The organism is Paenibacillus aceris, from assembly GCF_017874035.1.
GTDB lineage: Bacteria > Bacillota > Bacilli > Paenibacillales > NBRC-103111 > Paenibacillus_E > Paenibacillus_E aceris.
Genome location: NZ_JAGGKV010000008.1, coordinates 1 through 57,671, shown reverse-complemented (window position 1 = coordinate 57,671; position 57,671 = coordinate 1). Strand labels below are relative to the sequence as shown.

The window sequence follows — 57,671 nt, the reverse complement described above, 5'->3', positions numbered from 1 at the left end:
CGTCGCTTTGCGTGGGCGCGGCGCCTTCAGCTGGAGATCATCATTGAGGAATTCGGGAGATCGCTCATAAGTGAGTTGGATTATACGACAGAGGCAAGGAATGCAGAGAGAATAGCCGAACAATTCAAGCATGTCTCCCATATCTATGTACCGCTGATTTATAACGAGTACAGCTCGAGGAAAGTCATCACGATGCAATATATCGAAGGCGTCCGATTGTATCAAGAAGATCAACTCCTCGTACAAGGGTACGACCGGGCGCGTATCGCCAAGCGGATCATTCAGGCATTGTTTCATCAGATCTTCGTGGAGGGGTTGTTTCATGCAGATCCTCATCCAGGGAACATTGTCATTCTGCCGGGCGAAGTGATTGCTTTTCTCGATTTTGGCATGGTAGGCCGGCTTACGGCAGAGATGAAGCTTCATTTCTCCTCACTGATCATTGCGCTTATGCGTCAGAACACCGACGGGGTGATTAAGGCGATCTACCGCATCGGACTTATTGACGAGGAAATCAATATGGCGGAACTGCGAGATGATATCGACGGGCTTAGAAAGCAGTATTACGGCGTCCCACTTAGTGAGGTAAGTCTAGGCGGAATCGTCAACGATCTGTTCGAAGTGGCGTACAAGTATCATATTCGCGTTCCTGCGGATTTTATCTTACTAGGGAAAACGTTGGTAACGATTGAAGGGGTTGTCGTGAAACTGGACCCGACAATCAGCATCGTTAAGCTAGCTGAGCCGTTCGGTCTTCAACTGATGATGGAACGATTCCGCCCAAAGAATCTGACTTCAAGTATTCTCAAAGATATAACAGATTACGGGTACATGCTGCTGAATTTACCAAGACAGTCCCGAGATCTCATTTCGATGATTAAGAAGGGAAAAATCCATCTGGACATCAGCGTGCCCGAGGCCGATGCTATCCTGCGCAAGATGGATCGCATCGGCAACCGGATCACGTTTAGTATCGTGCTCCTGTCCTTTAGCTTGCTTATGATGGGTCTCATCATCGGTTCTTCCATCATTGGCCGTTGGCCCTATTTCCTTCTTAACGTGCCGACAATCGAGTTCGGGTTTGCAGTCGCTTCGTTAATGATGATTTGGCTCCTGCTGTCGATCTTTAGATCTGGAAGATTCTAGAACGAAAAGCTACTGACAGCTTCAGGAAATTCCCTGGGACGTGAAATATGGATGAAGAGGGAATGACCCCAAAGACGAAAAGTCCCCGCACTCCATAGGAGAAGCAGGGACTTTAGCTTACATTTGTTGATTGTTCAAATATGGGCGAGGATCGATATAGTTCATTTGATTGCCAGTAATGCCTGCTGCAACGGCAAAATGCAGATGAGGTCCCGTAGACTGACCGTCATTTCCGACAACGGCAATGACTTCGCCACGGTGTACTTCTTGCCCCACGGATACATAGATCCCATCTCCATACATATGCCCGTAAACGCTCATCAAGCCATTGTTATGTTTGATGACAACCCAGTTACCGAACCCATTGGCTTTACCTGCGTAGAGTACTATCCCGTTATCAACCGCGACAATGGAAGTCCCAATAGGAGCTCCGATATCGATCCCGGCATGGAACTCTTCGCCGCGGGAGCCAAAATCAGAGGTGATCGTTTTGGAAGAAGGGACAGGCCATTCCCATGCACCTTCGCTCTGAATTTCTTTATTCAGAGCAGCCTTAAGTTGTTCTTGAACATCGGGTGCAATCTTGGAATCGACGGACGACAAATTTTCTACATCTTTCTTAACATTGTCAACTTCGCTCAGGCTTTGTTGCTGCAGCTGCTTTAATAACGTAAGACGTTCTGAGATCTTCTTTTCTTGTTCGGCTTTTGCTGCGTTCAGCGTATTTTGCTGGGCTACAAGTAAAGATTGCTGCTGCTCCAGTTCTTCTTTCATCTTCGTTAAACTTGTTTTGTCATCCATCTTTGTATCGATAATTTGCTTATCTTGGCCTAGTACCATAATTAACATGCTCATCCGATTGATAAAATCGCTAAAACTAGAAGAACCTAAAAGCACATCCATGTAAGGAATTGAAATATTTCCGCTCGTATACAAATAACTAAGTCGATTTTTCAATAGCTGATCGCGGGTATCAATATCCTTTTGAACATCGGCAATATTTTTCTGTAATGACTCCTGTTGGCTCTTCATTTTATCGATCTGAGGTTGCATTTCGCTGGCCAACTTATCATATTCGAAAACTTGCCGGTTAATTGATGTGAGCTGACCTTGAATCTCAGTTTGCTGCCCATATAGGTCATGTATAACTTGTAATCGTTGATTATATGTTGCAATTAAATCTTGGACATTCTGTTCGGGAATATCACTTGCATGAACAAAATTAATATTCGAGAACAAGATCAGAATTGTTGCTATGATAACAAGTTTCTTGGATCTCATCCTATCATCCCTTCCAGCATGAATCTATGAAGTCAATGTAGATGAAAGAATAAATTTCAACACTACTAAAAGTTTAAGACTTATAGATCAAACTGTCATTGGTATGTTGTTCCTTTCAAATTAACAATAGCCTGAGAAAATCAGGTCTATTTTTGTTTGTGAAATTTGATAATCATAATTCTTTGCCCCAATCGACACCTTCAGCATACTTTCAGTTAACTTTCATATACCTATCAGCCAAACTTAAGTAATGCTTCAGGTTAACGCCCTATACTTCTATCTATCAACATCAATCAAATAGATGGCACACGAAAGGCGGTAATCGCGTGAACGAAGATATGAAAAATATGAATAACGCAGATGATATAAAGGTTGAAAACAAGAAGGGGAGCTCCAAAGCGAGATCAATGTTTGCAGCTTTTATGGCTGGCGCGGTAGTTGTCGGTGGATTGATGTTCACATCGGATAAGATGAATCTGTTCGGGGATGTTGCCCAACCCGTTCAATCAAGCGTGGCAGCTGCTGCAGCCAACTCTTCAGCTGCTGGTGTCCAAACTGCATCGTTAACCCCAACAGGAACCAATAGTATCTCATCAATTGTAAAAGCGTCGAGTCCAGCCATTGTCAAAATCGAGACTAAAGTAAAACAAACGAATAACGGGCAGAATAGAAGAAACACATTTCAACAAGGTACTGAAAGCGGAGATACCATTGAAAATGGGATTGGTTCAGGCTTCGTTTTCGATGCAAATGGTTATATTTTAACGAATCAGCATGTAATTGATGGCGCTGACGAAATCGATGTCTACGTTCAAGGCTACGACACACCATTTACAGCAGAACTTCTTGGAAGCAGCTATGATCTAGACTTGGCTGTACTCAAAATTCAAGGGGATAAACCATTTCCTGATTTGAATATCGGTAATTCTGATGACACGCAAGTAGGGGATTGGCTTGTTGCGATCGGTAACCCGTATGACTTCGATTACTCCGTAACTACAGGCGTTTTAAGCGCCAAAGAGCGTACGATCAGCATTGATGATGAGCAGGGTACTCGAAATTACAAGCATTTGCTTCAAACGGACACAGCGATCAATCCAGGTAACTCCGGAGGTCCGCTCTTGAATCTGAATGGTGAAGTTATCGGTATCAATACTGCTGTAAACTCTGAGGCGCAGGGAATGGGCTTTGCAATTCCCGCAAGTACGATTAGTTCTGTCGTAGAAAAACTGAAAAACAACGAAACAATTCCAAAAGAGCCAGCACCATACATCGGTGTAGCTCTACAAAATATTTCAGACGATATGCTCTCAGACTTAAAAATCAACAGCTCAAAAGGTGCCGTAGTTACTGAAGTGCTGCAGGGTACACCAGCTTTTGAAGCGGGTATTCGTCAGTACGACGTTATTGTGGATGTGAATGGCACCGCAATTTCAAGCATGGATGACATTACTAAAGTTGTGAAAGCCGCGGCAGTGGGAGACAAGCTGAAAATAACAATTTCTCGTGATGGTCAAACGAAGGATGTTACGGTTGAAGTGAGGGATAGAAACGCAGCGACTAGCAATCAAAATTAAGAACCTTATCGTCAAGTAAGACACATTCTGCGAACATGCTTCGGAGCTTAAAGGAACTACAGGGCTCTATTCCCCAGAAAGTGCAGCTTTGACAGATGAGAGGGAACTACAAGGGACTATTTGGCTGAATCCTGCTGAAAAAATGGGGTTAAAGACCAAATAAGGCCCTGTAGTTCCATTTACATAAGGATTCAGGCTAATATCGCCTAAATAGTGGACATATTCCCTTAGCTTCACGTGGCCGATTGGGAGTTACCCGAGTGTGAATGAGTTTATGTCGCTTCAACTCCTTATATCATTTAGAATCTGCTTCGGGCAGATTCTTTTTTGTTTACTGGCAGTTTCATTTCATAAAGCTCTGCAATATCGAAACTGACGCTGAAAACTCTTTTGATGCAAAAGAAACGAGAAGGATTCTTCATTATTCCTCACGAAATGATTAATATCAATAATCATTATAGGGGGCCAGAAGTTGGGACAGGCAGATAATATTTACAATGATTTAGTAAAAGATATTCTTGAATATGGTATTTGGGACAAGGATCATGAAGTAAGAACAACTTGGTCGGATGGTACTCCTGCCTACACAAAAAGTTTAATTTCCAAGCAATTAAGATTTGAGAATTCGGAAGTGCCGATACTCACAACGAAAAGAGTACCTTGGAAATCTGCCATACATGAGCTTTTATGGTTTTACGTGAAAAGAACAAGTGATTGCACTTATTTGGATGAAAACCAAGTAAAGATATGGAAAGAGTGGACAAATACGAATAACAATATTGGTAAAGCTTACGGATATCAGTTGGGCAAGCCTATCATGGTAAATGGAAAGATCACAAATCAGGTCCATAATCTAATCGATCAACTTATTCATAACCCTACTTCTAGAAGGCATGTAATATCTCTATGGAATATTGATGATCTCGATCAAATGGAGCTTTATCCTTGTGTTTGGAATAATCAACGGCTTATAAAAGAAGGTTATCTCCATTTAATCGTAAACGCTCGATCAAATGACATTGGTTTAGGCAACCCGTTTAATGTGTTCCAATATTACGTTTTACAACGCATGATTTCTCAAGTCACGGGATACAAATTAGGAACACTTACGCTAAATATTAATGATGCTCATATCTATGAAAGACATATAGAACCTTTAAAAGAACAGATTCAACGATATTCATACCCCGCTCCAGAACTTTGGATAAATCCGGAAATTAAATCAATTGACGATTTTACTATTCATGATTTCGATTTAAAAAACTATGAATATCATCCATCAATTAAAATGGAGATAGCTATCTAATACTCGCACGAATTACAAAGCACATCATATACGAGAATTGAATTGGAGGCTAAAGACATGAACGAGCAAAAGGTCATTGAGTTGTTCAAACAAGCAATATTGAGCAATGATGCGGTCGCTGCGAACCGATGCCTGAACGAACATCCCTTTCTCGTTAAGCACATTAACGAACCGTGGTTTACCTTCGATACGCCTGCCATCGTCGCTGCAGCTGCAAACGGGAACCGTGAAACCTTGGACGTCTTGCTGGAGCACGGCGCTGATCTGCATGCAAAAAGCAGCTGGTGGGCGGGAGGATTCGGGGTTTTGCATCATGACCATCATGCTCTTTCCCGATATTTGATTGAACGAGGAGCTCCGGTCGATATACATGCGGCCGCAGCGCTGGGCATGTTGGATACCGTGAAAGAAATGGTCGAGCTGAATCCTGACGCTGTCAATCAGCGCGGGCCCGATGGGCAGGTTCCGCTTCATTTTGCCACTGAATTTGCAATTATTGATTTCCTGCTCGCTCACGGTGCAGATATCGATAAGCGCGATATCGATCATGGAAGCACGCCGGCTCAATGGGCGATTGTTAATGCCGTTAAATGTAGGTTTCTCATTGAGCGTGGCTCGACAGCGGATATTTTTATGGCGATCAATATCGGAGATGTGGAGCTGGTTCGCTCTATCATTCATTCCGACCCTGAGTGCCTTCAAGCTCAAGTCGGGCGGGGCCGCTTTACATCGGGGGATTCGAACGGTGGGCACATCTACGCGTACAAAATAGGCCCGAATATCCGACCGTTCTATCTTGCGGCGCGCTGCAATCATCCCGAGATCGTGCAGCTGATCACAAATCATAGTCCTTCAAATCAGCGACTGCTGCTTGCATGTTTGCAGGCCGATCCGGTAGCCGTGCAAAATCTGCTTGAGCGGGATTCGAATCTGGTAAAGTCGCTTTCGCCAGAGGATCTAAGCTTTATTGCCGATGCCGCATGGAACAATGAGGTTCAAGCTGTTCGTACGATGCTTGAAGCCGGATTCCCAGCGGATTCTCGCCGCGATCATAAAGCATTTACTGCGCTTCATAACGCGGCTATGCGAGGAAACGACGAGGCGGTAAGATTGCTGCTTGAACACGGCGCATCCGCTCATCTTACCCATGGGTACGGCGGCAATGCTTTGAATAGCTGCATGTGGGGGGCCATTCACATTCGAGATTCGGCTGGGGATTATCCGGCTGTCGCGGAGCTCCTCATTCAAGCCGGCGCTCCTTTGCCCAAGCAAGCGTCGGGCAGCGAAGCCGTTATAGAAGTGCTTGCACGTTACGGTGTCGGCGGTTCTAGCGATCGATGAGGGGATTCATGCTTCGGCTCAGACATATTGACTCAGGTGAATTGGCAGGATGTACGACGCGCGTTTTTTATCGATTCTTGCGCTTACCCAGGAAATAAACAAATAAAGGTCCGTTTCATCCTTTTAAAAGATGAAACGGACTTTTTTTATTCGAATTATTTTCTAAATGTAAAATTTATTTCTTGATATAAATAAAAATCGTATGCTACACTATTTCCATAATATCTCAATTTAATACCAATTTATGGTACTAAGGCAGGTGAGCATTCAATGCAAGACCCGTTACGCATTGGAGTGGTCGGTGTTTATCACGAAACGAACACCTTCGCACCCGTAATGACCCATTGGGATGATTTTCGCCATTGCTTCACGCTTGGAAGAGATGCCTTCATGGCATTATTCGAGCATACCCAAACGACAATGGGGGGAGTCATTGCCGCATCGATTCAAGAGGAGGTTTCACTTGTCCCGGGTCTGTACACGTCTGCTACACCAAATGGCATCGTATCTGAAGAAGCAGCTCATTTAATTTTGGAGCAGTTAACACGTTCAATTGAGCCGAATCTTGACGGGCTGGTAGTGATTCTTCATGGGGCTATGGTTTCCGAGCAGTGTTTCGACATGGAGGTTGCCATCTTGGAGGCTGTCCGTAACGTGATTGGTGAGCAAATTCCTATTGCGGTTACTGTAGACCTTCACGCCAATCTTGGTGGAAAGATGTCTCAATTATGCAGCTTGCTCGTCGGATACGATACTTACCCGCATATTGATGCCTATGAGTGTGGAGTGGAAGCACTACAGTTGTTAGTTCGTCAGATTCGCGGTGACATTCAACCCGTAATCGCCATTGCTAGACCGAACATGCTCGTAGTACCACAAAAAATGATTACGACAAAAGGTATCATGAAGACGATCATGGAAGAGGCTTTTTTTATGGAGACAGACCCTGAGGTTCTTAACGTGACCGTCTGTGGTGGATTTCCATACAGTGATGTGCCTATTGCTGGAATGTCTTTTGCGGTAACGACGAATGGGAATGAAGCCTTGGCACACAGTTATGCAGAACGGCTGGCTAAACTTGCATGGACTCTTCGAGAAGAGTTTCTCTTTCAAGAAATAGAGGTCGAACAAGCGATGAGACTAGCCATGGATGCCAAAGAGGGACCCATCATCCTTGTTGAAGCATCGGATAATGTAGGCGGAGGATCTCCAGCCGATGGTACGCACTTGTTACCTGAGCTATTAAAGCTTCCCTTCCGAAGTTTAATTTTTATTCGTGATCAGGAAGCGGTTTCTGCTGCATGCCGGCAAGGCGTGGGAACTGTGATTTCATGCGCGATAGGTGGGAAAAGCGATAGCTTACACGGAAGCCCCGTTCCTATTAAAGGGAAGATTAAGCTGCTTTCCGATGGGATGTATAAGCATAGAGGGCCATATATGAAAGGGACCTTGGCTCATATGGGGAAAACCGCCGTCATTGAAGCCAATCAGGTTACGGTTGTCCTCACGGAAGAACGAGTTCCCCCATGGGATATTGGGCATGTCGAATCCATAGGATTGAATCCGGAAGATTTTCATCTGATCGTGGTCAAATCGGCCGTAGCCTGGATAAGCGCTTTCGGACCTATCGCCAAACAAGTCATCGAAGTAGATACCCCAGGATGTTGTACCACCTCGCTGCATCGTCTTACCTATCGTCATGTTGCAAGACCCGTCTTTCCATTGAATTCCCCAGAGAAGGAGCATGCCCAATGAACCGATATCTACAATCTAAAGAGAGATTGCAAGAAGCGAGAGCTTATGTGGCTGGGGGTGTAGCTAGCAGCCTCCGAGCTTCGATGAAACCGACGCCGTTGTATGTGCAAAAGGCATATGGAGCTAGAATTCAAGATGTGGACCAACATGAATATATCGACTATATGTTGGCGTACGGTCCTCTGATTCTAGGTCATGCTCATCCTGCTTTTAACGAACAAGTGTACGAAGCTATGCAAAAAGGCAGTACGTACGGTTTACAGCATGAAGGTGAAATCCGATTGGGCCGCCGCTTAACCGAAATACTGCCCTGTGCGGAACAAGTTGCGTTCAGTGGATCAGGTACTGAAGCAGTCATGCTGTCACTGAGATTAGCTCGAGCCTATACTGGAAAGACCAAAACGGTTCGTTTTTATGGCCATTATCATGGTTGGTCGGATGCGATTTTCACTTCGTTTCCAAGCCCGGACTTTTCCTCACCTGGTGCTGTAGAAGCTACAGAGGATATAACCCCGGGAACAGGCGGACAGAGTCTGAATAGTCTACAGGATCTGATTCTCCTGCCATGGAATGATCCGGAAGCATTGGAAGAGACATTGACGAGATATCAGCATGAAATCTCGGCCGTTATAACGGAGCCGGTAATGTGCAATTCCGGATGTATTGCCCCCAAACCGGGGTATATGGAGAAAATGAGGGAATTAACGACAAGACTCGGCATCGTATTAATATGGGATGAGGTGATTACCGGATTTCGACTAGGATTAGGTGGCGCCCATGAGCGATTCGGGATTCAACCTGACCTTGTTACGATCGGTAAAGCGATGGCAGGAGGGATTCCCTTAAGCGCAGTAGCCGGTAAGAGAGACGTCATGCGACTCATAGAAGAAGGAACGGTCATGCATCTTGGTACATTAAACGGAAACAGCCTGGCTACAGCCGCGGGATTAGCCGTGATCCATGAGCTGTCGAAAGCGAATGGGCAAGCGTTCAAAGACATGGAGCATACATCGACGATGCTGACAGAGGGTATTCGTTCGATTCTGAAGGTTAATGGACTCCAAGCGGTTGTGAATCAACTGGGTCCAGTTTTCCATTTGATGTTTATCGATAAGACGGAAGTATCTGATTTCAATACGTTCAACCTCCGTGATACGCAGCTTTATACACGATTTGCCGAAGAAATGTTACACGAGGGCATACTCGTTCGTCCCAATGGACTTTGGTATGTGTCTACTGCACATGGGGAGAAGGAAGTACAGGAGACATTGCTAGCCGTAGAGCGGGTTGCAGAACGGATCGCCGGTCATAAGTAGATTTAACGGAACCCTACTCGTTGGGTACTTTGGAATGATGGAAGGAGTGAAGTAAGTTGAAACAGACTATCGCAACCGATGAGTCAACTGGAAAGCCTTTTTCTTCCGCTATACTAGCGGGGGGCTTCGTGTTCGTATCCGGTCAAGGAGGGCTAGACCCTGAGACTGGCCAAGTCGTAAGCTCTGATTTAAAGACCCAGACATTGCAGACGCTTGAGAACATTCAGCGTATTTTGCAAGAAGCTCATGCCACCCTAGCGGATGTGGTGAAAGTGAACGTTTATTTAAAAGAACGATCACATTATGAAGAATTCAACCAGGTGTACGGAAGTTATTTTGCCTATCCCTATCCTGCTAGGACGACAATCTATTGTGATTTGAATTTCGATATATTGGTAGAAATCGATGTCATCGCGCTTTCACCGAAAAGGGTGGATAATCAATGAGTACAACGGATAAATCGAGCACAACGGTCAAATCGGCTGACCGTGTTCTAGATATTTTTGAGTTGTTTGCGGAAGCTGAAGTACGTGAATTAAGCTTGATGGACATCACACGCCGGCTCGAGCTTCCAGCAAGCAGTGTATTTAAAATTTTGCAAAATCTCGTTCATCGTGGTTATTTGGAGAAGGATGAGAACGGGAAGATGTTTCATCTTGGTTATAAAATCTTTCAAATCGGAGCCAAATACGCACAGCATACGAACTTAACCACTGAATTTCAATATATTGCTGGGCAGATCGTAACTGAAGTGAATGAAGCCGTTTATTTATCGATTCGGAGCGACAGGAACATCTTGTATATCGCTGAAAAACAAAGTACACATCATGTGCGCTTCGTCTCGCATTTGGGTATGAAACTGCCGCTTCACACTACTGCAATGGGAAAGCTATTTTTAAGTGCTATGAGTGACAAGGATGTAGTGGAGCTTTATCGGGAGCAAGAACTTGGACTACTGACCGATCAGACCATTTCTGAGCCGGAAAAATTATTGGAGCAGTTAAAGGAGATTCGTCGGGAAGGCGTGGCTTACAGCCAGGGGGAAGCGGTACAAGGCATAAGATGTGTAGCTGCCCCCATTCTTAATGCGAATCAAGAAATGATTGCCGCGATGAGTATTTCAATTCCAACAACACGGTGGAAGGAAGATACTTGGAGCCAAATGACAGAGTTAGTCACGCAAGGAGCGAAGAAGCTTACTTCGATACATTATTACCAACCTACCTAGAAGCGTGTTTCTGTGAAAAACAGGTTGAGGAAACCAGATAGGGGCTGAATTTGGGTCTATCCTTCGGTGAATTGCTTCCTCAACTCCAGCGGAGTGAACCCGTTCATATCCTTAAATACTTTATCAAAGTAATTAACATTACAGAATCCTGTGCGTTCTGCAATTTGTGTGATAGTTAAGTCTTGTTCGATCAGCAATCGTTTGGCCATTTCTACCCGATAGCGGTTGATGTAGTTGATCGGTGTGAGTCCAGTTACCTTTTTGAAAAATCGGGTAAAGTGAAAGGGGCTCAAATTTACCAGCTCACCGAGGGTGTTGGTATAAATCTTTTGAGCATAACAGGATTCTATAAAATCAATGGCAGGTTTGATCCGTTTGTAATGATCAAAGCTTTTGTTCAAGTCTTTCGAAAGAGTCTGCTCTTGCTGATAGCTGCGAAGCATAGGGATCATCATGCGATACAAGGATGACTTGATGATAAGCTCACACCCAATATCTTGTGTCACGTATTCTTTGTATGCGATTTCAAAATGGGTGTTCAGTTCATTCCATAACGGATGTGAGGGGAGAATGGGTTCCAGGATAGGTGCGGTTTGAATGAATCGGGCGTATAAATGCTGTAATTCGGATTGCTCAAAGGAACCGGATAATAAAGACATATCGAATATCATCCCATGGATGGTGCTGCTTTTGCCGTTTAACGATTGCATCGAATGAATTTTGCAGCTATTAATAAATAAAATAGCCGGCGCGCTCGCCACAAAGGTTCGATTGTCGATATGAATTTGAACTTCTCCTTCAATAATCTGTATAAACTCGAGGTGTTCGTGCCAGTGCGGTCTTACCAAGTGAAAACAGCTAATGACTTCAGTCATTCGTAAAGGGAAGCGTCTACCTTCGAAGGGTTCAATTTTCTTCAAAGCATCCAATGCTGCCCACCCGCCTTATCTATCAGATGATACTGAGTATACCATAGTATATACCGTGCCGAAACGAAGAAAAGAGCAAAATCTTGTAATGAAAGCGCAAATTCTTCTATAGAACCCGTTATCTGAAGTACGCGATAATAAAATCAATAAAAGGGTTCATAGGGGAGAGAGCAAATTTGATGAGCAAGATGGCGCTGTATGTGCAGAAAAATTTACCGGATCTGTGGAAAGAAGGTGCACTGTTTGCTTTCTCCGGTTATGACGGGCAGACGGATTCGAATTCTCAATTCGTTGCTACCGTGGGAGCTAAAGAATACAGCTTACTCTTTCATACACCGAAACGAAGATGGTTGCATTTTCGCGTTCCCCACTCAGGCGATGTTCGGATCGCCACAGGAGACGTGTTGTTAGCCGAACTTGCGGAAGGACCGCTGTTGGCTGTTTATCAGAGCTGGCATACGCTTATTGGAACGGCTCCTTCGACAGTTGACATCCGACTAAGCTTTGAAGAAGAAGATGGAGGCAAAGCTTGGACAAAAGATAAGCTTTTCATTACGGAAGCAGCAAATGGAAAGGATGTCATCGTTCTGCTAAGAGACAAGGAACGATGGGCATTAGCTTACGGAAGCCAGCTAGATGAAGCGATCAGCCGGGTAGTGAACGGAATGACTTTCGATTCCTGGGAGGAAGCTGAAGCCAGACTTCAATTTTATGAACGTGTCCCCAGACTGAGTGATCCATTGAAGGAACGGCTGCTTCTGAAATGTTTTAGTGTGATGAAAGTCAATACGCTTGCTCCTGAAGGGGTTATTCGTCAGCACTGGTCCACGCCTGACCGTGTTCCTCACCAAGCGATGTGGCTATGGGACTCCGTATTTCATTCGTTTGCAATGAATGTTTTGGACCCCGAGCTGTCCTGGGAATTTCTTAAATCCGTACTGGATACACAGCGCGAGGATGGAATGATTCCCCATACCTTCAAAGTAGACGGATCAGGCTCTGGCATGACCCAGCCGCCTTTACTGGCGTGGGGGGTCTGGGAGAACTACCTTTATACGAAGCAAAGTTCCCACTTACGCTATGCACTCCCTATACTCGAGCTTTATGTAAGTTGGGATATAACGAATCGAGACCGCAATGGGAATGGATTGCTGGAATGGATGATTGAAGGTAATCCACAATGCCGTTCCGGTGAATCAGGTATGGATAATTCCCCTCGGTTCGATCGTGCGGCTGTATTGGATGCCGTTGATTTTTCCGTATTCGCTGCCCAGGAGGCACATTACATCGGGTTGATCGCCGGTGAGCTCGGAGAAAATGAGCTAGCTCAACATTGGCAGCGACAAGCGGCTGATCTAAACGATCAAATTCAATCGTTACTCTGGGATGAGAGCGAGGGATTTTATTTCGATCGAGACATGGACGGGAACTTTTCTCGGGTGAAAGCGGTAAGCGGATTTCTACCTTTGCTCTTGGATCATTTACCCCAAGAACGTACAGAACGATTGATATCGATGCTGCAGAATCCAAGTCATTTCCAAACAAGATTCCCTATTCCAACTACAGCAGCGTCTGAAATCACGTACAGCACGGACATGTGGAGAGGTCCTGTTTGGATGAATATGAACTATCTCGTCTACACCGGCCTTAAGAAGCAGGGGAGGCAAGCGGAAGCAGATCAACTTGCTCAGCAAAGTATCCAAATGGTGCAAAAATATTATGAACAATACGGTGTCATTTTTGAGTATTTTGATTCTGCGGATCAAGTGCCTCCAATAGACTGCGATCGGAAGGGACCTCCAACAGGTACATATAATATTCGTAAGAAGATGGACGTGGTCAGAGATTTTCATTGGTCAGCAGCTTTGACGGCTTGCCTATTATTGGAACAGGTATAGGGGGAACCACAGTGGCTCAGTTAAGCGGAAAAGTGATTCTAGTTACAGGAGCGCTGGGCAAGCTGGGTTTGTCAGCCGTTAGGTTGTTTCTTGAGAGGGGAGCCAAGGTCGTAGCGACGGATCTTGCCGCACCCGAGGATGCGAACCTAAGGTTGAATGAACAAACCATCGCTTCGTTTCTCCCAATGGCATTTATGTACATCCAATCGGATGCGCGAGACGAGAAACAGGTCACTTTTGCGCTAGAATGTGTTCAGAATCAGTGGGGGCGATTGGATGGCTTATATCATAATGCCTATACACAAATATCCAAACCTGCTATGCAGCTCACACTGGAGGAATGGAATCAAGTTCTACTCGGAACCTTGACAAGTACGTTTCTGATGAATAAATATGCTCTCCCTCTTCTGATTGAATCGGGTGGAGGCGCCATTCTTAATACCTCTTCCGTCTTAAGTCATAAGGTGAGGCCGACCTGTCTCGCTTATGGTGCTGCCAAGGCAGGCGTCAATCAGATGACCCGTGTGATAGCAGCTGATTACGCCAACAGGGGGGTTCGAGCTAACGCGCTGCTGCCGGGAGACATCAAGACCGAAGAAGCACTAAGCACACTTCCTTCTTCCTTTAAGGAAGCTGTTGCCAAACAGACGCCGCTCGGCCGCTCGGGTACGCCTGATGAAGTTTCGGAGTTGGCAGCCTTTCTGCTTTCCGATGCTGCTTCTTATATTACTGGCGCTCTAATTACAATTGACGGGGGATTTGCGCTATGAACGATTTATTGTTTCATCACGGAACACGAGAAACGTTAAAGCGGCAAGCGCAGGAGGGGTATGCCGTGGTGGTTCCACTTGCCGCGACGGAGCAGCACGGACCTCATCTTCCGGTATTTACTGACAGTATGATAGGTGAACATATAGCTTTTGAAGCCTGCAAGAAGGCTGCGATGTCCACGAAGTTATTATTGGCCCCAACACTTGTTGTTGGGTGTTCCCAGCATCATTTGGCTTACGGCGGTACCCTATCATTCTCCTCTTCCACTTATCTTCTCATGTTGAAAGAAATAGGGGAAAGTCTAGTGAGCGGTGGTTTTCGTAAAATCATTTATCTTAACGCACATGGTGGCAATGAGCCCTTCATGCATCAGGCTGCCCAGGATCTAGCCGTACAGCATGACATTTGGACCGCTTCTGCCTCTTACTGGAGTTTATCTCGATCCGCCCTTATGGAGATTCAGGCGCAAGAGATGGGAATGGTCCCGGGTCACGCCGGAGGTTTCGAAACATCGTTGATTGCTTCCCTTGCAGGGCATCTGATTCGCAGTGATACTACGGATAGCCCGAAGCATCCGCAGTGTTCTTGGATTAATGCCGGTCCTCCAGGGTCTTTCGTCGGTAAACACAGCTACTTAACCGGAGTGGATGGTTATACGGATTCCGCTCTCCCGGCTGATGCAGCTAAAGGTTCCATGTACTTACAAGCCATAATTGAATCGACTGCCCATTGGCTCGTACAAGTCGGCAATTGGATGAATGAAGGAGCGGAAGTTACCAAATGAATGCGCGGAGCGAAAGAAAAAAAGTGGCAGCAATCGTAACTGAATACCGTCCTGATTCCCATGCGGAAATGATCATCGGGCGACTGCTGGGCCTGTTCGGGTATACCCCGCAGATCGAAGTGGTTTCGCTGTATTTGGATCAGATTCCTTCGAATGATATGGGTACTGCAGAAGCGCATACGCGAGGTATTCCCGTTTATGCCTCCATCGAGGGGGCTATTGCCGCTCCACACGTCGGCGTTCTAATTGATGGCGTTCTTTTGATTGGTGAGCATGGCGAATACCCGTGGAACGAGAAGCGTCAAAAGATGTATCCACGCCGCCGCTTTTTTGAAGAAACATTTCGTGCATTGGATCGTTTAGGACTTAACGTACCTATATTTAATGATAAACATCTATCTTATCGCATGCAGGATGCAGAGTGGATTTACGGAGAACTGACGAAGAGAGGACTGCCATTTCTGGGGGGATCCTCTATTCCGCATACGCCTCAAGTACCTAGTTATTCTTCCGAGCAATTAATTCAGGTGAAGGAGATTTTCGTGATCAGTTGGCTTGGAATCGAGTCTTATGGCTTCCATGGCATGGAGGTGCTGCAAGCAGCCGCCGAACATAGACAAGGCGGTGAGACCGGTATCCGTTCGGTTCAAGCTCTGGAGGGGCGCTCTGTCTGGGCGGCAATGGATCGGGGGGAAGTTCCCGAGGAACTAATGATTCAGGCACTAAGCACGGTTAGCGATATTCTGCCAGGTCATCCGAGGGATCATGTCGACGTACCTGTCTTGTTCATTATTACATATAGCGACGGTTTGAAAGGCTATGTTCTTCAGCTTCAACGTTTTATTAGGGAGTGGGGAATTGCTTTCCGTGATGCGAGTGGAGAGATTACGGCGGCCCGCTGTGAAAGCGGAAGGGGGCGTCCTTACAACCATTTCGAGAATTTGACAAGACTGATCGAGCTAATGGTGCTGACCGGTTGTTCACCAGTTGCTCCGGAACGAACTTTACTCACAACCGGCATGATTAATTTGGCCATGGAATCACTTCATCTAGGAAGAAAAATAGACTCCCCGCAACTCCGTTCGATCAGCTATTCTCCAGCTGAAAACTTCGTATTATAAAAGGGATTCTGTGTTGCACGTAAATTCAAATTGAACCGAGGAGAAGACAAAATGAGTGCTTTTTCAAATTTGTATTATTATAAGCCAGATCAGTCTCTACCTCGTCAACCTATTCGTATCGAGGCTGATCTTTGTATCTACGGAGGTACTCCAGCAGGCGTAGCAGCAGCTATTCAAGCAAGTCGCATGGGACTCAAAGCGGTGATTGCTGAATTCAGCCAGCATGTCGGAGGAATGACGTCAAGCGGTCTCGGACGTACGGATGTCGGCAACATACTGGCTATTGGTGGGATTTCCAGTGAGTTCTATCAAGCTTTGGGGCAGCACTACGGCAGCGAAGAGCCGGATGGAAGGACTTGGGCCTTGGAACCTCACGTGGCGGAACGGATCTTCATGGAGTGGTTACAGCAAGCAGGGATACCTGTGTATTTCAAGCAGCATTTAGACACCGTTGAACTTCAATCAGGACGCATCACGCAAATCAAAATGGAAGATGGAAATATATACACAGCCCCTATGTTTATAGATGCATCCTATGAAGGGGATTTGCTAGCTCGCGCTGGCGTTTCCTATCATGTGGGTAGAGAATCCAACACAGTGTATAAAGAGATATTGAACGGGATTCATTTTGGTCATCCCAAACATAACTTTACGGCATGGGTAGACCCATATGTGATAGAAGGGAAAATAGATAGCGGTCTGCTTCCAGGAATCACCAACGCAGCGCCCGGCGTGCAAGGTCAGGGTGATGAATCCGTTCAAGCTTACAATTTCCGAATCTGTTTGAGCAGTAACCCGGATAATCAACTTCCTTTCCCGGAACCGCCTAACTACAATCGCGACGAATTCGCATTACTGGCGAGATATATTCGTAACGGAGTCTGGGATGCATTGAAGCTCAACAAGGTGATGCCGGGCGGTAAGAGTGACCTGAATAATTGGGGAGCAATCTCGACCGATTATATTGGGCAAAATTATGCGTGGCCTGAGGCGAGCTATGCGGTTCGCGAGCAGCTCTTTCAAAAGCATCTTCACTATAATATGGGAATGCTTTATTTTCTAGCAAATGATGACACGATTCCGGCAGCGATTCGAGCGGAGGTTAAGACGTGGGGGCTTCCGGCTGACGAGTTTACCACTACGGGCGGATGGCCGCATCAACTCTATATCCGTGAGGCGAGGCGTATGATTTCAGACGTTGTTATGACCGAGCATCATTGTCGCCACTTTAGGACTGAGGAGGATTCGGTTGGGTTAGCCGCCTATACCATGGATTCGCACAACTGCAGGCGTTTGGTTCTAGACGGTCGGTGTATAAATGAAGGGAATGTTGAAATCAGTCCCAATGGGCCTTATCCGATTTCGTATCGAGCTATTATTCCGAAGGGGGAAGAGTGCACGAACCTTGTCGTACCGGTATGCTTGTCTTCCTCGCATATTGCTTACGGCTCCATTCGAATGGAACCTGTTTTTATGATTCTTGGCCAATCTGCTTCTACGGCAGCCGCTTTGGCAATTCAGCATCAATGTGCGTTGCAGGATTTGGATTACGGACTTCTGCGTGAACAGCTGCTGCTGGATGGTCAAATTCTTCATGTGAATTCATAATTGATTCGAAATTGTTCTTAATGGGAGGTCATACTCATGAGCAAGAAGACAACAGTTGTAGGATTTATGATAGCTCTATTACTCCTCACTGCCTGTTCAACCGGTAAACCAGCGGCTACTAAACCTAGCGATGCAGGCGGAACTGCAACAGCAGCCCCCTTGAAGGATGTTACTCTGAAAATTGGCTTGCCCGGCGGTTATGACATTACCAGCAAGAAGATCATAACTAACTTCCAATCTAAGTACCCGAACATTAAGCTGGAAATCGAGGAAACGCCATGGGCGGATTTTGTAACCAAAATCGTCACTCGCATTGCTGGAAATAATCCCCCAGATCTTTGGCTGCAAGAAAATGCGGTTGTTCTCGGATATGGTAAACGTGGAGTTGCAGAAAATCTAGAACCGTACATCAAGCGGGATCTGAAGACTGACGATTATGTGAGTGCTCTTACATCCGCCAAATTGGACGGCAAAATTTACGGGATTCCGCACGGTATCAACCCTGGCGCGCTGGCCTTTAATAAACAGATTTTTAAAGATAATAATATCCCCTTTCCAACGGACGACTGGACTTATAATGATATGATTGAAACTGCCAAGAAGTTGACGAAAGACACCAACGGGGATGGAAAAGCGGATATTTACGGCTTCCAGACAGGAAATAATATCACGCTAGGCTGGCTGCCCTGGATGAGAGCGTTTGGCGGTTCCTCGCTCGACTCAACCTTATCCAAAGCGAATTTCACAGATCCCAAATCGATTCAAGGGCTGACGGCGTGGTCCGACACGATCAATAAGCTGAAAATTAGTCCAACGAGAGAAGCTGCTAACACCGGCAAATTTTTCGAAAACGGGAAGGTGGCTATGACGTTCTTCCAGTATGCAACCCAGGTTTCACTCAATAAAAACAAACCGGATCTTGATTGGGACACCGTCAAGATGCCGATCGGTATGGATGGCAAACGTTTCGTTCCGATGGTAGTGAACCAATGGATTCTTTATTCCAAGTCGAAGCCCGAAGTGAAAGAGGCAGCATGGACGTTCCTCAAGTACTATCTGAGTGATGAGGGGCAGGAATTACTTTCGGAAAGCGGCACAAGCTTGCCAGTGAAGAAAACAGCTCTGGCAGAGCTAGAGAAATCCACTACAAAACCGCTCAACAAGAAGGCCTATACGAAAGGGATTGAAGAAGCGGGTGGTACGCTGGATGAGAACGCATCCTGGAACGAATGGCGAGCGGCGGCCGGACCGATCTTGAACGATATTATGGATGGTAAGCGGACTCCGGAAGAAGGCGCCAAAGAAATTCAGCAAAAAGTCCAACAAGTGCTCGACGATAACAAATAACCGGCTTGGACTTGGAAAGGGGTGTTCCGATGCGCAAACAAGGCTGGTGGGGTTTCGTCTTCACCGTACCTTTTGTCCTGCAGCTGCTCATTTTCTTCTTGTTCCCTTTCGTATTTTCACTCTATTTAACGTTTACGAAGTGGGATTTATTCAACCCGCCGCAATGGATCGGACTGCGTAATTGGAACCAATTCCTACACCTGAAAGTCTTCTGGCTTTCCATGCGTAATGTTGGCTATTTTGCCGTGCTGTTCGTTCCGCTGCAGACCTTCACCGCGCTCATTCTAGCTTATCTGCTCAATCAGCAGATTCGAGGCAAATCATTGTTCCGGATGATATTCTTTCTCCCTGTGATCACGCCTTGGGTCGCAGGGGGAATGATCTGGTTATGGATTTATAACAATGAATATGGCCTGCTTAACTGGATTCTACATACTTTGGGGCTCCAACCCATCGATTGGATACGCAGCGGCAAATGGTGGTTAGTGATTGGTTCTATCGCATTAGTTAACATCTGGAAGGGTGCCGGTTATTCAATGGTACTCATTCTCGCAGGCATGCAGAATATTTCAGAGGAAATGCTCGAAGCAGCACGGATGGATGGAGCATCAGGTTGGACGTTATTTTCGAAAATAACGATTCCAATCGTGTCTCCAATGGTGTATATGGTCATGATCCTCTCAACCATCTCTGCCTTTCACGCATTTGACGTGTTTCTTGTCATGCTAGGGGACGTCATTTCTGTCGCAGACCGGAATATGGTGCCGAACATCCTGATTTACCGCGATTCCTTCCTAAACTTCAAAATGGGCAGCGCATCCGCGATGGCTTGGGGACTGTTCCTGATTATACTGGCTATCACCATTGTACAGAAAGTGACGGAAAAGAGGTGGGTGCATTATGAATAAAACGTACACCGGCCTGAAAATTACCGCTTATGCGATATTAGGCATCGGGTCTATCATCATGCTTGTGCCTTTCCTGTATATGCTTTCGACATCTTTGACAGCAGCAGGCTCGGAGCTAACCCTGCCCCCCAAACTGATACCTGAACCGATAGTATGGAACAATTTCAAGCGGGTATGGATTGAGGTGAACTTTCTACAGTACACGATGAACAGCACCTTTGTCACCGTCATGGATTTAATCGGAACCGTAGCTTCCTGTGCGATCGTAGCTTACGGGTTAGCGTTCTTTCAATTTCGCGGCAGGAACCTGATTTTCTTAGCGATGCTTGGTACGATGATGCTGCCATCCCAAATTACGATGATCCCAACGTATTTTATTTGGAAATCGGTCGGTGCGCTCGATACGTACTACCCGCTCATTCTGAGGAGTTTTCTCGGCGGGGCCTTTGGCATCTTCCTGCTGCACCAATTTTTTAAGACGCTTCCGAAGGAGCTGTATGATGCAGCTTGGGTAGATGGGGCAAACCCCTGGAAAATTTTCTGCAAGATTTACCTTCCTTTAGCGAAACCTGCTCTATCGGCACTAGCTGTTTTCACCTTTATCAGCGCCTGGAATAACACACTTGAACCACTTATTTACTTGCAGGATAAAATGATGTTCACGCTGCCTCTCGGACTGCTGTTTCTGAAAAACGAAGTTCAAAACCGAATGACGTTAATCATGGCTGGTGCCGTTATTACAATCATACCCGTGCTTTTCGTTTTTCTATTTGCTCAAAAATACTTCGTTCAAGGGATTGCTTCGACTGGATTGAAAGGCTGACTAGACTGAAACCCTACGAATTGCCCGAAAATTGGGAAAAGGAGAGTGATTACAGCGATGTCTAAACAATCTAACAAATCAAATGAATTTGAAGAAGCTGCCATTCCAGTGGATATAGAGGAAACAATAGAGCGGGAAGAAAAGAGGGAGCCATTAATTAGCCGAAGAAAGCTGCTAACCACGCTAGGACTGGGGGGAATTGCTGCTGTTTCTACAGGATTATGGGAGGCAGCGGGAAAGTCCACCGCCTTCGCCAGTGATCAATCGGTAACCGGTTCCGTATACGGTATAGCCCAAAAAAACCGTAAGAAGGAGCTGCTTGACATACTGGACATGCATTTCTGCCTCTCAGTCAAGCTGGAGGATCTAAGGGCCGAACTTGAACCCGATCCGATGTTGGCTTATTACGTAACGAATGAGATGCAGGAAGGGTTCTTCCGTTATGACCCGAATGACAATACAACTCCAGATAATACGGGAACCATACTCGTGTCATCCAACGGTAAGCGGTTCAAACGCATCTACGGGGATACACTTATCGCTTCCTGGTTTGGTACGAAAGGGGATGGCATAACGAACGATACGCTGGCTTTACAGCTGGCTTTAAATACTGCTTCCGGTCACAAGTTGTTTATTCCCAAACAGCGTGCAGGCTTTTACTTAACGGGGCAGCTGTTCATTCCAAGCCAAATTGCAATCGAGTTCGAGCCGGGGACTATTATACAAGCGGTAGATACGCTAAGCAAAGTAGGTCCCGTTTACGAACGATTAATCCGTATCAAAACCGTTAAAGACGTATACATCAACGGCAATGGTGCCACCTTGCGTATGAACAAGACGGCGTATACGTCAGGTGAACAGGCTCACATTTTCGATATTAGCGGCTCCGAGAACGTTGTAATCGAGAACATAAATGCCAATGACAGCGGTGGTGACGGGTTTTATATCGGGTATTTCGAATCGACGGTGGCTTTCTGCCGAAATATTGTGCTCCGTAACTGTCGGGCGGACAATAACCGAAGACAAGGATTGTCCGTTATCTCCGTAGACGGTCTCACTGTGGAAAATTGCCGCTTCTCCAACACGAAAGGGACGGCTCCGCAGAGCGGAGTTGACATTGAGCCGAACGGCCAGCTCGATTTGCTGAAAAATATTCGGTTTATACAATGTGTATCGGAAGGGAATACGGGGCGAGGCTTCCTAGTCACCTTATTGAAACCAACGGCTGCCAGTGAGCCCATTGATATCATTTTTGATCGCTGCAGAACGAAAGGCAATTCATTTGGTTTCTCAATGAACTATGGAGGAGATGGTACGAAAGCCGTACAAGGTGAGATCAAATTGATCGATTGTATGGCCGATAGCGAGCAGTACGCAGGGTTTTCGGATTTATCTTTCTCGGCGGACAGCGCGAAGCGTTCTTATATTCGCTGCCGGGCGATCAACTGCAACACGGTTAATCAACCGGACGATCCCTATGGTTATGGTTCCTCGTTCATCGTCACAACAGTGCCAGCACAGACGAGAACCGTCATCGGCAATGCGGTCTATACGGACTGTGAATCCATTGACACACGGCAGGTTCCGCTGATTAAACGAGGATTTACTTTAAAGAAAAACAAGACAGAAATCATACGGAACGTAGCCTACTTCAACTGCACTGTGAAAGGTGGAGGGCAAAGCATCTATTCTATAGACCCCGCGTCAGAAGACCTTCATGCTGAAAAACATCCGCTGCCCATTCAAGCTTTTCCGTCTTCCGGAGCCGTCAAGTTCGACTACATAGGCTTCAAAATTACCAACGCCGGCGCAGCCGGAGAGGTTAATCTGACACTGCCAACGGCAAAAGCAGCTGTTACCTATACGTTCTTTGTGGAAGCAGCCTATCGACTTAACCTGGTAACACAGCCTGGAAAGACGATTCTGACACCAAATGGAGGTAAGACCCTCATCGGTACCGACATGCCGGGCAATTCCATCAAATTGTTGGGACGGACAGACGGTCAGTGGGAAATTGCAAGCAGTGTAGGGGATTGGTTGTTATAGAAGTTTTGCACTTATTGTATGTATTCTAATTGTAAAGGTTGTAGCAGCGAATGCAGCTGTGGTAAGATTTGTCTAGACAATTGAATCGTATCGAACACTAGGGGTGCTTTAATAGCTGAGAAAGACGTTGGTCTTAACCCTTACACCTGATCTAGGTAATGCTAGCGAAGGGAAGTGGTTTTTGTCGTTTGGATGTATAACGTAACGCAGCCACTTTCTATTAGAAAGTGGTTTTTTTGATGTTCAGCCATTAGGAGGAGATCATTTGGCAAGGTTGGCACAAGAACTGGATGAGGTAATCCAGCAAGTAGAGGAGCGTCAAACGGAACTGATCCAGCTTGTGGAACGTCTGGTGCGGTTCGAAACACCTTCACCGCCTGCAAGAAATACCGCCGAGGCTCAGCGATTTATCGCTGAATTCCTGCAAGAGAAAGGATTTCAGATCGACCAGTGGGAGGTGTATCCCGGAGACCCAAATGTGGTTGGCGTACTGAAGGGACAGGCACCTGAAATGTATAAAAGTCTTATCATCAACGGTCATATAGACGTGGCTGAGGTGTGTGCGGATGAGTCTTGGGAGACCGGACCGTTTACTCCAGTGGTCCGCGACGGGGTGATCATAGGCCGCGGGGTGGCGGATATGAAGGGTGGCCTCGCAGGTGCTCTCTTTGCCATTCAGCTGCTGGACGAAGCGGGCATCCGTCTGCCCGGCGATCTCATCTTTCAATCCGTGATCGGGGAGGAAGTGGGGGAGGCCGGTACGCTGGAATGCTGTAAGCGCGGGTATCGGGCGGACTTTGCAGTTGTCGTGGATACGAGCGATTTGCATCTCCAAGGCCAAGGCGGCGTTATTACAGGCTGGATTACAGTGAAGAGCCAACAGACCTGGCACGACGCTACCCGAAGAAGCATGATTCATGCAGGGGGCAAGCTGTTTGGAGCAAGCGCTATTGAGAAAATGATGAAAATTTTGCAAGGGCTGCAAGACCTTGAACGGCACTGGGCCGTCATGAAGAGCTATCCCGGATGTGCGCCTGGCGCCAATACGATCAATCCGGCCGTTATTGAAGGCGGAAGACATGCGGCTTTTATAGCCGATGAGTGCCGTTTATGGATCACTGTCCATTTCTACCCGAATGAGACTTATGAGGAAGTAACGAAAGAAATTGAAGAGCATATAGGCCGTGTTGCACAAAGCGATCCTTGGCTGAGAGACCATCCTCCGTTGTTCAAATGGGGCGGTTCCTCTATGATCGAAGACCGAGGCGAAATCTTCCCGTCCCTTGAGGTGGATCCGGAGCATCCGGGTGTGAAAGCTTTGCAGGCTTCGCATGAGCTTGTGCTGCGCAGAACAGCGGTGACCGATGTCTCCGCGACCGTTACAGACGGCGGCTGGTTCGGCGATGCGGGGATTCCGGCAGTCATCTACGGCCCAGGCCGTTTAGAACACGCGCATGCAGTCAATGAACAGATTTCCATCGGGCAGCTGGTCGATTTCACCAAAGTTATGTTGAAGTTCATCTATGAATGGTGCCGCACGGAACGATAATCATTTTACTGGTATACATAAAAGGAGAGACGTTAATGACTTTTTCTGGACGTTTATATGATCAACTACAGCCTGTGTGGCGGAGAAACCACATGCATCCGTTTGTTCAGGAAATGGGAGCCGGCACGCTGAATTTGGAGAAGTTTCGCTTTTACATGATTCAGGATTATTTGTATTTAAAAGATTATGCCAAACTATTCGCATTAGGAGCGGTGAAATCGGACGATTTAGCGGTCATGGGCAAGTTTGCCGCTCTGCTGCACTCGACATTAAATGAAGAGATGTCCCTTCACCGGACGTATGCCGCACGCTTCGGAATCTCCAAAGAGGAGTTGGAGCTGGCAAAGCCGTCGCCGGTTACCCTGGCATACACACACTATATGCTTCATACGGCGCAGAACGGATCGTTAGCAGATCTTACGGCAGCGCTCCTTCCATGCATGTGGAGCTACTCTGAAATCGGTAAAGAGCTGAGCCGTGTTCCCGGTGCTTCCGAACATGAATACTATGGCGAGTGGATTAAGATGTACAGCTCGGAAGAGTTCGGAGGGTTGGCACAGTGGTGCATCGAGCTGTTGGATCAGCTAACGGAAGGTAAACCGGAATCCGAGCTGGTCAGACTGGAAGAGATATTTTTGAACACAACACGATATGAATATTTGTTCTGGGAGATGGCTTACCGCATGGAAGGTTGGCCGGCCGAGTAGAGAGCCACTGGGAGGAATACGATATTCAGGGGATAAGAACATATTGCTTTAAGAAGTCGCATATTGCGGCTTTTTTTTGTTTGATTTATAAATCGGGATTACATAACAATAATAATATCATAATAAACGGTAATTATATATTGAAAAACGATAAATAATGGTTTATTATCTAATTGACAATAACTAAGGGAGGTGCAATCTTCCATAGGGCGCAGGAAGACGACGGCGATTTGCAAGGCTTTAGAATGTCGGCCTGGAGATATTATAGAATTCTTAATTGATGAGGAAATTGGAGGTATGAACCATGGGCATTAACAATTTGATTATTGATCATATAGACAACCCTCACGAGTTGGAGAGATTGTTTAAAAAAGAACCTGAAGCTTTCAAAAAGTCATTCGCATACGCTTGGGAACAAAACCCTGATTCGCAGGTTCTTGCCGTTTGGTTTGAAAGATTGTATTTCAAGGAGACGGTAGATACAAGAAAAGCCTCCCTGCTTCAAAAGAGTTTCTTATCCATGGGCCTATTAGCAATTCTGGCTGGGATTAGCTGCAGGATAATTTTGCACTTTGTCGAACAGCAAGCAATAGCTCCTATTAACTTTGTATACGGTATACTTCCCTTTATAGCCGCCTATTTTGTATACAATAGTACCCCAAAAAGAAATATTCTTTACGCCCTAGCATCGATATTCCTAATCTCAGCATTTTATCTTAATATGCTGCCACTAGAGCATAAAGACAGTATTATCCTAGCTTATATACACCTTCCTATCTTTTTATGGGTATTATTAGGGGTAGCTTTTACAGGAAATAACTATGGCATAGGCAGCACAAGATTAGCCTACCTTAAATTCAATGGGGAATTTTGCATACTTTACGCCTGCATGGCAATTAGCGGAATGCTATTAACAGCATTAACTATGCAGTTATTTAGATTCGTAGGCATGGATATCTCTGAATTTTATTTTAAAAATATCGTTTTATTTGGTGCTGCCGCGCTCGCTATTGTGGCTACATACCTGGTATCGATAAACCTTAAACTAGCTAAAAATATTGCACCCTATATAGCCAAAATTTTTAGTCCTCTTGTTTTGGCAACATTGATGGTCTATCTTATAACGGTTATTTGGGTCGGGAAAAATCCATTCTTGGATCGCAATTTCCTCCTATCATTCAACGGTGTTCTGCTTAGTGTATTGGCCGTCACCATTTTCTCCATTACGGAAAGCGGCACCAATGAGAAAAAGAGCATTTCTGATTATATAAATTTTGCCCTAATTGTTATTGCTCTTGTCATTGATTGTGTGGCTTTTTCAGCTATCGTGTTCAGGCTTTCTTCTTATGGGATTACGCCCAATAGACTTGCTGTTTTAGGTGTAGACATACTTATCTGGGCCAATTTAATTTGGATTATGCTCTCCTATATGCGGTTTCTACAAAACAAAACCGGACCTTCGACCATCCAGGATGCCGTTACTAAGTATTTGCCGGTCTATGGGATATGGGCAGCGTTCGTAACCGTTGCTTTTCCTTTGATTTTTTAGTAGAGGCGGACATGGAACCAATCCGGAGCAACTATTCGCTGCAGGGTTTGCCGCATGTTTCGAAGGTGCGATAGGTCTTGCTCTTAGGCAATATCGAAGTAGTAACGAACGTTGTTGGTTAATAGCTCAAGTTGGAGGAGCCGCCCATGTATATGCGGCTCTTTTTCACGTACTGGCAGTCCGAATTAGTGTGAGAAAATCTGATATCAAATGAATCAACATCTAATTTATGGTAAAATAAACTCTGTGATATGGGCAGTATTTTTGTAGCGGAGGGGTCTCTAAGCAATGGAATTCGAATTTAATTCAGTGTATATAGAGGTTGTTAAAGATGACATAACTAAATCAAAATTAGATTGCATTGTTAATGCTGCAAATACAAGTTTATTAGGTGGAGGAGGCGTTGATGGTGCAATCCACCGAGCAGGAGGAAAGGAAATTGTTACAGAGTGCATAAAAATAAGAGAGAGACAAGGAGGGTGCCCTGTAGGCGAGGCAGTCATCACTACTGCAGGTAAATTAGATGCAAAATTCGTTATTCATACGGTTGGACCCGTCTGGAACAATGGACTAAGGAATGAGGAAGAAAAACTTAAAAATTGTTATTTGAACTCATTGAATCTTGCTAATCAATATCATATTGCAAGTATCGCATTCCCTAACATAAGCACAGGTATATATAAATTTCCGAAAAAAAAGGCTGCTGAAATAGCTGTTAGCTCAGTTAGGGAAATTATAGAAGGAAATAATTCTTCAGTTAGAAGAATTCAGTTCGTTTGCTTTGATGATGAAAATTATCATATATATTTGAAAACCATTAAGGGTCTTGATTGAAATATTAGGTGGAATTAGTGATGCTAAGATGCTCGTGGTGTATGAAAAAAATTAAAGAAGATAAGCCCTGCTTTGGTCTAAATGTCAAGTTTGCGTCAGGAGTTGACTTTGACGAGAAAAATGGAAGAATTATTTCAATGTATTTAGAAACTAGAAAAACGAGTGTTCCCTAGAGAACTGCGCGGCTAAGATGAAAGAAACAGTTGCAAAAGAATTAGAGCTATTTTCAGGTGAAAGCAGTATGGTACGTTTATAAAATAATCGCCTCTAAGGATTAAACGAACAAGCGCATAATTATATTCTATTGAAAGAATGAAGAGTGAGAACAAGGAAAGGCAGGCACATGTCATGCTTATGTTTCCACGCGTGAATACAGCGGAAGAAATCGCAGAGGTTGCTCAATTAGCTGCAGAAATATGGCGCGAATATTATGTATCCTTGATTACAATCGAGCAAATTGATTACATGATTTCAAAATATCAATCGGTTTCAGCAATTACCGATCAGATCCATCAACAGGGCTATGAATATTACTTGATTCATCACGATGGTTTCGCTGTCGGATATATGTCGGCCAGACAAGAAGAGAGAAAGCTCTTCTTGAGTAAGTTTTACATAAGCAAGGAGCACCGGGGGCGCAGCTATGCCAGCAAAGCGTTAGCATTCTTGGAGCAACTGTGCGAAGAGCGAAATCTAAGCCATATTTGGTTGACAGTCAATCGTCATAACGAATCCAGTATTGCAGTATATGAGAAAAAAGGATTCCGAACTGTACGGGAACAATGTGCGGATATCGGTAATGGATTCGTGATGGATGATTTTATTATGGAAAAAGAAATTCCAGTTTCACAAGAAAATGTATGATATAATATTCATAATGTGAAACAATATTTCATCTGATGAAACCAAAGTGAATCTGGATGGGGGTTACATTGTGAATGATCATGAAAAACTAAAGGAAATCGTGAAAGATCAATTCTCAAGAAATGCCGAAAAGTACGTAAGTAGTGAAACGCATGCCAAAGGCAGTGATCTTGCTGTTTTAATTGAGTGGTTAAACCCTAAACCCCATTGGACTGTTCTAGATGTCGCTACGGGTGGGGGGCATGTAACGAAACATATCTCACCGCATGTTGCACATGTTATTTCTACAGATTTGACAAGCGAGATGCTAACCGCAGCTCGAAATCATATTATTGAGAATAATCAAAATGTCTCGTTTGTAGTGGCAGATGCTGAAAACTTACCATTCTTAATTGATTCTTTTGATGCTGTAACATGCAGGATTGCAGCACATCATTTTCCCGACCCTGAGAAGTTTGTCAATGAGTCTGAAAGAGTTTTAAAACAGGATGGATTTCTTCTTCTGATAGATAATGTAGTCCCTGCTGATGATCATTTGGATGAGTTTATAAATAAGCTTGAAAAGTTAAGAGATGAAAGTCATGTTCGGTGCTATTCCATTACAGAATGGACAGAATGGGGAAAAAAAGCGGGTTTAGAAATCGTAAAATCGACATTACGTAAGAAAACATTTGAGTTCCCCACATGGGTAAGACGTACAACAAAGTCGGAAGAACAAGTAAAGCAAGTGGAACGACATATTCTTGAAGCGAGCAAGGAAATGCAGGAATATTGTGGCCTGACTATGAAAGATGGGGAAATTAATTCTATACACATTGACGAGTGGATGGTTTTATTCAAGAAGGCAAAGTCTTGAGGAATTGAATCAGATAATGAAACTCCTCATTTAACAACGGAGAACGATTGTCTCATAATATTGTACTAACCTAGGCTGCCATTGATTCACTTGGCGGCTTATTGTGTATTGATCTATAGCCGATTCACGGATAAAGAAGGTATCAAAAGAAACGGTTCACAAAAGCTTTACCGGAGTAGTTATTGAAGGCAGGAATAAATCACATCTCCAGTATTAAAGATCAGTTTACTCCGTGGTATACTAAAAAAAGAAAATAACGTCACAAATGATATGAGTAAGCATCACCTGATTTTAATACGCTGTAATTGTTTAACAGGAGAGGGGTACATAAATGGAATTTTTGTTATTATCGAAAGACTTAACACAGCAGTATTGCCGGAAGATTTTGATGCCTGAAGGAGCAACCGAAATATTGCTGGACATCACCGATAAAATAAACAATGATCAGAAACTTTTTGACATTTATAAGGAATTTTATATGAATAATATAGAGAGCGGATATTGGACAACCGTTTGGGAACCATTGACGATTCATCCTTATGTGGAAGAAGTTTTCGGAAATGAGGCATCGTTGTTTTATCTGCATGCAGCACTGCAAAGACTGCCTCTAACTGAGCAAAAGTATTCCGAAAGGGGGCTAAGTGAAGAGTTATTTGTAGAAACTTTAAGGGATATCGGTGTATGGGTGCAAAATGCCTATAATTTAGTGGGTTATTATGCCATTAGAAATTTCAGTTGGATCTGGAGGCATCTGGAAGCCAGAATGTTTCGGCTAAGTGGAATGCAATTTATGGCAACGAAATTTTCCGGAGTCGTAAAAGGCTTTTATAATGCAAAGGAAGATAGATTTTTGCTTTTATGCAGTGAAGGGATGGAGTTAAGAGCAAATGGTGATATGCAAGGGGTATGTAAAAAAGAGAAGACAAACGATGGTTTTGTGACGAAATATGAGGAAACGGAAGATTATTTCATTGGAAATCCAATAACTCCCATTGGGAAAGGTTTAAACAAACAAGTAAAGCTTAAAAAGGATGAATGGAAAAAAGTACTGGACAAGGACGATACTATGCTTGAGATCCACATCCCTAGAGATACATCTTTTGATATGGAAACTATAAAGGACACCTATAGACAAGCTAAGGAATTTTATGCGACTTATTTTCCAGAGGTCGAGTATAAAGGTATGGTTTGCCATACATGGCTCTTTACTCCTCAACTTCGGGAGATGCTGCCGCCTTCCAGTAATATCGTAAAGTTCCAACAGCAGTTCTACCTCTATCCGACAGCAGGTTCGGTGCGTTTTTTATGGAATTTTGTATTTAATGAATTGACCGAAGTTAAGGATGCAAAACCAGACACTTCTTTAAGGAAAAAAGTCCTTAATTATTTAGAAGAAGATAAAGAAATATTCGACATGAATGGGATATTTCTTGAACAATGCGGTGATTTTGGAACAGTATCCTATAAAAATGAAGATGAGAATTAATTTGCGAAGCTGCCGGGATCGATCGGCAGCTTTGCTGCGTTCATGGGGATGTGAAACGTTATCCTGTGAAGGATATTTGTAATATATACCGAATTGCTTAAGTCTAAGAGACGTTTACGAGGAAAGACTTCCTCTATACATGAAGTTTAGCGATAAAACTCTTGATTGTACCAATAAGGATATAGAACATTGTGTTAGTGAGATTATAGATGCCGCGAGTAATGAGTAAGTTCTAAAAACATAGGTCTGATGTGTATATCAGGCAGAATAGGATAGGGAGCAGTTGCCTTTGCGGCAGCTGTTCTTTTTCATTCATAAGAGGGAAATAAATTTAGACGAACTGACAGTTTATCGGAATAAAACGCTTGATACAATTGGGTAATTATGGTGTAATAAATGCAAACATACGTTCTTTTGCATGGGGGGTTATGATGAAACTAGAACGGTTAATATCGATTACTTATGCGCTTTTAAATAACGAAGTCATTTCTGCTTCTGAGCTTGCGAACAAATATCGTGTTTCCCAACGAACCATTTACCGTGATATAGAGGCTATTTGTGCGGCTGGAATCCCTGTTGTATCCTTCCAAGGCGTCAACGGAGGATATGGGATCATTGAAGAATTTAAAATGGAGAAAAGTTTATTGCACTCCAACGACATTGAGTCATTAATCACGCTTCTTCAAAGCACGACAACGGTGTTCCAGGATGACCGTGCAACGGAGACTCTACATAGGCTTCAGACTATTCAAAGCGACAAGAGGCCAAGCTTAACGATGGATCTGGGAAGCTGGCGAGCTAACAATGCAACACTCCATGCACTTCGAGCAGCCATAACAGATCGCTATGTCATTCGATTTGAATACATGAATTCTAAGAATGAGAGAGCCACTAGGGTAGTTGAACCAGTCAGCCTTCTGTTTAAATATTATTCTTGGTATTTACATGGGTACTGTAGGGCTCGTAACGATTATCGCGTATTTAAACTTACAAGAATGTTAGATTTGGTTACCTTGACTGAATTATACCATCGTATCCATCCAACACCTCTTCAAGATATTTCTTTAGACTATCAGAAAGAAGAAATCGTAGGTGCTGTTCTTCATTTCTCAGGCAGATCATTGGCTCATGCTCTGGATTGCTTTTACGCGGAGAATAAATGTTTCAATGAAGATGGTACGCTTACGGTTACCATTACCAATCCTTCAGAAGTTGAATGGTTAGTTGAAATGATTTTAAGTTTTGGGGAAGATGTGGAGGTTCTTGAACCGCTCGAGTTAAGGAAAATGCTTAAAGATAAAATTGAAAAAATGTTAAATCGGTATCCTCAAGTATGACAGACTGTTGTCATACTTGTTTTATTATAATGAGCTCAAAGAGAAGGCAAGTCAGCATTTTAAGAATTTGGAGGTACACGCTATGCATAATTATCCTTATTTTTTCGAGGAAAAGATCAGAGAACATAATCAGGAGCTTAAAGAGATCGAAAGTAACGCCTGGAAGTGGGCCCGATGTGTCTCTATGAAATCAAAACTTACTATTCTATCTATTTTTTTAAAGTATCCGAAGTTGATTTGGAAATATTTATAACACACTTTTAATGCATTGTAAAACTGTTTATGAGAAAATGGGGTAAACAATCAGTAGGGGGCTTATCCCATGAAAACAATAGGGCTTATCGGTGGAATGAGTTGGGAGTCATCTTTACTCTATTACCAAATCATTAATCAACGAGTAAAAGAAAAGCTAGGAGGGCATCATTCCGCCAAAAGTCTCATGTATTCGGTCGATTTTCATGAAGTCAAGACTTTGCAGCATCAAGGAAACTGGGATGAAGCCACAAAAATTATGATCGATTCAGCACAAAAATTAGAAACCGGTGGAGCCGATTTAATAGTCATTTGTACGAATACGATGCACAAGATGGCACAAGAAGTAGAAGAATCGGTATCTATCCCATTACTACATATCGCTGATTCAACTGCCATAGAAATTGTTAAGGATGGAATTAAGAAGGTTGCTTTACTTGGGACTGCATTTACTATGGAACAAGATTTTTACAAAGGCAGACTCATTGAAAGGTTTGGACTTGATGTTATTGTTCCAAATGAAGAAGAAAGAATGGTTATACATGACATTATTTATCAAGAACTTTGTCTTGGAATTATTAAAGAAGAGTCTAAGCAATCCTACTTAAAGATCATAAATGGTCTTTACCAACAGGGAGCCGAAGCCATTATACTTGGATGTACAGAAATAACGCTTCTCATCTCACAAGATGATTGTATAATACCAGTTTATGATACAACGAGACTTCATGCCGAATCTGCTGTTGACTTCGCTTTAAAAAATTAAACATCATAAATGGGGTTTGAGGAACTGCCTTCAGTAGACAGAAATATATACTGCATAATAAAAAGCGACCCGCTTACGGATCGCTTTTATTTATTACCGCGATTGGAGCACGGCATTCATAGCTTTGCGTTTGGTGGCTGTAACCGCGAATTGAACGATGATCATCAGCAGCACGATGACCATCATGCCAACGATTGCGGAAGCAAAGCTGCCAGTGGCATCGTGAATTCTTCCTAGCAGGATTGGACCGGCAGCACCGATGACATAACCGGCCGATTGCACCATGGCCGACCACGAAGCGGCTTCCTGGGCGCTGGTCGTTACGTCGATCGGAAGAAGAAGGTTTAAGGGGAATAACCCGCCCGCGCCAATCCCGATAAACGAAGCAGCAACTGCAGGTTCAACGTTCAGAATCAACAGCAGGAGGCCGACGAGCTCCAAAAAGGCAGAGGCGACCAGCCACAACCGGCGGGACGGAAACCTTTTGAGCAGGAGAGGCATTAGCAGGCTTACCGGGATTTGAATGACGACAAATAAGGTCAGAGACATCACCGCGTAGCTTTTTGAATAGCCCATTCCTTGGATGATTTGAGGGAGCCATGCGGTAAACGAGTAGAACAGCATCGCCATAAACGCAAAGGACAACATTAGGATCCAAGCTTTGCTATTCCCCCACGGAAGCTTAACGTTGGTTGTTCCCGCGGCAGCATTCAGGCTTGTGTCATTCGGGCGAACGAATGACCACCAGAGAACGGCGGCAACGATGGCGACAATAGCCCATGAGGCCAATGATAACTGCCAGGAATCAAAGCTGTTCTGCAGCGGTGTGGAAAATGCCGAGCTGAATGTTGCTCCTAGAGTAAGGGCGACGGTATATACGGCGATCATAGAAGGAACCTGTTTAGGGAAATACTTCTTAATGAAGCCCGCCAGCAGCGGTCCGATTAAGGCGATTCCGATCCCTGCAATCAAGGCCGTGACAAGTAAGTAGAAGACGGAATTCGTGAACACACGAATGGCGGTACCAACCGCGATAATGAGTAGAGATACGCCCATTACCTTCTCGATTCCCCATTTGCCGCCGGCTTTAACGGCGAGCGGGGAGAAGAGTCCCATGCAAAGCACGGGTATGGAAGTGAGCAGACTAGCGACAGCCCCGCTCATTCCGAGATCCGTCCGAATGCTGTCCAATAATGGGGCGATTGAGTTGATCGCTGGACGTAAATTCAGCGAAGCTGCAAACAAGGCTATCGCTATAAGGACGTGTTGTTTCTTCATAACGGCTCTCCTCCTTCTTTATATAACTGCCTAAACCATATCGGCTTAGCAGGTGCTAGTGAACAAATCTTACTTGAAGAACAAACATTTATCAATTATATTAAATTTATAATAACCATTTGTATTTTAAATGATTGTTGGCGACTGATTCAGATAGAAGAGAGGCGGGAAGTATGGAGCTTAGGCAACTGGAGTATTTCATGGCGGTGTGCGAGGAGCTGCACTTTACGAAGGCCGCGGATAAAATCGGGATTTCCCAGCCTAATTTAAGCTTGTCGATCAAAGCGTTGGAAGAAGAGATCGGAATGCCCCTCTTTGACCGGATCGGTAAACGCATTCAATTGACTGACGCGGGTTCTATTTTGAAAAAACACGCCCGAATGATGCTACAGAATCTAAGCAACGCGCTTCAAGAAATGGACGATCTTTATCATCAGAATGGGGGGAACCTAAGTATCGGGGCCTTGCCATCGGAACTGGATTATCGCCTCACCCCGATGTTTATTCGTTTCTTCCAACGATATCCGAACATCCGGCTGAAGATCATTTCGGAAGTCGACGTGACGGGGATGGTGTTGAATACAGACATGCATATCGGAATAGCTGTGAAGCCTCTTTTTGATCCGCGGTTGGTCATTCGTCCTTTGGCCCGAGAAGAGTATGGGATAGTCGTGTCCAAAAATCATGAACTGTCTAAGGCAGAATCGATTTCTCTGGCTGACCTGCAGTTCCTGCCCATCGTCATGTATCCCAAAGGGCTATGGGGAAGAGAATTCGTGGATAGCTGGTGCCGTCAGCATGGGTTCCACCTGAACGTAGTCGTTGAGACTAGTTCAAATCCATCGCTCTTTTATTTCGTTAAGGCAAATATCGGCGTTGGAATCGTCGCAAATTCGCTTCTGGAGTCCATCGACAGTCTTGACCTGCGCTTTCTCCCGATCCGCGATTATCCGCCAGTAAGGGAGATGAGCATCATATATCGCTCGGACAAATATCTCAGTCACGCGGCGCGCACCTTTATACATTTTGCGGAGGAGCAACTGAAAGATCGTTAAAGTCTGCAGGGTCGGGCCCATATGGCATTTTATTCGTAATATCCATCAGTTAAAGATGACTTTAATATGAAGTTAATCTTATTTATCCCACTTGTATAATCGGATTAATTCATGTAAGATATGGTTAATAATTATGTCAGCCAATTGGTCTACCAAAGGCTCCCTAACACAAGGTCACCGCTTCGCGCGCGGCAGCCCTTGCATCGGGAGCCTTTTCTAATTTTAACAAACAGGGTGGTGTCGTTATGAGTAAAGTACATCGTCAACTTCATTTGAATTTGTTCGTTTCCCCGATGGGACATCATGAGGCAGCATGGCGGCATCCGCAGACGAATCTAGATCAGCTGCTTGACTTCTCTTTCTACCAGCGCCTGGCTGCAAAAGCAGAAGCGGCGAAGCTGGATTCGCTTTTCTTTGCAGATCGGGTATCGACCAGTCCGAACGCGGTCCGATACGGAGCGATAGGCGGATACGAGCCGTTGACGCTCTTGTCGGCACTTGCCGTAGTCACCAAGCGAATCGGTCTGATCGCAACCGTATCCACGAGCTTCAACGAGCCGTTCAATCTGGCTCGGAGATTTGCTTCTCTTGACCACCTCAGCCGCGGCCGCGCCGGCTGGAACATCATTACGTCAGGAACGGATGCGGAGGCGCAAAATTTCAACTATGAACAAATACCGGAACACGCAGAGCGCTATGATCGAGCGCGGGAATTTTTGGATGTGTCCACGAAGCTATGGGATAGCTGGGAAGACGATGCTCTTGTCAGAGACAAGGAAGCTGGCATTTTTGCGGACAGCTCCAAGGTTCACGAGCTTAATCATAAAGGGGAACATTTCTCCGTGAAGGGACCGCTCAATATTTCCCGAGGGCCGCAGGGGCGACCGCTGCTCGTTCAAGCCGGTTCTTCGCAGAATGGCAGACAATTCGCTGCGGAGTACGCGGAAGCGATTTTTACGGCTCAGCAAAGCTTTGAAGAAGCGGAGTCCTTCTATCGAGATATGAAACAACGGGCGGTTCAATTGAATAGGTTGCCGGATCACGTTGTCATCCTGCCGGGAATTTGCCCGATTATCGGACGCACGGAGGAAGAAGCCAGAGAGAAGGAAGCGAAGCTTGTGGAACTCTCAAACCCAACCTACAGCTTAATGATGTTGTCCAATCGTGTCGGCTTTGATCTAACTGGTTATCCATTGGATGGCCCGATGCCGCAGCTGCCGGTTCAAGAAGTGAGAGGCCATCAGAGTCGCACGAATTTGATCGTCGAGATGGCTCATCGAGAGAACCTGACGCTTCGTCAGCTGCTGCAGCGTCTGGCCGGAGGACGCGGTCACCAGACAATAACAGGTACATCCCAACAAATTGCCGATATGATGGAGCATTGGTTTCAGAATGGGGCTGCTGACGGCTTCAATATTATGCCGCAGCTGATGGCCGGGGGACTAGAGGACTTCCTCGATCTCGTCGTTCCCGAGCTGCAGCGCAGAGGGCTGTTCCGAAAAGAGTACACCGGTACAACCCTTCGCGATCATTATGAGCTTCCTTATCCGGGCAACCGATTTGCGGAAGCGCCGAATCCGATGAAAGAAACGGAATGGTACAGCGCATGAAAAAATGGGATTTCAGCTAAATGTTTTTTATTTAAAACCTTGATCGAGTGTTCCTCACTCCTCAAGGTTTTTTTCATACCAATTATTCTTCGTTTACAAGTTGGCTGCGATGACCAAAACAAAAAACACTTCGGAACTTATCTTAGATTCGGCTCAAGCGATTGTTCAGGAATTTGGATTTAACGGGTTCAGCTACGCACATATTGCTGAGAAAATAGGGATACGCACGGCAAGTATTCATTACTATTTCCAGAATAAGGAGGATTTGGGGGAGGCTTTGATTGCACGCTATCTCAAAAATTTTCTTTATGCAAGTGCTACAAACGATTCCGAAACACAGAACAATCTGGATAAACTGCATAAATTCGTGTTGCTATATAACGCCCCTGTACAAGATTATTGTACTTGTCTAAGTGTTATGCTATCCTCTGAACTAGCAACCCTATCGGAGAAAGTAAGGGAAGGGTTAGCACAGTTTTTCAACGCTAATTTAACTTGGCTTGAACAAGTGTTCGAGAATGGACGCCGTGAAGGACATCTCTACTTTAAAGGTGAAGCAGAGGTGCAAGCCCATCAATTGATTTTTATTTATGTTAGATTCTATCTTTTAGTAGATAGTTAACTGAAGCGTGACTTCTTAGGGCTAATATCGCGAGGGGTAAAATGCATTGCTTTGAGCCTACGGGTGAAATGCTCCAAATAAGTAAATCCTATGAAATAACGCGGAAGGCTAATGCTCCTTTTCCAAAAGGATTGAATAATGAGAGGTGAACAATGACAATGAAACTTGCAACTGATCTTTGCCGAATTTTCGGTATTCGCTACCCCATCTTTTTGGCGGGTATGGCCGGTGGACCCGGAACACCAAGCTTAGCCGCGTCGGTATCCAATGCTGGCGGGCTTGGGACGCTAGGAGCTGCTTATATGGATCCAGATACGATTCGCGATTCGATTCGCGAAATTCGCGGATTAACGAATGCTCCTTTCGGTGTCAATTTATTTGCTACTCGCACTCCTGACGACAATACGAGAATTGAAGAAGTTCAACAGCAACTCAATGCTATGAGAGATATATTGGGGATGTCTCCTGTGAAGGGGGGAGCCTTACGAACTCCGGATCTATTCGAGCAACAATTCGCTGTTGTGCTAGAAGAAAAAGTCCCGGTTATCAGCACCGCTTTTGGTGTTCTTCCCAAACATATGATGGAGCAAGCCAAAGCTGCCGGTATGCTTCTTGTGTCGATGGTGACTACCGTTAATGAAGCGATAATTGCCGAGCAGGCCGGATGCGACGCCATTGTAGCTCAAGGCAGTGAAGCTGGGGGGCACCGCGGAACATTTGATATATCCAATCGTCCATTGGGTGCGAATATCGGCACGATGGCTTTAGTCCCGCAAATTGTTGATCGAGTAAGTATTCCCGTTGTAGCGGCTGGGGGGATAATGGATGGCCGCGGCCTTATTGCTGCACTTGCACTTGGGGCACAAGGTGTTCAGATGGGGACTCGCTTTCTAACAGCGAAGGAATCGGGAGCCCATACCGCATATCAGCAAAAACTGCTCGATAGTACAGAGGAGAGTACGGTTATTACCAACGTATTTTCGGGTCGTCCTGCGAGAGGGGTTGCCAATGAATTTATCAAATTTTGGGACAAGAGCGGCATAAAGCCACTTCCATTTCCTACACAAAATATGGCGACTAGAGATATTAGAAATGCTTCAGCTAAGCAAAATAACCCCGAATTTATGTCTTTGTGGGCAGGACAAGGCTTGCGGATGCTAACTTCAGGTCAAAGTGCAGAGTCTATCATTCAAGAAACGATCGATCAGGCGAATAAAATTGTTCAACTGCGATAAGCGAAAGTTAGTTATTAGCAGTCCAATTGCTTCACTCCAAGGTGCTCAACTGCTAGCAGGAGGTTTCCGGGATTTGAACAGGTTTGATAGCATTAATCGTAGTGTGCACTTGGATGAATTTAGCAGATAAAGAATCAACCTGCTAACGATCGGGCAAAATAACCCGGTCCCGGAAATCCAACAAAAAAAAGGGTAAAATCTGAATGAACCTCCGAATAAAATCTTTTATACAAGACAACGGATTAATATGGAAAACTCCTATAGCTGCTGCACTTTCATGGGAATTAGCTAAATGGGGGGGATCGAATCATCCCTACCTGGCTCCCCTCACCGTGATACTATGCATGCAGATAACGATAAGCAAATCCATTCAATTTGCTTGGCAGCGCATTTTGGGTACGATTGTCGGTGTTGCACTTACTTCCTCAGTAGTACCTTTTATAGGGTTAACTGGCTGGAGCATTGGATTAATGATTCTTTTGGGATCGGCTTTAGTTAAGATATTGAGGTTAGATAATATCGTTATGAGTCAAGTTACTCTTAGCGTTCTGTTAGTGATGTACTTTCAAAGTAAGATGCCTACTTATCCTTTAGATCGCATTCGTGATACCGTTATCGGAGCAGCTGTTGCTTTGCTAACCCACATACTCATATTCCCACCTGATTCTGTTAAGAAAGCTAAAAACGATATAAGCAAATTTGCGGACCATTTAACTATGTATTTTTTTAAGACTGCTCAATGGGTTGAAGCTGGTTGCACTTCGATGGAAACATGGACATAAAAAAAGAAATTCAACAGTTATTTCAGGAATTACATCAAGTGACGACCGAGATGGATAAGGCGAATCAAAGTCTAAGCTATAATCTTTTCGCTTCAGAAAAACGTCGTGCACTAAAGCGACAAGCTCAGCATTTGCAAAAGCTTAGGCTTGGCTTTGCCAATCTCTCTGATATGATACGGATATTTACCGAATGGTCCGAAAGTAAGCAGTGGATGCCAGAGGATCAAAAGATTTGGGCGGATCATTTATTCACGATTGCCTTATATGTGAAAGAATGGGGTTCACATCTCGATAACCTGACCAATTCCAACGTCTTTTTTCGTACTCCTGTTCCTACTATCAAACCACCTTTCACTCTAGAGAAATATCAGTACCCACTTGCTTTGTATCATAATGCTAACCAGATTATTCAAGATTTCCATAAGTACAGCCATTAGCATAAATGAAACACGTTAAACGAAAACTCCGTTAAAAGCCAGATACTCCTTCTTCAAAGGAATATCTGGCTCTTTATTTTTATAAAGTCTTTTATTTGTGGCTCGATTAATATGCACATTAGATCTGTAATATATATGGATTATTGGAGAAATGAGAAATGAAATAAATCATTAGTTAAGGGAGGGGACTATGAGCGAACGATCGATTGGAAAAAGTACGATAAGGAAGGAATCTTTGGAGAAGGTAACCGGAACAACCAAATATTCAGCTGACTTTCCGAAAATTGGATTACTACACGCAAAATTAGCGGTCAGTCCCCACGCCCATGCAAAAATCATATCCGTTGATTTGTCGGAGGCCAGAAAAGTTCCAGGTGTGAAAGCAGTCATTATAGGTAAAGATCATCCAATTCTAACAGGATCACCTTTAGAAGACCGCCCCCCGATTGCAATTGACAAAGTCAGATATTATGGAGAGCCCGTTGCAATTGTCATTGCGGAACAAGAACACGCCGCTGAGATGGCAGCATTATTAATCAAAGTGGAATATGAGCTTTTGCCTGTCCTCCATTCCCCAGTAGAAGCCTACCAACAAGGTGCTCCTCTCTTACATGAGCAACTTGCCACTTACAAACGACACGAAGAAGTCTACCCGGAGCCTGGAACGAATATTGCTAACCGAACTAAAATACGTAAAGGGAATATGGAGGAAGGTTGGAACCTTAGCGATCATATCATTGATGTTCATGTTTCTTTACCACAGTCAGACCATGCTGCTATGGAAACACGATGTTGCACGGCTGAAATTTTACCTGACGGAAAAGTGATCATCTCTTCCGCATCGCAATCCCCCTATGTCATCCGAAGAGCGATCAGTCAATCTTTTCACATTCCTCTACAAAAAGTTATCGTTCATACACCTCTGGTTGGAGGATCGTTTGGTGGAAAAGCCGCCATTCAATTGGAATATCTCGCCTATTTGGCTTCCAGTGCTGTTGGAGGAAAAACGGTAAAAATCGTCAATTCCAGAGAACAGGACATGATCTCTTCACCCGTTCATATTGGACTAGACGCTAAAATAAGACTTGGTTGTACGAGCGAAGGGAAGCTTATGGCAGCGGAAATCCTATACTTATATGATTCTGGAGCGTATTCGGATCGGGGGGCAGAGATGAGTAAAGCGGGAGCCTGCGATTGTACAGGGCCCTATCGAATTGATAATGTTCATTGCGACTCTTTATGTATGTATACAAACCATTCATATGCTACGTCATTTCGCGGATTCGGTCATCCTGAGCTAACATTTGCGATAGAAAGATGCATGGATGTATTGGCGGAGCGATTGGAAATAGATCCTTTAGAATTTCGTTTTCTAAACGCTATCGGGATAGGTGATACCACACCGACACAAACTGTACTCGACAGAAGCAACATAGGGAATTTGCCCATGTGCATTGCAAAATTGAAAACTTTAATCCACTGGGATAACTCGCCCATCATAAAGCATGAAGGCCACTTCATCAAGGCGAAAGGAGTGTGCTGTTTTTGGAAAAATTCAAGTACGCCTACAGATGCAGGGGCAGGGGCCATTATAATGTTTAATCCCGACGGAAGTATTAATCTGTTATGTGGAGCAGTAGAATTCGGTCAAGGTACGAGGACAGCACTTACTCAAATATTAGCGGAACGGTTACGTATGGATGATCAGTTGATCCATATTTCCATGGATGTGAATACTGAATTTGATCCCCAACATTGGAAAACGGTGGCCAGCAGAAGCACATTCTTAGTGGGGAATGCCGTACTGGCGGCAGCTGAAGATGCGATTGTACAACTAAAGGTCATAGCTTCTATTGTACTTGAATGCTCGACAGATGAGTTGGAAGTCGGAGGGGGGAGGGTTTTCTGCAAAAATAACTCCGATATTGGGATTTCAATTGGGAAAATCGCAAACGGATATATGTTTCCTGATGGCCAAACGATAGGTGGACAGGTAATCGGACGCGGGAGCTACACCATGCAAAATTTAACGTTACTGGATCCGGAAACTGGAAAAGGAAACCCCGGTCCCGAGTGGACGGTTGGTGCGCAGGCCGTTGAAGTAGAATTGGACACGAGAGAGTATACTTATAAAATTATTCATGCGGCAACTGTCATCGACGCAGGTAAGGTAATCAATCCTGAATTCGCTCGGAGCCAAGTCACTGGCGGTATGAGTATTGGCCTGAGTCTAGCCAGCCGAGAAGTTTTTCATAGGAATGAGAGTGGGGCCATATTAAATCAACAATTTCGGACATACAAGCTGATACGTTATGGAGAGCAGCCGGATTACTTTGTTGATTTTGTAGAGACTCCTCATTTAGAAGCACCTTACGGATTGCGTGGAATCGGCGAACATGGTGTGATTGGAATGCCTGCCGCATTGGCTAACAGCTTGTCGGCTGCCATCGGTGTAGGACTTAATCAATTACCTCTAACGCCCGAAGTGATCTGGAGGACGAAACATGATTCCTTTTGACCTTGAATACTATAAACCTACTACAGTTCAAAAGGCTGTAGAATTATTTCAGAGTCTGCAAATGCAGGGGAAAAATCCTTTGTATTTTTCCGGTGGAACCGAAATTATTACATTTGCCCGCAGGAGGTTCATACACCCCGGAGCTGTCGTCGATTTGAAGGCCATTCCTGAGAGTAATGTCACTGAATTACAAAAAAATGGTTTGGTTATCGGATGTTGCGTCTCATTAACGAATATAACCGAAACGAATCTGTTCCCGCTACTCAGCGAGGCCGTCAAAGGTGTCGCGGACCAAACTGCCCGGAATAAAATTACGCTCGGAGGGAACATTTGCGGTGAAATCTATTATCGAGAAGCTGTTCTCCCGCTGCTGTTGACAGATAGTCGTATGGTTATAGCAGGACTTCAAGGGATAAAAGTGATAAATATTCATCATGTTTTCTCACAATGGATGAGACTGGAGAAGAATGAGTTTCTATTACAAACGATCACAGATCGTGAATATTTATCTTTGCCATATATTCACTTCAAAAAAAGGCAAATCGGTACTGTAGGCTATCCTCTCGTTACCGTGGCTGCTTTAAAAAAGGATAAACAGATTCGTTTAGCATTTAGCGGGGTATGCGCATTCCCTTTTCGATCGATTGACCTCGAACAAATAGTAAACAACTCAAGTTTGTCCTTAGCAGAAAGAATTGATCAGATAATCTGGAACCTGCCCGCTCCGGTTTTAAATAATACAGAAGGTACTGCCGATTACCGAACGTTTGTACTCAAGAATACTTTATTCGATACAGTCAAAATGTTAGAAGGGATGTAAAGTATGTCACTTCAGGGAACCAATATGTATCCAGTGATATTTCAAATTAACGGAGAAAGAAAGACAATATGGGCACGAGGTGCAGATACGCTATTGCATGTGCTGCGAGAAGGTCTAGGTTTGACGGGGTGTAAACCAGGTTGTGAAAATGGCGATTGTGGTGCCTGTACAATACTAGTTAACGATCTCCCGATGAAATCCTGTCTCATGCTCGCTGTGGAGGCAGAAGGGCAGAAACTAACAACAATTGAAGGATTGAATCATTCTCCTGTACAACAGGCTTTTGTTCAAAAGCAGGCGTTCCAATGCGGATATTGCACTCCTGGGTTTATTATGAACTGTCAAGGTTTGGTGAATTTACACCCACATGCAAATGAGGAAATGGTTCAGTTATGGCTTGAGTCCAACATTTGCAGGTGCACCTCATATGAAGAAATTCATGAAGTAGTGAAAATGATTTTTGCTTTTAAAAGTCGTGAAGAACCATAATCATTTGGAGGTTAAAAATATTACTATGACACAAGGTGACATAATTAAGCTCTATAATGGGTGATAAGTCAACGAAAGGAGCAAGAAATCATGAAAAGAAAAATAATTTTAGATTTAGCAGTTACTTTAGATGGTTTTATTGAAGGGAAAAATGGGGAAGTTGATTGGTGCATGATAGACCCTGAAATGGGGTTTATTAATTTCTTAAATCAAATTGATGTTATTTTATATGGAAGAAAAAGCTATGATTTATGGGGACAATTTACTCCAGAAATTGAACACTCGGATACGGAGAAAGAAATTTGGGCATTAGTTCATAGTAAAGAGAAATATGTGTTTTCGAGGACACTAAATAGTACGGATAATAAAGCCATATTCATAAATGCTAATCTTCTTGAAGAAGTAAATAAATTAAAGGAGAAGCCTGGTAAAGACATCTGGCTGTATGGTGGTGCAAGTCTTATTACAACGTTTATCAATTTAGGGCTTGTTGACGAATATCGATTATCTGTTCATCCTGTGATTTTGGGAGAAGGAAAACCATTGTTTATTGATATAAAACAGAGGTTGAATTTAAAAATGGTTAATACTAGAACGTTCTCCTCTGGCGTTGTGCAACTAATCTATCATTCGGATTCTCATTCGTATGATAAATTTGAATAAAAGCAAGGAGCAATTGCTCCTTGTTTTTTTCTTTAAATGAAATTGTGGATTTGCTATCGCAAATTGGCTTGAATTTATCCATAACTACTTCCGTCCCATTGATGAAATGCAAGCAGCTCAAGATCAATCTCGAGCCCAATTCCACTACCGGAAGGTAAAGTGATTTCACTATTCGAAGGATAAATAGGGAATAAATTTGTAAAAGGGTTATCCATGGCATCCCATTCTACAGGTTCGATGGAATCACTTGCCATTTTACCCCATGGTTCCACACAAGCATGAGCTAAAATAGCATATAGCCGTGACAACGCCCCATCATATGAATGTGGTGTTACGCGAATTCCAAAACTTCTAGCAAGACCTAATGTTTCCCGATAACCGTCAATGCCGCTCTCGTGCAATGGATCCGGAGTGAGAAAATCAAGAGCATGCTGGCTTAATAGAGGTAAAAAGTCTGCTACTTTTCTGATATTTTCTCCGCCGGCTAGAGGGATAGACAAGCGGTTTCTAAGCGAGACATATTCAGAGATGCGCATCATCTCCAGTGGCTCTTCAAACCATAATAGATTATCCCATGTATCAAGTAGAGACTGCCAGCGTAGAACAGCAATTGCATCATAGCTTTGATTGGCATCCAACGCCAGATCAATCTTTCCCTGTAACAAGTTTTGAACCATAACGATATGCTGTTGGTCCTCAGATATTGATTTCCCGCCTATCTTAACCTTAATCTTATTAAATCCTTGATTGATAACTTGCTCAATACCACTCAGAGAGGCCTTTTGCCAATGTCTCTCTTCTGAATAGCTTTGAAACGAAGCATATACCGGCACTTTCTCCCGAAACTTGCCTCCCCATAGGTCACAAACAGATACATTGCCTATTTTGGCCAGGATTTCTGTTAGTGCCATGCTAACTGCGGCAGATGAACGGGAATGCCATTTTTTCAAAGTCCAAACGATGGTATTCCTATCAGCTACTCGTTTACCAATCAAAAAAGGTATGATTCGTTCTTTAAAGCCTTTATGTAATGTCGGCAACCAATCAATGCATTCTCCCCAACCTTCGACACCTGTATCTGTCGTTATACGAATTAAATAACAGGTACGGTATGTTTTCATTCCGTTCGCATCCCCATATGGCTTGGGAAGACGATAAAATAGTGGAAAGGTATCGATTTTACGAATAAGCAAGAGTAGTACCTCCAAAAGTTAAAACCAGACTAAGACTTCTATCATACAGCATGCTTAAAGCAGGCCAGTAGAGTGGAGACTTGACTCTTCATCAATAGCATCCATAAGACCGAAAATGGCATCACCCACGAAACCATAAATGCGTTCAACACCTAAGATTCGAAGCTGTTCAAGCATCAGCTCCGCCACGGTGTAAGGTTGGGGATTCAGAGGAATCTTTTTATGATGATTTACTTTGATTAACATCGTTATCTTAGTGCTCCTAGACTCATTTTCACGTAGTATGTACTTAATTTTGGAATATATTTGATATGCCGAGGAAATAATTTGAAACGACAGAACTGCATTGAAAGAGGGGACTTTATATGAATTGGTCTGGATGGTCAATTGACCGCGTGCTAATTTTATTTGTTAGCTTGGCCTATCTAGTGATTGGCATACAGGTGACGATGTTTCATTACCGGCAAAATTTTACGCATAAAGCGATGTGGATACCCGTGATTTCTTCACCTATTTTCCTGATAGCTGGTCTGATTCTGACTTGGTATAATGCTCCATGGGTGCACACCATGTTTATGGCGTTTATGTGGTTTGGTGCATTGGCTGGTTTGATCGGCTTTTACTTTCATTTTAGAGGTGTCGGGATTCGGGTAGGCGGATGGGCGATGCGAAATTTTCTCATAGGGCCTCCCGTTGCACTGCCCTTGATGTTTTCGGCACTTAGTGTTCTTGGCTTGATCGCGATCTACTGGAAGGTTCGGTGATCAGATGACCCAAGTAAGTCATTACCCATCATTCGATGTCATGCACGAAAAGGATCAATGGGATGAGCATACGCAAATGATCGTAATCTCCCGGTTGAATTCGGAGATCAGCTTTCGTTTTCTAACCATATTAGAAAGGGAGATTCTTGGGCGAATCTGTTCGCTCTTGCTCAACGATCATAGGCCAGACATATTGGACTATATCCTGTGTCACATCGATCAAAGTTTGCATCAATCGCCTGGTGAGAGTCAGAGGAAAGTTGGCGTTCCACATGCTCGTCCGCGGCTATACCCTGCATGCACATGGGGTAAGACCTATCGGTTTCGCCAATGGAATTACCCAAGCACAGGGTGGGCCCATTTGGGGGGAAAGATTCAGGGAGGCATTGCTGGATTACAATTACTACGGCAGAATTACTTTGGTTGGAGAAGTTCTGCCAAATACGGCGAACCGGGTGACGTTAGCGGAAGAAAAAGATGAGTACGGACTGCCGCAGGCAAAAGTTACATTCAGTTATGGCGATAATGGCCGAAAACTTATTGATCATGCTGTCGATAAAATGAGTGCAATTCTTGAGGCTGCAGGAGGCAACGTCGAATTCGTTATTCCGGACACGGCTCATATGATGGGAGGGTGTCGGATGGGGAATGATCCAAAGTCATCTGTCGTTAATTCGTATGGCCAAACGCATGATATCCCGAATCTCTTCATCTGTGATGCGAGTATTTTTGTCACCTCAGGTGCCGGAAATCCAACGAATACCGTTATGTCATTAGCGTTAAGGACAGCAGATTATATCAAAGAGAAAGCGAAGAAGCTTGAATGGTCAAGGCCGGTTTAACCGGTCTTTTTGCATTGCTCCACATATGCTTGATAAGCAAAATCATCTGCGCGTTGTTCTACATCAAGGTTACGGTAGTTAGTGGCTTGCTGAACAGCTTCTTTCAGTGCGGAGTGATAGGAGTCGAGGTTCTTCTCATTATGGATGCGCAAATGATCTAAAGCATCGATTAGATGAAAAAATTCATGATACAAAATAAAATAGGGCAGGTCATTTTTCATAATTGGGTACCGGGATAACACTTGACTTTCATCGGACGTCATATAACGATCATGGGGTATATGAATATTAATTTTGGCCTTTCTATATTGCCTGTCGATCATGACCGAACCGCCATAAAATGGCCCTGACGAGACGTGTAGTTTGCATGGAATAGCAGGAGAATACCGCCGCGATAGGAATTGTAATTGTTGACGCAGCCTTTTCTCCCAAACGCGAACTCTTAGTTTCCTCCATTTAAAAGCTTGAAGCAGTTTTCTAAGCATCAAAATCCCTCCTACTAAGTTAACCTTAGAGGGAGGGCTATTTTTTTTCAATAGAGAAATATAGGAAGCAGTTAATCTGGCGGTTTTATAAAAATTATTTAGATATCGAGCTTCCGGGTACCGATCCATTTCACCATCTCAGGATCGCGATGTGAAAAGAACAAGCTCTGTTTCGTATCTAACGTAGTAATCGACGCCATATCCTCTTGTCTTAATTCAAAATCAAAGATATCGAAGTTTTCGACAATTCTTTCTTTACGAACAGACTTTGGAATCACGACGACTCCTCTTTGTGTCAACCAACGTAAAACCACCTGAGCAACGGATTTATGATACTTTTCAGCTATGGATACCAATACCTCATTTTGGAACATGTTATTTCTTCCTTCAGCAAAAGGCGCCCAGGACTCAATCTGAACATTGTTCTCTTTCATGAATTTTGCACTTTCGATTTGTTGGTTGAAAGGGTGCGTTTCAACCTGGTTTACGGCAGGAACGACTTCATTATGAATAATCAAATCGAGTAGACGATCCGTATGGAAATTACTAACGCCAATTGCTCGAACCTTTCCTTCACGATATAATTCCTCCATAGCACGCCAAGACCCATACACATCTCCATATGGCTGATGTATTAAATACAAATCCAAATACTCGAGTTGCAATCTTTCCAATGATTTATGAAATGCTTTTTTTGTGTTCTCATATCCAGTATCCTGAACCCAAAGCTTCGTAGTGATAAATAATTCCTCTCTTGCCACGCCACTCCGTTTGATCGCTCTGCCAACTGCTTCTTCATTCAGATAAGAGGCAGCTGTATCAATTAGCCGATAGCCTGCAATTATAGCCTCATAAACGCTTTGTTCACACTCATTATGATCTGCAATTTGATAAACACCAAAACCGAGAACAGGCATCTCAACACCATTGTTTAAAATTACTTTTTGCATATAAAATCCTCCAGTTATTTAAAATTATCTGTAAAATGGGGTGTGTCCTTTGTGTATTTCTATTTCCGCATGGGTTCTTGTTCTCCATAAGATAAATAGCGATAAAATCACAAGTGCCAGACACACCCAATATACATGACGAAATCCCGTAAACTGGGCAATGATACCTCCACCCAAATTTCCAACTAATCTTCCAATAATGGACCCATTGGAATAAATCGTTGTGGAAAGCCCCGGTGAATTAGGCAGCAAATTCATGAAATAGCTTAGTCCATTGCCCAAGACAATCGCTATAAACGTTGCCTGCAGAAGCTGCGCTGCGATCAACTGCCAAGGATGGGTCGATAAACATAAGATGATGTAATAGATAACAGCAATAACGCAGGCGATCATCATCAGTGTATGATTCGAAATCTTTCTGCCCAGGGCACCGAGCACTAGCATAATGGGAATTTCCAGACCGGCGCAAACACTAACTACGAGTCCCACATCCGTGTGAGTACCATGAAGCTCATTCACAATAAAGAGCGCTGTGTTGAACGAGTTAATGGCAATAACAGCAAAGAGAAAAATAAAGGCGATAAATGGCTGCCAGATCTGCCTGTTTTTGAACGAAGCGGTACTTGTACTCTTTCTCTTTGCGGTATTGCTTTCAACTGCTTTCTTTTGCAGAAACAGGAATACGAGAGATGCAATAGTAAGATAGATGGCGGATGTCACCAGAAAGAGACCCTTGTAGCCCATCCATGTCAAAAATAATGTCCCAACTAACGGTCCGACTAAAAATCCTAGCGAAAAGAGAGAGCGCAGTGTGGACATGGCAAACGTCTTGTCATCGGGATTGCTTACATTTGCGGACTCCTGTGCATAGGCAAAGATTTGCGGCATGACCGGAGCCCCTAATCCACTAAAAAGACTGACAATAATCAAAAGAATAAAGTAGTTATGAAACACTAAATACGAGGCATATCCCAAAGCAGATGAGATTATGGCAAACATAATGATCCATTTTCGGTCAAGCCCGCGGTCAGAATGTTTAGCAATGAGCGAGTTCACCACCACGCCGCTTAATGAACTCACCGCCATGAAAACGCCAAAGGCCCCAGCACTCATTCTAATATCTTCTGTAAAATACAGGGATAAATACGGCATTGTGATCGAGATCCCTGTACCGAGCAACAGCATACAAATGACGAATAAACTGTATCCTTTGATCGCAAATAGTTTTTTTAACCGTGTATACAGCTCCTAGTCCTCCTTCGTTTCCTTGGTTTCTTATATTAAACCGCACCAACTACGGGATGGGGAACGTACGGCTCTTCCAGGAACGAAATTTCTTCAGGTGTTAACTTAAACGATAGAGCACCTACGGCTTCTTCGAGCTGAGACACTTTCGTGGCACCGATAATAGGAGCTGAGACAGGTTCTTTCTGCAGCAACCAAGCAAGTGCGATATGAATACGGGGGATGTTATGTTTTTCTGCGATTACTGCAACACGCTCCACGACCAACCGATCCGTATTTGCTGTCGCATCGTATTTCATTTTTTGCATATGATCGGTTTCGGAACGAAGTGTCGTTTCCGACCAATCACGCACAAGTCTTCCTGATGCAAGCGGGCTATATGGAATTACACCGATTTTTTCTTCCTTGCATAGCGGCATCATTTCCCTTTCCTCTTCACGGTAGATGAGGTTTAAATGATTCTGCATCGACACAAACCGGGACCATCCATTTTTCTCGGCTGCATGTAGAGCTTTCAGAAACTGCCATGCGTACATGGCAGAAGCACCAATATATCTTGCTTTACCAGCCTTCACAACATCATGCAAGGCTTCCATTGTTTCTTCAATGGGAGTATTGTAGTCCCAGCGATGGATTTGATAAAGGTCAACATAATCAGTTCCCAGTCTTTTAAGACTTTTATCGATTTCACTCATGATTGCCTTTCGGGAAAGTCCTGCGCCATTTGGACCTTGATGCATACGTCCATGCACCTTTGAAGCAAGAACAATTTCATCTCGATTAGCATAATCCTTTAGTGCTCGTCCAATAATTTCCTCACTAGTTCCATCTGCATATACATTCGCCGTATCGAAGAAATTGATACCTAATTCAAGGGCTTTTTTTATAATAGGACGACTGCGCGCCTCATCAAGTATCCAAGGATGATGCCACCGCTCTGCTACACCAAAGCTCATACAGCCAAGACAAAGCCGGGATACATCCAGGCCGGTATTTCCAAGTTTCACATAATCCATTTGTCGATACGCTCCTTTGTTCCTTTTGGTTAATGGGGTATAACCTTATTATGCAACAGATGTAGAAACGACCGGTATCCCATTCATGCCAAATGATTGCCTAATCCTCTCGCTTCATTTTTTTATTAGAATAAAAGTCTTGCAGCGGCATATCCTCGGCCGCCTGGGCAACAATTCAGACATATCCTTCGACGATTTGTACCAATTGATCCCAGTAGCGGAAAAAGAAATATCCAGCAAGTGGGACCTTATTCAAAATAAAATTTATCGGGGATATGTCGCTATTCAATTTGGACTTCACAGCCATCAGTGTATTTTGGTCAATGCCGCTGCATCCCAAGGGGCGCAACGTCACGTTACTTCAAGGATGTTCAACAAATTATAATGCGAAGAGTAAAAATAGAAAGGGAAAAGGATTGAGGAGTTTATTCCTCAATCCTTTTATTCTGACTATTGTATGATTTGTTGAGCCACAATAACCAAGTCAAGGAGGTCAATTTTACCGTCGAGATTCAGGTCGGACTGTTTGAATTGATTCCAATTCGGATCATCTGAAGTTCGGCCGTAAGCCGCCGCTACAATCGCCAAATCACCAATGGAATACTTTCCGTCGTTATTTACATCACCTGGAGAGGATGTATGAACAGATGACAAGAAAGATTGCAGAGCTTCCTGCAATTCTGCGGCTGCCTGTTCAACCTGATCTTGACCGGCTTGTTCATTGTTCACTACAGCTTGAGCTTTGTTGATTGCCGCTTGAAGAACGGCTTTGGATCCAACAGGATATTGGCCTGGTGCACTGCCTTCTATCGCTGCGTCATATGCCTGCTGCGCAGAAGCAATAGCTGCTTGAAGATTTGCTTTATTGATAACAGTAATAAGAACGTGACCCTCTGCACCCGGTACATCGTATTCCGATCCGTCCGCTTTGGCAAGGACGATATTCTGAACCAAAATCGCTGCGCTGGAACCTTGAGTTAGCTGCCTAGACTTAAAGGTGAATTTCAGTACATCTCCGTCTGTATGAACGGCATGCGAGGTTCCTTCGCTAAAGGCGATAACGCGAATCGTACCCGCATCGACCTGTTTATGGTCGGATACGATAAATCCTTCTTGCAGCGATGATACCGAAACGAATTCGAGCTGCTCGGGATCATATTTGACAGTCAGGTCTTGTGCCAAGTAGGAATCCGAAATGTCGGTCAACCCATATTGAACATCAAACGTTTGACCGGCCGGCACCGAATTAGGATCAACGTACAAGGTTGCCGCTGGATGGATAGATGTGCTGTAGAGGAATCCTGCATTCACCCAATCCCCATGGTCGAAGTTCTTCCCGTCATAATCATCAAGAGTCAGCTTGATTTGTTTCGCATTTTCAGGAAGCTTTACATTGAAATTCCAAAATTCATTATTTCCCATTACTGGAGAATCAGACATCAAAACTCCGTCAACATAAACTTTGAAAATAATGCTGCCTTGGCCATCTTTATTAACTTCGTTATCAACACCAGCAACAGCAACAAAACGTTTAGCGCCTGGAACGATATTGTAGACGATATCAGAAGGTGCATGTGTACCGATCCCTTTGCCATACACTTGCCCTGCCACAGTCAGCGGGTTACCGTCTATTGATTTATTTAGTTTGATAGAAGAAAATCCGGTTGTTGCGCTTACCCATGTCAAATCGTTCAGATAAACATCCGGTAAAGAAGGAGTAGGCAGCATATGTTCAACGCTGAATAATTTCTTTTCGGCAGAGACAGCATCATGTCCTTCAATAAACAGTTTAGCTTTAATGACAGCTCGACTTGATGCAAACGAGAATGGAGCCGTGTATAACAGTGATTGTCGGTCGGGTTCGCTTCCATCCAGAGTGTATCTGATATCATAGTTGCTGCCTTCCGCATTTGTTTGGAAATGAACTTTACCGCCTTTATCTACCTTATCTCCATTTCCGTCATAGGTAATTTCTAAATAAGGAGAGGTTTGATTAAATCTGGCCGATATATCCGTTCCGGAGCCATCACCTGCCAATATTTTGGCACGAAGTGTTGAAGTGCCGGTAATTTGGATATAGTTTGCATATTTTGGCGAGTTAACTGTCGGCTCACTTCCGTCCAGCGTATAGTGGATCTCGCTTTGAGGGCTTGTTGCATGCAGGACTACCTTCTTACTATCAACAAATCCACCGCCATATGGCTCCATATCCAATTTGGAGAATTTGGCGACGTAGCCGCCGCTACTCCGCATGTCGGCAGTTAACTCTGTATACTTATTTACGTTCTTTGATGCTAGCGAATAGCCTTGCTGCTTCATTAAATCGTCTCCGTAGATCGCGGCCTGATAGGAGCCATCGCCTAAGAAAGACAAGTTAAATTTCATGCTCCGGGAATCTAAACCATTAATGACAGCCACATACCAAGTCGTTCCATGACGTCTGGCAAGCGCGGACACTTGCCCGATTTCACTCTCTGGCAGAACAATGGTTTCATCCCAGGTAGACGGCATGCTTTTTATCAGTTCTACTGCAGGATTGACGATCATCTTTTGGGGATGTTCCCCGAATACCATGTAAGGCGATGTAAAAGTTAGCGCAGTTGCAAGCTGATTGCTCCATGAACTGTTGCCCATATGCCCGCTAAAGCTGAGAGGTGTATAATCACCGTGTCCAGCTAAGTACCTGGTAAAAGGTAATGTCGCATTAAAATCAGCGGGTGGTGCTCCTTGCTCTAATCCGTACACGGCTTCTCTGCTCAACTCATTCGGATATGTACGCGATAGGCCGGTTGGCTTATTTGCCCCGTGGAAATCAACCATCAGGTGGAATTCTGTCGCATCAATCAACGTATCGCGGTAAAAATTCATTTTAAACATTTCTTCGCCATCGATAAAGTCAATTTTAACTCCTACAACTCCGAGATCATGCAATTTTTGGAATAATTCCCGGCGTGCAGTTTGGTCATATATACCTTTAATTCCATTGCGGTCCGGAGCGGCTTTCCAAACCCATGTTGCTACATTTTTCTGTTTTCCGTAATCGATAACATCTTTCAGTGCATCCCAATATGTACCGCTGCTGCTGCTCCAACTTTGCCATCCTTCGTCTACGAGATTATAAGGAATTCCGAGTTCAGAAGCGTAATCCATATAAAGTTTCATATTATCAACGGTAACACCGCCGCCACCCAGCCACGACCATGTTGAAGAACCAGGGTGGATCCAGTCAGCGTCTTTATATGAATCGGATGGAGGCGCTGAAACATTACTGATAATATCGTTGTTAACCAGTCCGTTTAGATCCGGACTTAACATCACGATTCTCCAAGGCGTTTCGATTTGGCCTGATAAAGACCAGCTTCCGTTATTTTGGAAATTTGCTTTAAATGTTTGATTACCGCTCGCGATTAAAGACATGCCTGCGTAGTTAACAAGTGCTCCTTCTGTAATCGATGCATAACCGAGATTGTCAAGCAATTTGAAGGTCAAAGGGGGAGCTATTTGAGTTCCGACTGGCACCAGTTCGGCATTCGCTTTGGTATATTTACTTTCGTATGAAGTAATGTTCGTTGAATACCAAACTTGGCTTCCAGCGGGAACTTTAAAGCTGGTGCTTTCGCCTGAAATATTGCGGGCAGAAGTACCCTCTGGAATGACATAACGGAATGCAATGCCATCGTCAAACATCTTCACTTCCAGGGTATATTGCAAACCTGTTATCACATTAGTAATCGGTATTTTTGTAAGCGTATGCAAATCCTGCGCTATAGAATGAACGCCCGTCCAAGGATATGACTCTTGAGCTGGAGCACTTCGTTCTGGCGTACCTAATTCAACTTTATTGCCAATATCCATACCGTCTGCCAAAATTCCTAAATTAGACTCTTCGATGACCGGCTTACCGGCCATATTTACGGAGTAAACCAACTTACCGGAGCTTTGTTTGACCAAGCCGGTTACTTTACCGTTGGGACTCGAAACCTCCACTGGCTGCGACTCATTCGGAGTGCCATGGGTCGAGTCTAAAATAAATCCAGCATCTACCCAATCCCCATGGTCGCAAGTGATTTCTCCCACAGAGTCTACGACGAGCGTCAATTGTTTAGAACCGGCAGGAATAGGTACATCGAAGGTGTATGATCCGTTTTTAAGGACCTCTGGCGAACTGGCAAGATCGACACCATCCACCTTCACGATAAACTTCACCTTAGCTTTAACACTGTCTGGGTTGCTGTTAATATCCGTATCGATACCGGCCACTGCTACGAAGCGGCTGTAAGTAGGGTACAAATCATACACGATCTTGGAATTCGCATGAGTTCCTATCCCATTGCTATAAGACTTACCGGCAACGTTAAGGGGATTTCCGTCAATGGATTTATTTAGCTGAGTCGTACCCCATCCAGCGACAGCGCTTTTCCAGGTTAAATCCGATATATTAATATCCGGCTGCTGAGACGCATTGGTCTGGACTTCTTGGGCGCTTACAGATCTGATGTTACCGATGGCCGCAGAAAGCAATAACGTAGATGCGAGCAACAGAGCTACGCTTTTCGCATAAATTCGATTCCTCAAAGTATTCATCATTTCCTTTCATTTTAGGTATTCGATTTGGAAGGGGAGAAGTCGAACCAAGCGTCAACCCATTTCATCGTTTGGCGTTATTCAATTAGTACTCAGTTAGTGCATAGTATCCAACTCCTTTTCAGTTCTCTTCATACCGATACGTCTTGTATCGATAATTAGAGAGGTATTCCTTATTATTCATCTCACCATCCGTAGTGACTACCAATAAATGGAATAAATAATCAGTTGAATCTAATTATATTCTTACAACAAGGACAATAAAATATGAATATCCTCATTATTTCTATAAAAATACTTATCTTTTTACTGTTGGGCGAATGCGTTTCTCATGTAAAGTTAGCACATCCTTCATCATAATCGATTGCGAAAAAGATAATAATGAGGTAAACCTATCTTTTCTTCCGATTTTCTACCTTTTTATATTCGGCAGCCGAGTAGCCTTTGCTATCGAAATCGAGGCTGAGCCTTCTCCTTGAGCATTTATCACAAGAAGCGGGAGGGGGGCGATTTAATTCCCTATAATTTCCGCGAACTTGCACACCTCTCAGATCGTTTCTAGTGATTTGAGGGGTGTTTTGTATTTAATACTCCATAGTATCAATTCCCGAAAACCTTCCTAATTGTTTCCCGATTTTTTCCCGAACATTTCCCAGCCGTGTCTCACGAAAAATGAATTCCACGTGTTGTATGATAAATCCAGAAAGCAAATTTAAACGTTGGAGGTTTTTAACGATGATCAAAGCGAACAAAGCATTGAAATAGATTATAGGGGCTGCATTGCTTACATTAATGGCTGTTCCCGCAACGGTTAGTGCAAAGCCTGAAGCGAAGCCAGAGGCGATGAAAGCCACAAAACCAGGATTGATTTTAGCAGCCAAGCCAGAAGCCAAACCAGAAGCGTGAGTCGCATTTTATTTGGAGTCAAAACTAACTAGATAAAAGGAGAGAATTTAACAGATGACATTAAATTTCAGTAAACGAAAACAAACTTCGGTAATCACAATTTTGCTGGCAGGCTGTTTGGCTTTCGGCAGTATAGCCAGCGCTTTTGGCGAGACGCCTCCTGCAGACGTGCAGATCAAGGAGTTCAGCTTGCTTGATACGTCGTCTGACGTAGTAGGTGCAGCTGATTTTACGCCTGAGGGCAACAAGGATGGCCACTTCAAGCTGCGTCTAAACCTTGCACAACATACGGTTATCAATTCCGTTGTACTGCGTTCCACTGATGCATATGGTAAAGATAATTATCAAGGGGTTTGGAGAACCAACCATGTGACAACGGGGTGGCTGCTCGGCATAATTCAGGACAAAACTGTTACATCGGCAAGCGGCACAACACATGAAAACATCATCATCAACCCGGGTTTTCGTAAGGATGTTAAAGAACCTGTCGGTGAATTCGAGGGTGAGCTTAACCTTGACTTGTACGCTAGCGATAATGGCACGATCAAGGAAACGCAATATTATGTCTTAGAAATTATGACTCCACAAGGTACTGTTGTTTCCAAACCCATAAAATATAAAAGTCCGATGACAACAGGGGAAACTACAGACTCAGCAAGTCCGACACCAGCACCGACAACGAAACCAGACTCAACACCAACACCAACACCAACACCAACACCAACACCAACACCAACACCAACACCAACACCAACACCAACACCAACACCAACACCAACACCAACACCAACA

At 44.1% G+C, this 57,671-nt stretch carries 49 protein-coding genes, 2 pseudogenes and 1 riboswitch (1 of these 52 running past the window's edge); of the genes and pseudogenes, 40 read left to right on the top strand and 11 right to left on the bottom strand.

What is annotated here, in order from left to right:
- Positions 1-1,146: the 3' portion of an ABC1 kinase family protein gene (locus J2Z65_RS16355; RefSeq protein ID WP_338111707.1), read on the top strand. 510 nt of this gene lie to the left of the window's left edge; the window shows 1,146 of its 1,656 coding nt (coding positions 511-1,656); its start codon lies off the left edge, out of view; it ends in the stop codon at positions 1,144-1,146.
- A gap of 117 nt (positions 1,147-1,263) precedes the next feature.
- Here the strand turns inward: J2Z65_RS16355 and J2Z65_RS16350 are convergent, their stop codons facing one another.
- On the bottom strand, positions 1,264-2,427 hold the full coding sequence (locus J2Z65_RS16350; RefSeq protein WP_167059721.1) for a murein hydrolase activator EnvC family protein: 1,164 nt from the start codon (positions 2,425-2,427) through the stop codon (positions 1,264-1,266).
- 326 nt (positions 2,428-2,753) lie between these two features.
- Between J2Z65_RS16350 and J2Z65_RS16345 the strand changes: the two genes are divergently transcribed.
- From J2Z65_RS16345 to J2Z65_RS16315, 7 genes are all read left to right on the top strand, one after another.
- Complete coding sequence (locus J2Z65_RS16345) at positions 2,754-4,004, top strand: trypsin-like peptidase domain-containing protein (RefSeq protein WP_167059718.1); 1,251 nt, start codon at positions 2,754-2,756, stop codon at positions 4,002-4,004.
- Between the two features lie 472 nt (positions 4,005-4,476).
- On the top strand, positions 4,477-5,310 hold the full coding sequence (gene thyA / locus J2Z65_RS16340) for a thymidylate synthase (protein WP_167059715.1): 834 nt from the start codon (positions 4,477-4,479) through the stop codon (positions 5,308-5,310).
- A gap of 57 nt (positions 5,311-5,367) precedes the next feature.
- A complete protein-coding gene (locus J2Z65_RS16335; RefSeq protein ID WP_167059712.1) occupies positions 5,368-6,651 on the top strand; it encodes an ankyrin repeat domain-containing protein in 1,284 nt (427 codons plus the stop codon).
- 270 nt (positions 6,652-6,921) lie between these two features.
- The gene (locus J2Z65_RS16330; RefSeq protein WP_167059709.1) at positions 6,922-8,406 is read left to right on the top strand and encodes a M81 family metallopeptidase; all 1,485 of its coding nucleotides are present in this window, start codon (positions 6,922-6,924) and stop codon (positions 8,404-8,406) included.
- Positions 8,403-9,722: an aspartate aminotransferase family protein gene (locus J2Z65_RS16325; protein ID WP_167059706.1), complete on the top strand. Its 1,320-nt coding sequence runs from the start codon at positions 8,403-8,405 to the stop codon at positions 9,720-9,722. The genes J2Z65_RS16330 and J2Z65_RS16325 overlap by 4 nt, the downstream gene beginning before the upstream one ends.
- Positions 9,723-9,778: 56 nt before the next feature.
- Positions 9,779-10,168 carry a RidA family protein gene (locus J2Z65_RS16320; RefSeq protein ID WP_167059703.1) on the top strand — a complete coding sequence of 130 codons (390 nt, stop codon included), beginning with the start codon at positions 9,779-9,781 and terminating at the stop codon, positions 10,166-10,168.
- The gene (locus J2Z65_RS16315; RefSeq protein WP_167059699.1) at positions 10,165-10,950 is read left to right on the top strand and encodes an IclR family transcriptional regulator; all 786 of its coding nucleotides are present in this window, start codon (positions 10,165-10,167) and stop codon (positions 10,948-10,950) included. Before J2Z65_RS16320 ends, J2Z65_RS16315 begins: the two co-directional genes overlap by 4 nt.
- Before the next feature lie 56 nt (positions 10,951-11,006).
- On the opposite strand, the gene J2Z65_RS16310 is transcribed toward J2Z65_RS16315, so the two are convergent.
- A complete protein-coding gene (locus tag J2Z65_RS16310; RefSeq protein ID WP_167059696.1) occupies positions 11,007-11,879 on the bottom strand; it encodes a helix-turn-helix domain-containing protein in 873 nt (290 codons plus the stop codon).
- A 179-nt stretch (positions 11,880-12,058) separates the two neighbouring features.
- On the opposite strand from J2Z65_RS16310, the gene J2Z65_RS16305 reads away from it, so the two are divergent.
- The 19 genes from J2Z65_RS16305 to J2Z65_RS16210 all read left to right on the top strand — a co-directional run bounded on the left by J2Z65_RS16305 (position 12,059) and on the right by J2Z65_RS16210 (position 33,385).
- The gene (locus J2Z65_RS16305; RefSeq protein WP_209855915.1) at positions 12,059-13,777 is read left to right on the top strand and encodes an amylo-alpha-1,6-glucosidase; all 1,719 of its coding nucleotides are present in this window, start codon (positions 12,059-12,061) and stop codon (positions 13,775-13,777) included.
- Between the two features lie 11 nt (positions 13,778-13,788).
- Positions 13,789-14,547 carry an SDR family oxidoreductase gene (locus tag J2Z65_RS16300; RefSeq protein WP_167059687.1) on the top strand — a complete coding sequence of 253 codons (759 nt, stop codon included), beginning with the start codon at positions 13,789-13,791 and terminating at the stop codon, positions 14,545-14,547.
- Positions 14,544-15,332 carry a creatininase family protein gene (locus J2Z65_RS16295; RefSeq protein ID WP_167059684.1) on the top strand — a complete coding sequence of 263 codons (789 nt, stop codon included), beginning with the start codon at positions 14,544-14,546 and terminating at the stop codon, positions 15,330-15,332. Before J2Z65_RS16300 ends, J2Z65_RS16295 begins: the two co-directional genes overlap by 4 nt.
- Positions 15,329-16,453 (top strand): hypothetical protein, encoded by a 1,125-nt coding sequence (locus J2Z65_RS16290; RefSeq protein ID WP_167059681.1) that lies wholly within the window; start codon positions 15,329-15,331, stop codon positions 16,451-16,453. Before J2Z65_RS16295 ends, J2Z65_RS16290 begins: the two co-directional genes overlap by 4 nt.
- 51 nt (positions 16,454-16,504) lie before the next feature.
- Positions 16,505-18,061 (top strand): FAD-dependent oxidoreductase, encoded by a 1,557-nt coding sequence (locus J2Z65_RS16285; RefSeq protein WP_167059678.1) that lies wholly within the window; start codon positions 16,505-16,507, stop codon positions 18,059-18,061.
- A 36-nt stretch (positions 18,062-18,097) separates the two neighbouring features.
- The gene (locus J2Z65_RS16280; RefSeq protein WP_167059675.1) at positions 18,098-19,408 is read left to right on the top strand and encodes an ABC transporter substrate-binding protein; all 1,311 of its coding nucleotides are present in this window, start codon (positions 18,098-18,100) and stop codon (positions 19,406-19,408) included.
- Between the two features lie 29 nt (positions 19,409-19,437).
- Entirely contained in the window at positions 19,438-20,316 is an 879-nt protein-coding gene (locus tag J2Z65_RS16275; protein WP_167059672.1) for a carbohydrate ABC transporter permease, read from the top strand.
- Complete coding sequence (locus tag J2Z65_RS16270; protein ID WP_167059669.1) at positions 20,309-21,139, top strand: carbohydrate ABC transporter permease; 831 nt, start codon at positions 20,309-20,311, stop codon at positions 21,137-21,139. The genes J2Z65_RS16275 and J2Z65_RS16270 overlap by 8 nt, the downstream gene beginning before the upstream one ends.
- A gap of 57 nt (positions 21,140-21,196) precedes the next feature.
- Complete coding sequence (locus tag J2Z65_RS16265) at positions 21,197-23,185, top strand: right-handed parallel beta-helix repeat-containing protein (RefSeq protein ID WP_167059666.1); 1,989 nt, start codon at positions 21,197-21,199, stop codon at positions 23,183-23,185.
- Positions 23,186-23,274: 89 nt separating this feature from the next.
- Positions 23,275-23,375, top strand: a riboswitch (TPP riboswitch).
- 84 nt (positions 23,376-23,459) lie between these two features.
- Positions 23,460-24,734 carry an acetylornithine deacetylase gene (locus tag J2Z65_RS16260; protein ID WP_167060322.1) on the top strand — a complete coding sequence of 425 codons (1,275 nt, stop codon included), beginning with the start codon at positions 23,460-23,462 and terminating at the stop codon, positions 24,732-24,734.
- A 35-nt stretch (positions 24,735-24,769) separates the two neighbouring features.
- Positions 24,770-25,441 (top strand): thiaminase II, encoded by a 672-nt coding sequence (gene tenA, locus J2Z65_RS16255; RefSeq protein WP_167059663.1) that lies wholly within the window; start codon positions 24,770-24,772, stop codon positions 25,439-25,441.
- 192 nt (positions 25,442-25,633) lie between these two features.
- On the top strand, positions 25,634-25,756 hold the full coding sequence (locus tag J2Z65_RS36125; protein ID WP_167059660.1) for a helix-turn-helix domain-containing protein: 123 nt from the start codon (positions 25,634-25,636) through the stop codon (positions 25,754-25,756).
- Positions 25,746-26,990, top strand: coding sequence for a DUF4153 domain-containing protein (locus J2Z65_RS16245; protein ID WP_167059657.1), 1,245 nt, complete (start codon positions 25,746-25,748; stop codon positions 26,988-26,990). Before J2Z65_RS36125 ends, J2Z65_RS16245 begins: the two co-directional genes overlap by 11 nt.
- A gap of 309 nt (positions 26,991-27,299) precedes the next feature.
- The gene (locus J2Z65_RS16235; RefSeq protein ID WP_342357348.1) at positions 27,300-27,824 is read left to right on the top strand and encodes an O-acetyl-ADP-ribose deacetylase; all 525 of its coding nucleotides are present in this window, start codon (positions 27,300-27,302) and stop codon (positions 27,822-27,824) included.
- A 348-nt stretch (positions 27,825-28,172) separates the two neighbouring features.
- Positions 28,173-28,688 (top strand): GNAT family N-acetyltransferase, encoded by a 516-nt coding sequence (locus J2Z65_RS16230; protein WP_167059654.1) that lies wholly within the window; start codon positions 28,173-28,175, stop codon positions 28,686-28,688.
- A 70-nt stretch (positions 28,689-28,758) separates the two neighbouring features.
- Positions 28,759-29,544 carry a methyltransferase domain-containing protein gene (locus J2Z65_RS16225; protein ID WP_167059651.1) on the top strand — a complete coding sequence of 262 codons (786 nt, stop codon included), beginning with the start codon at positions 28,759-28,761 and terminating at the stop codon, positions 29,542-29,544.
- A 331-nt stretch (positions 29,545-29,875) separates the two neighbouring features.
- A complete protein-coding gene (locus J2Z65_RS16220) occupies positions 29,876-31,030 on the top strand; it encodes an acyltransferase domain-containing protein (RefSeq protein ID WP_209855909.1) in 1,155 nt (384 codons plus the stop codon).
- Positions 31,031-31,458: 428 nt separating this feature from the next.
- The gene (locus J2Z65_RS16215) at positions 31,459-32,367 is read left to right on the top strand and encodes a helix-turn-helix transcriptional regulator (protein WP_244999160.1); all 909 of its coding nucleotides are present in this window, start codon (positions 31,459-31,461) and stop codon (positions 32,365-32,367) included.
- Between the two features lie 322 nt (positions 32,368-32,689).
- Positions 32,690-33,385, top strand: a complete 696-nt coding sequence (locus J2Z65_RS16210; protein WP_167059645.1) for an aspartate/glutamate racemase family protein — start codon at positions 32,690-32,692, stop codon at positions 33,383-33,385.
- A 93-nt stretch (positions 33,386-33,478) separates the two neighbouring features.
- Here the strand turns inward: J2Z65_RS16210 and J2Z65_RS16205 are convergent, their stop codons facing one another.
- On the bottom strand, positions 33,479-34,663 hold the full coding sequence (locus J2Z65_RS16205; protein ID WP_167059642.1) for an MFS transporter: 1,185 nt from the start codon (positions 34,661-34,663) through the stop codon (positions 33,479-33,481).
- A 173-nt stretch (positions 34,664-34,836) separates the two neighbouring features.
- Between J2Z65_RS16205 and J2Z65_RS16200 the strand changes: the two genes are divergently transcribed.
- From J2Z65_RS16200 to J2Z65_RS16160, 10 genes are all read left to right on the top strand, one after another.
- Positions 34,837-35,718, top strand: coding sequence for a LysR family transcriptional regulator (locus J2Z65_RS16200; RefSeq protein WP_167059639.1), 882 nt, complete (start codon positions 34,837-34,839; stop codon positions 35,716-35,718).
- 245 nt (positions 35,719-35,963) lie between these two features.
- Complete coding sequence (locus J2Z65_RS16195; protein ID WP_167059636.1) at positions 35,964-37,328, top strand: LLM class flavin-dependent oxidoreductase; 1,365 nt, start codon at positions 35,964-35,966, stop codon at positions 37,326-37,328.
- Between the two features lie 109 nt (positions 37,329-37,437).
- The gene (locus tag J2Z65_RS16190) at positions 37,438-37,950 is read left to right on the top strand and encodes a TetR/AcrR family transcriptional regulator (protein WP_167059633.1); all 513 of its coding nucleotides are present in this window, start codon (positions 37,438-37,440) and stop codon (positions 37,948-37,950) included.
- Positions 37,951-38,102: 152 nt separating this feature from the next.
- Positions 38,103-39,185 (top strand): NAD(P)H-dependent flavin oxidoreductase, encoded by a 1,083-nt coding sequence (locus J2Z65_RS16185; RefSeq protein ID WP_167059630.1) that lies wholly within the window; start codon positions 38,103-38,105, stop codon positions 39,183-39,185.
- A 203-nt stretch (positions 39,186-39,388) separates the two neighbouring features.
- Positions 39,389-39,967, top strand: a complete 579-nt coding sequence (locus J2Z65_RS35315) for an FUSC family protein (protein WP_240159758.1) — start codon at positions 39,389-39,391, stop codon at positions 39,965-39,967.
- On the top strand, positions 39,958-40,404 hold the full coding sequence (locus tag J2Z65_RS35310) for a hypothetical protein (RefSeq protein WP_240159757.1): 447 nt from the start codon (positions 39,958-39,960) through the stop codon (positions 40,402-40,404). Before J2Z65_RS35315 ends, J2Z65_RS35310 begins: the two co-directional genes overlap by 10 nt.
- 190 nt (positions 40,405-40,594) lie before the next feature.
- Complete coding sequence (locus J2Z65_RS16175) at positions 40,595-42,922, top strand: xanthine dehydrogenase family protein molybdopterin-binding subunit (protein WP_167059627.1); 2,328 nt, start codon at positions 40,595-40,597, stop codon at positions 42,920-42,922.
- Complete coding sequence (locus J2Z65_RS16170) at positions 42,909-43,742, top strand: FAD binding domain-containing protein (RefSeq protein ID WP_209855907.1); 834 nt, start codon at positions 42,909-42,911, stop codon at positions 43,740-43,742. The genes J2Z65_RS16175 and J2Z65_RS16170 overlap by 14 nt, the downstream gene beginning before the upstream one ends.
- Positions 43,743-43,745: 3 nt before the next feature.
- Positions 43,746-44,231 carry a (2Fe-2S)-binding protein gene (locus J2Z65_RS16165; RefSeq protein WP_167059624.1) on the top strand — a complete coding sequence of 162 codons (486 nt, stop codon included), beginning with the start codon at positions 43,746-43,748 and terminating at the stop codon, positions 44,229-44,231.
- Positions 44,232-44,321: 90 nt separating this feature from the next.
- Complete coding sequence (locus J2Z65_RS16160) at positions 44,322-44,894, top strand: dihydrofolate reductase family protein (protein ID WP_209855904.1); 573 nt, start codon at positions 44,322-44,324, stop codon at positions 44,892-44,894.
- A gap of 74 nt (positions 44,895-44,968) precedes the next feature.
- On the opposite strand, the gene J2Z65_RS16155 is transcribed toward J2Z65_RS16160, so the two are convergent.
- Positions 44,969-46,087 carry a mandelate racemase/muconate lactonizing enzyme family protein gene (locus J2Z65_RS16155; protein ID WP_167059621.1) on the bottom strand — a complete coding sequence of 373 codons (1,119 nt, stop codon included), beginning with the start codon at positions 46,085-46,087 and terminating at the stop codon, positions 44,969-44,971.
- A 54-nt stretch (positions 46,088-46,141) separates the two neighbouring features.
- Complete coding sequence (locus tag J2Z65_RS16150; RefSeq protein WP_167059618.1) at positions 46,142-46,333, bottom strand: hypothetical protein; 192 nt, start codon at positions 46,331-46,333, stop codon at positions 46,142-46,144.
- Positions 46,334-46,452: 119 nt separating this feature from the next.
- Here J2Z65_RS16150 and J2Z65_RS16145 point away from each other — a divergent pair, with 119 nt between their 5' ends.
- On the top strand, positions 46,453-46,851 hold the full coding sequence (locus tag J2Z65_RS16145) for a hypothetical protein (RefSeq protein ID WP_209855901.1): 399 nt from the start codon (positions 46,453-46,455) through the stop codon (positions 46,849-46,851).
- A 281-nt stretch (positions 46,852-47,132) separates the two neighbouring features.
- A pseudogene (locus J2Z65_RS16140) lies at positions 47,133-47,693 on the top strand (GMC oxidoreductase); the annotation flags it as partial.
- On the opposite strand, the gene J2Z65_RS16135 reads toward J2Z65_RS16140, so the two are convergent.
- From J2Z65_RS16135 to J2Z65_RS16110, 6 genes are all read right to left on the bottom strand, one after another.
- A complete protein-coding gene (locus tag J2Z65_RS16135) occupies positions 47,690-48,178 on the bottom strand; it encodes a hypothetical protein (protein ID WP_167059612.1) in 489 nt (162 codons plus the stop codon). The pseudogene J2Z65_RS16140 and the gene J2Z65_RS16135 overlap by 4 nt on opposite strands.
- A gap of 98 nt (positions 48,179-48,276) precedes the next feature.
- On the bottom strand, positions 48,277-49,128 hold the full coding sequence (locus J2Z65_RS16130) for an aldo/keto reductase (RefSeq protein WP_209855898.1): 852 nt from the start codon (positions 49,126-49,128) through the stop codon (positions 48,277-48,279).
- A gap of 24 nt (positions 49,129-49,152) precedes the next feature.
- Positions 49,153-50,313: a sugar efflux transporter gene (locus J2Z65_RS16125; protein ID WP_244999159.1), complete on the bottom strand. Its 1,161-nt coding sequence runs from the start codon at positions 50,311-50,313 to the stop codon at positions 49,153-49,155.
- A 95-nt stretch (positions 50,314-50,408) separates the two neighbouring features.
- Positions 50,409-51,389 (bottom strand): aldo/keto reductase, encoded by a 981-nt coding sequence (locus J2Z65_RS16120; RefSeq protein WP_167059608.1) that lies wholly within the window; start codon positions 51,387-51,389, stop codon positions 50,409-50,411.
- Between the two features lie 450 nt (positions 51,390-51,839).
- A complete protein-coding gene (locus tag J2Z65_RS16115) occupies positions 51,840-55,964 on the bottom strand; it encodes an NPCBM/NEW2 domain-containing protein (protein ID WP_209855895.1) in 4,125 nt (1,374 codons plus the stop codon).
- A gap of 593 nt (positions 55,965-56,557) precedes the next feature.
- Entirely contained in the window at positions 56,558-56,854 is a 297-nt protein-coding gene (locus J2Z65_RS16110) for a hypothetical protein (RefSeq protein ID WP_167059599.1), read from the bottom strand.
- Between the two features lie 79 nt (positions 56,855-56,933).
- Here J2Z65_RS16110 and J2Z65_RS16105 point away from each other — a divergent pair.
- A pseudogene (locus J2Z65_RS16105) lies at positions 56,934-57,671 on the top strand (hypothetical protein); the annotation flags it as partial.

Coding starts and splice junctions, on each gene's coding strand:
- J2Z65_RS16350 (WP_167059721.1), bottom strand. CDS start 2,427: ATGAGATCCAAGAAACTTGTTATCATAGCAACAATTCTGATCTTGTTC.
- J2Z65_RS16335 (WP_167059712.1), top strand. CDS start 5,368: ATGAACGAGCAAAAGGTCATTGAGTTGTTCAAACAAGCAATATTGAGC.
- J2Z65_RS16330 (WP_167059709.1), top strand. CDS start 6,922: ATGCAAGACCCGTTACGCATTGGAGTGGTCGGTGTTTATCACGAAACG.
- J2Z65_RS16325 (WP_167059706.1), top strand. CDS start 8,403: ATGAACCGATATCTACAATCTAAAGAGAGATTGCAAGAAGCGAGAGCT.
- J2Z65_RS16315 (WP_167059699.1), top strand. CDS start 10,165: ATGAGTACAACGGATAAATCGAGCACAACGGTCAAATCGGCTGACCGT.
- J2Z65_RS16305 (WP_209855915.1), top strand. CDS start 12,059: ATGAGCAAGATGGCGCTGTATGTGCAGAAAAATTTACCGGATCTGTGG.
- J2Z65_RS16295 (WP_167059684.1), top strand. CDS start 14,544: ATGAACGATTTATTGTTTCATCACGGAACACGAGAAACGTTAAAGCGG.
- J2Z65_RS16290 (WP_167059681.1), top strand. CDS start 15,329: ATGAATGCGCGGAGCGAAAGAAAAAAAGTGGCAGCAATCGTAACTGAA.
- J2Z65_RS16285 (WP_167059678.1), top strand. CDS start 16,505: ATGAGTGCTTTTTCAAATTTGTATTATTATAAGCCAGATCAGTCTCTA.
- J2Z65_RS16280 (WP_167059675.1), top strand. CDS start 18,098: ATGAGCAAGAAGACAACAGTTGTAGGATTTATGATAGCTCTATTACTC.
- J2Z65_RS16275 (WP_167059672.1), top strand. CDS start 19,438: ATGCGCAAACAAGGCTGGTGGGGTTTCGTCTTCACCGTACCTTTTGTC.
- J2Z65_RS16270 (WP_167059669.1), top strand. CDS start 20,309: ATGAATAAAACGTACACCGGCCTGAAAATTACCGCTTATGCGATATTA.
- J2Z65_RS16265 (WP_167059666.1), top strand. CDS start 21,197: ATGTCTAAACAATCTAACAAATCAAATGAATTTGAAGAAGCTGCCATT.
- tenA (WP_167059663.1), top strand. CDS start 24,770: ATGACTTTTTCTGGACGTTTATATGATCAACTACAGCCTGTGTGGCGG.
- J2Z65_RS16245 (WP_167059657.1), top strand. CDS start 25,746: ATGGGCATTAACAATTTGATTATTGATCATATAGACAACCCTCACGAG.
- J2Z65_RS16230 (WP_167059654.1), top strand. CDS start 28,173: ATGCTTATGTTTCCACGCGTGAATACAGCGGAAGAAATCGCAGAGGTT.
- J2Z65_RS16220 (WP_209855909.1), top strand. CDS start 29,876: ATGGAATTTTTGTTATTATCGAAAGACTTAACACAGCAGTATTGCCGG.
- J2Z65_RS16215 (WP_244999160.1), top strand. CDS start 31,459: ATGATGAAACTAGAACGGTTAATATCGATTACTTATGCGCTTTTAAAT.
- J2Z65_RS16210 (WP_167059645.1), top strand. CDS start 32,690: ATGAAAACAATAGGGCTTATCGGTGGAATGAGTTGGGAGTCATCTTTA.
- J2Z65_RS16205 (WP_167059642.1), bottom strand. CDS start 34,663: ATGAAGAAACAACACGTCCTTATAGCGATAGCCTTGTTTGCAGCTTCG.
- J2Z65_RS16200 (WP_167059639.1), top strand. CDS start 34,837: ATGGAGCTTAGGCAACTGGAGTATTTCATGGCGGTGTGCGAGGAGCTG.
- J2Z65_RS16195 (WP_167059636.1), top strand. CDS start 35,964: ATGAGTAAAGTACATCGTCAACTTCATTTGAATTTGTTCGTTTCCCCG.
- J2Z65_RS16190 (WP_167059633.1), top strand. CDS start 37,438: ATGACCAAAACAAAAAACACTTCGGAACTTATCTTAGATTCGGCTCAA.
- J2Z65_RS16185 (WP_167059630.1), top strand. CDS start 38,103: ATGACAATGAAACTTGCAACTGATCTTTGCCGAATTTTCGGTATTCGC.
- J2Z65_RS35315 (WP_240159758.1), top strand. CDS start 39,389: ATGAACCTCCGAATAAAATCTTTTATACAAGACAACGGATTAATATGG.
- J2Z65_RS35310 (WP_240159757.1), top strand. CDS start 39,958: ATGGACATAAAAAAAGAAATTCAACAGTTATTTCAGGAATTACATCAA.
- J2Z65_RS16175 (WP_167059627.1), top strand. CDS start 40,595: ATGAGCGAACGATCGATTGGAAAAAGTACGATAAGGAAGGAATCTTTG.
- J2Z65_RS16170 (WP_209855907.1), top strand. CDS start 42,909: ATGATTCCTTTTGACCTTGAATACTATAAACCTACTACAGTTCAAAAG.
- J2Z65_RS16165 (WP_167059624.1), top strand. CDS start 43,746: ATGTCACTTCAGGGAACCAATATGTATCCAGTGATATTTCAAATTAAC.
- J2Z65_RS16160 (WP_209855904.1), top strand. CDS start 44,322: ATGAAAAGAAAAATAATTTTAGATTTAGCAGTTACTTTAGATGGTTTT.
- J2Z65_RS16150 (WP_167059618.1), bottom strand. CDS start 46,333: ATGTTAATCAAAGTAAATCATCATAAAAAGATTCCTCTGAATCCCCAA.
- J2Z65_RS16145 (WP_209855901.1), top strand. CDS start 46,453: ATGAATTGGTCTGGATGGTCAATTGACCGCGTGCTAATTTTATTTGTT.
- J2Z65_RS16135 (WP_167059612.1), bottom strand. CDS start 48,178: ATGCTTAGAAAACTGCTTCAAGCTTTTAAATGGAGGAAACTAAGAGTT.
- J2Z65_RS16130 (WP_209855898.1), bottom strand. CDS start 49,128: ATGCAAAAAGTAATTTTAAACAATGGTGTTGAGATGCCTGTTCTCGGT.
- J2Z65_RS16125 (WP_244999159.1), bottom strand. CDS start 50,313: ATGCTGTTGCTCGGTACAGGGATCTCGATCACAATGCCGTATTTATCC.
- J2Z65_RS16120 (WP_167059608.1), bottom strand. CDS start 51,389: ATGGATTATGTGAAACTTGGAAATACCGGCCTGGATGTATCCCGGCTT.